Source organism: Cupriavidus sp. CP313 (assembly GCF_054072015.1).
The window spans coordinates 1-57,373 of record NZ_JBSVZB010000005.1 but is presented as its reverse complement, the minus strand read 5'-3'; the positions used below and the strand labels follow the sequence as shown (position 1 = coordinate 57,373).

Here is a 57,373-nt window from a genome sequence, read left to right as displayed (position 1 = left end):
TCGCGAAACACCTTCAGCGCCCGCATCTGTGCCGACGCCGGCGGATAGACCAGGTAATAGCCCTTCGGATGCTGCCAGACTGCGTTGGAAAGGCGCTCCAGCTTGCCGGTGGCCAGCAGGTCCCCGGTCATGTAAGCGGGCAGCAGCGCCACGCCCATCCCCGCCACCGTGGCGTTCAGCGCCATTGACATCACCTCGTAGCGCGGCCCTTCGTGACCCGGGCTGGCTTCGATGCCTTGCCGTGCGAACCAGCCTTCCCATGCGTCGGGCAGCGTCAGGTGCTGGATCAGCGCCGACCGCGGCGTGCCGGCGTCGATCGTCCGGCCATGCGCGGCCACCCATGACGGCGCGGCATAGGGCGATAGCTGCAGCGGCACCACGAAATCGTTATGCAGGCCCGGCCGCTGGCCGTCGCCGAACTCCAGCGAGGCATCCACGGCCGCGGTGCTGAAGTCCACCGGACCCACGCGCGTGCGCAGGTTCAGGGTGGTCTCGCCGTGCGCGCGCGTAAACGCGGGCAGGCGCGGAATCAGCCAGTAGCTGCCCAGCGACACACCCACCGAGAGCGACAGGGCGCCACCCCTGCCCTTGAGGGCCATCACGTTCATGGTGGCCCGCTCCAGTTGCCGCAGCAGCGGTGCAATTTCAGCCAGGTATTCGCGCCCCGCATCGGTGAGCGCCATGGCGTCGCGCCGGCCGCTGAAGAGCGGCACCCCGAGGCGGTCTTCCAGGGTCTGGATCTGGCGGCTGACCGCGCCCTGGGTCAGGTTCAGCTCGCGTGCCGCGGCAGTGAACGAGCGCAGGCGGGCGCTGGCTTCAAAGCACGCCAGGGACTGGGTGGAGGGTGGGCGGAACATTGGACTTCATGAGAATAGTGCAGGTATCGGTAGGAAATTTCTTGGCAATTCCGGTCAGTTCGTCTCACCTGCATGAGGGAAGCTCATGATAACCGCAGCAAAAGTGGTTTGCCAGGCAATGGCCGCGGATCGGATCATCACGGGCATGAATTCCTGACAGCGCTTCGCCGGCCGCGAAGTGCCTGTCCGAACCTGGCGGATTGGAAGATGCTTGATCTCATTATCGAAGGCGGCACCGTGATCGATGGCACCGGTGCGCCGCGCAAGGCGTGCGACGTCGGTATCCGCTCAGGCCGGATCGCACAGCTGGGCGACCTGCGCGGCGCCGCGGCCCGGGCCCGCCAGGACGCTGCCGGCCGCATCGTCGCACCCGGCTTCATCGATGTGCACACCCACGACGACCGCCTGCTGCTCGAAGCGCCGCAGGGGGCGCATCCCAAGCTGTCGCAGGGCATTACCACGGTGATCACCGGCAACTGCGGCATCAGCCTGGCGCCGCTGCTGACCGATAACCCGCCAGCACCGCTGGACCTGCTGGGCGACGACGCCTGGCGCTTCGAGCGTTTTGCCAGCTACCTCGATGCACTGGAGGCCGGGGGGCCGGCGCTCAACGCGGCCTGCCTGGTCGGCCATTCGACCTTGCGCGTGCGCCATATGGGCAGGCTCGACCGGCCAGCCACCGGGCGCGAAGCCGAGCGCATGGCGCAGGACCTTGCCGAGGCGCTGGAGGCGGGTGCCATCGGCATGTCCACGGGCCTTTACTATCCGCCGGCGCGCGCCGCCACGGCCGACGAAGTGATCGCCGTGGGCGCGCCACTGGTGGATGCCGCAGGCATCATCACCATGCATATCCGCGACGAGGGCGACGCCATCGAAGACGCCATGCGCGAGGCACTGCATATCGGGCGCGAACTGGGCATCGACACCGTGCTGTCGCACCACAAGCTGGTCGGGCGCAGCAACCACGGCCGCTCGGTGCAGACGCTTGCCATGCTGGAGCAGGCCGCGCGCGAGCAATCGGTGTGCATCGACTGCTACCCCTACAACGCTTCGTCGACGATGCTGCTGGCATCGCGCGTGCGCCAGTCCGACGATGTGCTCGTGACCTGGTCCAGGTCCGACCCGTCCGCGGCGGGCAAGTCGCTGTTCAGGCTCGCGCGCGAGCGCAATCTCGATCCGGAGGCACTGGCGCAGGCGCTGACGCCGGCCGGCGCGGTGTACTTCGCCATGAGCGAGGACGACGTCGAACGCATCCTGGCGCACCCGCTCACCATGATCGGCTCCGACGGCCTCGCCCACGATCAGAGCCCGCACCCGCGCCTGTGGGGCAGTTTCCCGCGCGTGCTGGGGCATTACGCGCGCCGGCGCGGGCTGTTTTCACTGGAAACGGCGGTCCACAAGATGACGGGGCTGAGCGCGCGGCGCTTCGGCCTGCCGCGCCGCGGCACCATCGCGGCCGGCAATTTTGCCGACCTGGTGATCTTCGACGAGGCTCGCGTGGCTGACCGCGCTTCCTTCGAGCAACCCACTGAAGTCAGCGCCGGTATCGACGCTGTCTTCGTCAACGGGCGCCTGGCCTGGGGGCACGGCCGCAGCTGGGATGTCCATGCCGGCCATGTGATCCGCCGCCGCGCCGGCTCGGGCCAGGACTGAAACGCCGCCAGGCACGCACTGGTTCGACCGCGCTCCCAAAGCCGATCCACCCCACGATCCCATCCAATACACGAAGGAGACATGTGAAGCATCCCGACAACCTGGGCGCGCCGGGCGCCCATGCGGCGGCGCCCGCGCCGCTCTATTCACGGCCGCGCAAGACGTTCCTGCTCGCCATGCTGTTGCTGTCATGGATTCTCGGCAATGCCGACCGCATGGCGATGAGCGTGTCGATAAGAATGAATTCAACCTCGACGCGCGTTCGGCCGGCCTGTTGCTGAGCGCCTTCTATGTGAGCTACGCGCTCATGCAGCTTGCCGCTGGCTGGCTCGGAGACCGCTTCGGTGCGCGCGTCATCCTGGTGTTCTCGGTGGCGTGCTGGTCGGTCTTCACCGGGGCCACCGGCATGGCCACCACCTTTGCCATGCTGTTCGTGATCCGCGTGCTGTTCGGCATCGGCGAGGGCGGCTTCGCGCCGGCCAGTTCGGTGACCATCGCCGAGGCCTTTCCCAAGCCCGAGCGCGCGCGGGCCAAGTCGCTGGTGATCGGGGCTTCGTTCCTCGGCAGCGCGATCGGCTCGGGCGCCATCGCCGCGCTGATCCACAGCCATGGCTGGCGCTTTGCCTACCATGTCTTCGGCCTGTTCGGGATCCTCGTGGCCGTGGTGCTGTGGTTTGCCGTCAAGCGTCCGCCGCGGCGCCCGAAGCAGGCGGGCAAGGCGGCGTTCAGCGCGCTGCTGCGCTCACTGGTGCTGCGCAAGACCATGCTGATCTTCTTCTTTGCCAACATCGTGTACGTGGCGCTGGTGTCGTGGATGCCGTCCTTCCTCATCAGGGTGCGCCACATCGACATCCTGCACGCCGGCATGGCCTCGGCGGTGCCCTATGTGGTGGCCTTTGTCTGCCTGATCGTGGTGGGCTGGCTGCTCGACAAGGTCGGCCAGGGCCGCGAACGCGTGTTCATGGCGGTCGGCGCCACCGCCATGGCCGTCTTCATCGCACTGATGGCCTATGCCGAATCGCTGCCGGCGATGCTCACGCTGTGGACGCTTGCGCTGATGGGCTACACGGTGGTGTATGGCACGGTCTTTGCCATCCCGCTCAAGCATATTCCGGATGAATCGGTGGGCTCGGCCGCCGGCATCATCAACTTCGGCGGCCAGCTCGCAGCGGCCATTTCGCCGGCGCTGATCGGCCTGCTGATGGACGTGGTGCCCGGCTCCTACGTGCTGCCCTACGCGGCACTGCTGGTATCCGCCCTGGGCGCGCTGGCGGTGGCGCTCACGTGGCGTCCGGGCAGCCATGCCAGCGGGTCCGGCGAGGCCGCCGGCGTGGCAGCCTGAGCCGCATTGCGATGGGGGCCAGCATGACCGTAAAGGTATTGGGCGTCGCCTCTGGCCAGCATGCCGCCAACGGCGCCGCGCTGATGGCGGAGCTGGCGCAGAGCCCGGCCGCGGCGGGCGGGGTCCGCTTCCTGATGGAGCCGTCGCATCCGCTTGCGGCCCTCATGCCCGCCAGCGCTGTCAGCGCGCAGGCCGAGCGCCTGCGCGTGCTGCAGCAATGCCAGGCATTGCAGGCGGCGGGCGCGAGCCGCATCCTGGTGCCCTGCCTGGCCGCACAGGCCGTGCTGGCGCTGTTGCAGGCCGAACTGGACGTGCCGCTGGTGAGCCTGGCCGCCGCGCTGCGCGATCGCCTGGCCGGCGTAGCGCAGCCGGGCGACCCGATTGGCGTGCTGGCGGCCGACGATGCGCGCGACACGGGCTTCTTCGGCCATGCGCTGGGCACGAACTACCGCGTGGTCTACCTGACGCCAGGGGAGGGCGGAGCAGGGAGGCAAGCCGACGTGCGCGCAATCGTGCGCGTACAGCGGCATGGCGTGCCGCCGCCTTGGCCCGACGATGTCGTGGTGATCGACCTCTTCCAGGTCTACGCAGATTACGCGCTGCGTCTTGACGACTGCGGCGAGCCGCAGCGTGCGCGCTTCAAGCTTGGCATCGTGGGTGGCATCGGCCCGGCGGCAACGGTGGACTTCATGGCAAAGATCGTGCGCAACACCAGCGCCGCAAAGGACCAGGACCACATCAAGCTGCTGGTTGAGCAGAACCCGCAGATCCCTGACCGCACCGCCCATCTGCTGCACCAGGCGGACGACCCGACGCTCGCGCTATACGCGACCTGCCGGCGCCTGGAAGCGGGCGGCGCGAGCGCGATCGCCTTGCCCTGCAATACCGCGCACGCCTTTGTCGAGCGCATCCAGCCATATCTCGGCATTCCCATCATCAATATGCTGCAAGAGACCGTGGATGACATCGTCCGCCGCTACGGCGCGGGCAGCACGGTGGGCTTGCTGGCTACCTCTGGCACGGTGGCCAGCCGCGTCTATCACAGCGTGGCACAGCCGCTGCTTACCGTACTCACGCCCGAGCCTGCCTTCCAGCAGCGCGTGATGAACGCCATCTACGGGCCGCGCGGCGTCAAGGCCGGCTACACCGACGGAGCCTGCCGCGACGACCTGCTGGCCGCGATCGACCACCTGGCCGCGCGCGGCGCTGCCGTGATGATCCTGGGCTGCACCGAACTGCCGTTGATCATCGCGCAGACTGACCACCACAGCGCGGCTGGCAAGACCGTGGCGGTGGTAGACCCGACCAATGTGCTGGCCCGGCGTTGCGTACAGATTGCGCAGACTTATGCCGTGCCCGCGCCGCCGGGAGCCGCCGGCCTGACCCCTTCATTCGTCCGACAACCCTTCCCAATCTCTGAATTCACCGTGGAACGCAACATGGCACCGCAATCTGGCCGCAAGGAATACGACCTGCTTGGCGAACGGGACGTCCCCGCCGCCGCCTACTATGGCATCCACACCTTGCGCGCCCAGGAGAACTTCCGGATTTCCGGCAATACCGTGTCCGACTGCCCGGAGCTGATCGTCGCGCTGGCATCGGTCAAGCAGGCCGCCGCCGAGGCCAATGCCGAACTGGGCCTGCTGGCGGCCGACAAGGCCGAGGCCATCACGCGTGCCTGCGTTGAAGTGCGCGACGGCCGGCTGCACGAGCAGTTCGTGGTCGACATGATCCAGGGCGGCGCCGGCACCTCGACCAACATGAACGCCAACGAGGTGATCTGCAACCGCGCGCTCGAACTGATGGGTTACGGCCGTGGCGACTACCAGCACCTGCACCCGAACGAGCACGTCAACCTTGCGCAGAGCACCAATGACGTCTATCCGACCGCGCTGCGCATTGCCACCTGCTACGCCATCGAGCATTTGCTGGAAGTGATGGAGGCCCTGCGCGATGCCTTCAGCGAGAAGTCCGTCGAGTTTGCCGGCTTGCTCAAGCTGGGCCGCACGCAGCTGCAGGACGCCGTGCCGATGACCCTGGGCCAGGAGTTCTCCACCTATGCCGTCATGATCGATGAAGACATGGCGCGCCTGCGCGAAGTGTCGGCCCTGGCGCGCGAGGTCAACCTCGGTGCCACCGCGATTGGCACCGGCATCACCGCGCACCCGGAGTACGCGGCGAAAGCCGTGGCTGCCCTGAGCCGCATTTCCGGCATTGCACTGGCCGGCGCGCCCAACCTGATCGAAGCCACGCAGGACTGCGGCGCCTTTGTGCAGATTTCCGGTGTGCTCAAGCGCATTGCGGTAAAGCTTTCAAAGATCTGCAATGACCTGCGCCTGCTCTCCAGCGGCCCGCGCGCGGGCTTTGGCGAAATCAACCTGCCTGCCATGCAGGCGGGCTCGTCGATCATGCCGGGCAAGGTCAACCCGGTGATTCCGGAAGTGGTGAACCAGGTGGCATTCGAAGTGTTCGGCAATGACGTGACCGTGACCTTCGCCGCCGAGGGTGGCCAGCTGCAGCTGAATGCCTTCGAGCCCATCATCGCTGCCAGTCTCTTCCGCAGTTTCCGCCACCTGACCAACGCCTGCGCCACGCTCACGGAACGTTGCGTGCGCGGCATTACCGCCAATCCGCAGCGCCTGCGTGAAAATCTCGAGAACTCGGTAGCGCTGGCTACCGCGCTGAATCCGTACATCGGCTACAAGAATGCCACTGCCGTGGCGGCACAAGCGCATGCCGAAGGCAGTACCATCCGCGACGTGGTGCTGCGACGGCAACTCATGACCGAGGCGCAGCTGGACGAGGCCTTGCAGCCAGAGGCCCTGATCCGGCCGCGGGTGTATTGAGCGTTGGCGCGACAGCGCAACAAAAGGAGGCGCACGCATGAACGGATCCCGTCCCGTCCTGATGCTGCTGCCCGGGCTGCTGTGCGACCATGCAGCGTGGGCCGGGCCCGCGCAGCGGCTGACGGCGCTTGCGGACTGCCGCATTGCATCGTGGGGCATGCTCGACAGCATCGAGGCCATGGCGTCGCACCTGCTGGCCAGCGTGCCGGAACCGCGCTTTGCGCTGGCCGGCCATTCGATGGGCGGCCGTGTCGCGCTGGAAGTCATACGCCAGGCGCCACACCGCGTGGAACGGCTGGCGTTGCTCGACACCGGCTTCCAGCCCCTACCGCCAGGCCCGCTGGGCGGCAGGGAGCGCGAAGCGCGCGGCGCACTGCTGGCACAGGCGTGCAGTGTGGGCATGCGGGCGATGGGGCGCAATTGGGCCACGGGCATGGTGCATCCCGATCGCGTCGGCTCGCTGCTGTTCGATGAGATTCTCGACATGATCGAGCGCAGCACCCCCGGACAGTTTGCCGCGCAGGTGCGGGCGTTGCTCGGGCGTCCGGACGCATCGGCGCTGCTGCCGGCCATTACCTGCCCGACGCTGCTGCTGTGCGGCCGCCAGGATCACTGGAACCCCCTGGACAGCCACGTGGACATGCGTGAGCGGATCCCGGCGGCGCGGCTTGAAGTGATCGAGAATGCGGGGCACATGATCACCATGGAAGCGCCGCAAGCGGTGGCCGAGACTATCGCCGCATGGCTGACGGAGGATTCCGCAGAGATCCGGCGCGACCCCGGTTGGGCCTGACGCGGCCCGCAGCCAGCCAACGGCTTCGCAAATCGCCCGTACTGAATCCACCCGTGCGCATGTGACGCATGCCGGATTGCCGTGGGCCATGGCGCACCTATACTGGAGTCGAGTGACGAATCATTCGAAACCGGGGGTATCGGTCGCTCATTGTTGTGCGCCTTGCGGGCTCGCACTTTCGGACGCATGGCGATGACGCATCGGAAGTGAGCGCCTATGCCGGCAACTATGCAGGCAAGGAGGCAATCATGTTCAAGCATCTCCTGCTGGCGGTCGATGGCTCCGACCTGTCTGAATCGGCGTTCCGCAAGGCTCTCACGCTGGCGCGGGACATGGGGGCGCGTACCACCGTGGTGCGGGTCTGTCCGAACTACCACGTGCTGACCTACCAGGTCGAGATGCTGGAGGACACGCGCGAAACCTACGTGAAGGAGGCCTGGGAAAACGCGACCCGCTACCTGCGCGGACTGGCCGACGAGGCTGGCGCCGCGGGCGTGGCCTGTGAAACGGCCTACGTCGTCAATGACCATCCCTATGAGGCCATCATCAAGACGGCCGAGGAAAAGGACTGCGACCTGATCGTGATGGCTTCGCACGGGCGGCGCGGGGTCCAGGGCATGCTGATCGGCAGCGAAACCCTGAAGGTGCTGACCCACAGCAAGATCCCGGTGCTGGTGTACCGGTAGGCGGCGCCTAGCGCCGCCGGCGCAGCGCGCCCGCCTGCACGCGTTGCCGCATCCGCGCCGCCAGGCGCGGCAGTGAACCTGTGCGCCAGCGGCTGCGCAGGTCGTCGGTCAGCGGCACTGCGATCAGCCCCAGCAGCAGCGCGGCCAGCGGCAGCGTGGCGCTGAAACCCAGGTGCTTGAACCCCAGCGCGCCGGCGACGCCGCCGGCAAAGAACAGCGTGACCAGCACCACCAGCAGGCGCAGCTTGCGCCGGTTGGCGAGCACGCGGGGCAGGGGGCGCGCTTGTGTGCGTGATGGCGTGCGCGCCGGCCCGGCTGCGTTCCAGTAGCACAGCTTACCCAGCTCGATGCCGATATCGGTGACCATGCCAGTGAGGTGGGTGGTGCGGATCTCGGCGTTCGAGAGCTTGGTGATCATTGCATTCTGCAGCCCCATGATGAAGCACAGCAGCATCACCGTGGCTGGCACGAACAGCCACTGGTGCTGCCCCAGGTTGCCGCCGATCAGGCCGAAGCACAGCAGCAGCCCCGCCTCCAGCGCCAGCGGCAGCGCGTATTCACTATGCAGCCGCTCGCGCCGCCCCCAGTTGACCAGCACCGCCGAGCACGCGGCGCCGCCGAGAAACGACAGCAGCGCCCCGACCCCATCCAGCACCAGCGCGAAGCTGCCCAGCGCCAGGTTGTCGGCCATGGCTGAGACCACGCCGGACATATGCGAGGTGTATTGCTGCACGGCCAGGAAGCCGCCGGCATTGATGGCGCCTGCGACAAAGCAGAGGTAGCCGGCCAGGTGCCGGTTGGCGTGGGGGCTGCGCCGCTTCCCAGTCAGTTTGCGCAGGTACAGGATCGGCATGGCGATGGGGCGGCGTCTGGCGGATTGGGAAGGGAGGCGGAGGACCTGCGTTGCCGCTACCGGGTGTCCCGGGACCGGGCAAGGGCGTGCCAGGCGTCGGGGGCGGCGGCAACCGCCTCGCCGCGCTTCATGCGGCGGGCAGTCGGTGTCAGCTTCAGGGCATGCACGGCTTCCAGCACCCGCGCGCGTGCCAGCAGCGTCTGCAGCGACGGCAGCCGGGGCGGGCCTTTCCAGGCAAACAACGTGTAGTTGCAGCTGTCCTCGGCGCGTGCGACCGACATCGAGGCCCCGAACACGGCGCGCACCGCGCCCAGGTAGTGCGGCATGCCGCGGTCGCTTGCAAGGAAGTTGGCCACCAGCACGCCGTCGTCGGCCAGCCGCGCGTGGCAGGCCGCGTAGAAGCCGGCAGAGCCAAGCTGCAGCGGCATGCCGTCAGCCAGGAAGCCGTCGACGAGGATGACCTCGGGGCGCGCTTCCCGGCCCCTGACGTACTCGGCGCCATCGGCACAGACCACCTGCAGGCGGGCATCGTCGGGCGGAATGCGGAAGCGCTCGCGCAGTGCGATCACCGCTGGGTCGATCTCGACAGCGACCACCCGCGTGGCAGGCAGGTGCCGGTAGCAATACTTGACCAGCGAGCCTCCGCCGAGCCCGATCACCGAAATCCGTGCCGGCGACGGATGCAGCAGCAGGAATCCCATCATGGTGCGCGTGTAGCCCAGCACCAGCCGGTCGGGATTGCGCCGCGACATGAAGCTCTGCGTGGCCAGCACGTCGAAGTGCAGCGACAGGGCGGTCTCGGTCTCCAGCACCACGGGCGTGCCGTCGCGCGGGGCTTCGGCCAGGAACCGCATATAGGACTCAAAGGACGTGCGGCCGCTATCCGCGGCGATGCCGGGGTCGGCGTCCGGTTTGCGTTCGTTCATGGCTGGCCGTTCCCTGGTCCGAGCAGTTGTGCGATGGCCCTGACCGCGGCGACTTCGTCCGGGCCGTCGGCCTGGATGCGCAGCACGGTGCCTGGCGGCGTGCGCAGGCGCATGACGGCCATCACGTCGTGCGCATCGGCCGAGCCGGAGTCCGTGACCAGCACAATGCGGCTGGCAAAGCGGCTGGCCACCAGGCTCACGCGTGCCGAGCCACGTCCCTGGAAACCCTTGCCGGCGGCGATGTTGAGGGTCGCCTCGATCACGGCAGCCTTGCGCAATGCAGGACCCGGGGGGCGGGACCGGTCGGCTGGCTGGGGCGGGCAAGGTGGCGGGTGGCGCTCGCGGGTATCGCGGACATCGGGGACATCTGTTGCAGTCACATATGATGTTAATCGTATTATCATATCCCAGCACCCGCGCCGGTGGCTGCATCCGGCCAGGAAATGCCATGCCCGGTCCCGCGGTTGTGGAGAAACCGCCCTTTGCGGGCTGTGCCAGGCCGCCTGCCCATCCCGGAAACTGGATTTGTGGCGTGCGCTTCTGGCATCCTGACGGTCTGTCCTGATGTCCGGCCTGCCCGGAACACTGCCATGCCACTTTCCGACTGGACCCACGAAGCCATCCGCAAGATCGATGCGGATTTCAACCGTTCCGCCGACACCCACCTGATCCCGCTAGACCTGCCGGGCTACCCTGACATCCGCGTCTATTTCAAGGACGAGTCCAGCCATCCGACCGGCAGCCTCAAGCACCGGCTGGCGCGGTCGCTGTTCCTGTACGCGCTGTGCAACGGCTGGCTGCATGAGGGCAGCACGGTGGTGGAGGCATCCAGCGGCTCGACCGCGATCTCCGAGGCTTACTTTGCGCGGCTGCTCGGGCTGCCCTTCGTGGCGGTGATCCCGGCGGGCACCTCGCGCGCCAAGATCGAGGCGATCGAGTTCTACGGCGGGCACTGCCACCTGGTGGACAGCCCGTCCGAGATCTACGCCGCCTCGCGCAGCATCGCGCAGGAGACGGGCGGGCATTTCATGGACCAGTTCACCTACGCCGAGCGCGCCACCGACTGGCGCGCCAACAACAATATCGCCGAGTCGATCTTCAAGCAGATGGCGCAGGAACAGCATGCGGTGCCGGCCTGGCTGGTATCGAGCGGCGGCACTGGCGGCACCATCGCCACGCTGGGCCGCTATGTGGCCTACCGCCGCCACAAGACCCGCGTGATGTGCGCGGATCCGGAGAACTCGGTGTTCTTCGACTACTTCCGCAGCTGCCTGGACGGCAAGCCGCAGCCGGACCTGTCCCTGGCGGAGGGCTCGCGCATTGAAGGCATCGGCCGGCCGCGCGTCGAGCATTCGTTCATCCCGACCTGCATCGACGCCATGCTGAAGGTGCCGGATGCGCTCTCGTTCGCGGCCATGCGCTACCTGGCCGGGCGCTTCGGGCGCCGCGTGGGCGGATCCACCGGCACCAATTTCGTCGGCGTGCTGTACCTGGCCCAGCAGATGCACGCGGCGGGTGAGGGCGGCGCCATCGTCAGCCTGCTGTGCGACAGCGGCGAGCGCTACGGCAACACCTATTACGACGATGCCTGGTACACCGCACAGGGCATTGCCATCGAGTCGGCCGATGCGCTGGTGGCGCGCGCGGTCAATGGCGAGGCCGTGCTGACGCCGCAGGCGGTGGCGGGGCTGCAGTCGGCCGGCGCCGGCATTGCGGCGGGCGGCTGAAACCCGGCGCCCTGCCTTTCTGTCACAATGCCGGCGGCTGGCGCGCCGGCCATTGATTAAAAGGTAAATTCCCTATGCGTATCTTCGGCATCAGCATCCATATCATCGTCGCACTGTTCTTTGCGGTGCACGCGGTGCGCACGCACCAGAACATGTACTGGCTGCTGATCCTGTTCCTGTTCCCAGGGCTGGGCAGCGTGGTGTATTTCTTCGCGATCTACCTGCCCGGGCTGCGCCAGTCGCGCGGCGCGCGTGCGGCCACGCGTGCCATCACGCAACTGGTCGATCCGAACCGCGCGGTGCGCGAGGCCCGCTCAGACTTTGACCGCGCCCCGACAGTGGCGCACCGCATGCGCCTGGGCGCCGCGCTGCTGGCGGCCGGGGAGCCGTCGGAAGCCCTGCAGCACTACCAGGCAGCGGCCAACGGACCGTTTGCGACCGATCCGGCGCTGCTGCAGGGACTGGCGCAGGCGCAGTTCGCAACCAACGATGCCGGCGGCGCGCTGGCAACGCTGGAGAAGCTGTTCGCCGCCAATCCGCAGTCGCGCCAGCAGCCCGATCCGGCCTTGCTGTTTGCGCGCGCGCTGGCGGCCACCGGTGCATCCGGCACGCGGGCCGCGTTCGAGCAGGCGCTGACCAGTGCCAGCGATGCCGCGCCGCGCTGCCTCTTTGGCGACTGGCTGGCGGCGCAGCCCGACGCCGCTGACCGCGAACGCGCGCTGCAGCTCTATGCCGATATCGTCCACGACGCCCGCCACTGGCCGCGCCACGCCCGCGAACACAATCGCGAATGGCTGCAGCGCGCGCAGTCGGCGCTGGGCAAGTAATCCGCGTTTCCCCCATCCATGCCGGAACGGGTGCTGAACGCCTTTCTCGACAACATGACCCTACTGAAACGCAAATCGATTGAAGCCGTGGCCTCGCGCCGTCCGGCACGTGGCACCCGCACCCGTGGCGAGGCGCCGGCACGCGAAGAAAAACGCATGACGCCGCGCTTCGCGCCGGTGACCTTCTCGGAAATGGAAGGGGTGCGCTACCTGCACTTCGGCACCGAGTGGGTGCAGGGCGCGATGCGCCTGCGCAAGCCCGATGCGATCGAGTTGGAATACGCGCAGCAGATGATGGCCTGGCTGCTGTTCCTGTCGCCGTCGGTCGAAGAATTCCACGTGGTGCAGCTGGGCCTGGGCGCCGCGGCGCTGACCAAGTTCTGCCACCGCCAGTTCAACCGCGCGCGCGTGACCGCGGTGGAGCTGAACCCCGCGGTGATCATCGCCGGGCGCAGCATGTTCGGCCTGCGCGAGGACGATGCGCGCCTGACCGTGCGCGAGCAGGATGCCTGGGACTACGTCATGGACGGCACCCACGCCGGCGCCATCGACGTGCTGCAGGTGGACCTGTACGACGCCACCGCGCGCGGCCCGGTGCTGGACACCACCGCGTTCTACCGCGCTTGCCGCCGCACGCTGAAGGCACCTGGGGTGATGACCATCAACCTGTTCGGCGACCACGACAGCTTTCCGAAGAATATCGAACGCATCTGCGATGCCTTCGACAACCGCGTGCTGGTGTTCCCGGAAGTGCACGACGGCAACATCATCGCGATGGCCTTCAACGGGCCGGATATCGATGTGTCGTGGGAAGCGCTGGAGGGGCGTGCCGAGGTGGTGGAAAAGACCACCGGCCTGCCGGCGTGCGACTGGGTGCAGAAGCTGCGCGCAGCGAATGCGCGGCAGGAAGAGCGGTTGAAGATCTGAGGAACGGCCGCTCTCCCGCTGCGCGCGAGAGCGGCAGCGGGCAGCCCCGCGCTCACTCCTTGTGGAAGAACTGCGCCAGCGACCACTCGTCGGTGCGCGCCTCGTACTTCAGTCCCTTCTTCATCGCCCACATTGCCAGCTGGCTGTGCGACGGAATGATTGCGTGGTCAGCCAGCGCAAATTTGGCCGCGGTACGGGCATTCTCTTCACGCGCCTTGTCGCTGCTGACGGTGGTCAGCGACTTCTCGATCAGCTGGTCCAGTTGCGGGTTGCTGTACTTGCCCCAGTTCCAGGTGCCATAGCCGGTCTTGGGGTTGGGCGTGCCGGTGATCGAGCGCAGTGCCACGTCGGCCGCGGCCGAACCCCAGCCCAGCATCTGGAAGGCGAACTCGCCCTGGCGTGCGCGCGTGAAGTAGGCCGCCACCGGCATCGTCTCCACCTTGGTCTGGATGCCGATGCGCGTCAGCATGCTGGCGGTGGCCTGCGCCACCGCGGCGTCGTTCAGGTAGCGGTTGTTGGTGGCGTGCAGCGTCAGGCCGAAGCCGTCGGGGTAGCCTGCGGCCGCCAGCAGCTTTTTCGCGCCTTCCGGATCATAGCCTTCGGGCCTGGTGCCCGGATGCCCGAAGATCTGCGGCGACACGATCGACGATGCCGGCACCGCCAGCCCTTCCATGATGCGGCTGACGATGGCGTCGCGGTTCAGCGACTTGCTGATTGCGGCGCGCACGCGTGCGTCCTTGAACGGGTTCTTGCCCAGCGGCTTGCCGGCCTTGTCGGTGACAAAGGGCGGGTTGTCGCGCGACTGGTCCATCTGCCAGAAGATGGTGCGCCACGACACCTGCTGCTCGACCTTGAACCTGGGGTTCTGCTTGAGCCTGGCCACGTCGGCCGAGGGCACGCTCTCAATCACGTCGACGTCGCCTGCCAGCAGCGCGGCACTGCGTGCGCCGTTGTCGGTGATGATGCGGAACACGGCACGGTCCCACTCGGGCTTGGGGCCCCAGTAGTCGGGGTTGCGCTCCATCACGATTTCCTGCCCACGTGCAAAGCGCACGAACTTGAACGGGCCGGTGCCGATCATCGCCTTGCCTGAGTCGAAGTCCGCCTGCGTCAGCGTGGCGGCGACCTTCTTCGGCATGATCGGCACGCTGTTCAGGTCGTTGGCCAGGTTGGCGTAATTGGGCACGCTCATGGTCAGGCGCACCGTCAGCGGGTCGGGCGTGTCGATGCGCGCGATCGGCTTGGTGTAGCTGGTGAACGAGCCCGGGCTGTTGACCAGCTTCTCCGGGCGCTCCAGCGAGGCCTTGACGTCCTCGCTGGTAAAGGGCGAGCCGTCGTGCCACTTCACGTTGGGGCGCAGCTTGATCTCCCAGGTGATGGCGTTGACCGGCTTCCACGACAGCGCCAGGCCGGGGATGTAGCGCGCGTTCTTGTCCATGAACACCAGCGACTCGAACACATGCAGCGCGATGGCGTTGTTGGGGCCCGAGTTGTTCCAGTGCGGATCCATCGAGGTCACGTCGGCCGCCAGGCCGATGCGCAGGTCTTCGGCGTGGGCGGCACCCGCCGGCAGCAGCGTGAAGGCGGCGCTGCCCAGCACCAGCGCGGCGGCGGCATGGAGCACGGCGCGACGGGCAGGGCGGCGGGGCGGACGTTGCGGCGGCAGGGCGTGGGTCGGTGTCATCTGGCTGGCTCCTCGTACGGGTCCGCGCGGGCGCGGGCGGGTTCTCAGGCGGGTTGTCCCGCATTGTGCCGCTAAAGTGGCTTGGTTGCAGCCTTTGGCGCGGGCTGCCAAGCCGATGCGGGGCGGCGCCGTTAGAATGGCGCCCATGTTTGCCAATTCCCACACCATTGTCTCGGCCCAGGCCGATGTCCACGAACACCTGGCCGCGCGCGTCGCGCGCCACCTGGCCGAACCGTTCCGCAAGCCCATCGGCGAAGCCAGCCGGCGCGAGCTCGGTGCGGCGCTGCAAAGCTGGCAGCAGGCCGGCGGCGCGCCGCTGATCCTGGATGCGGGCTGCGGCGTGGGCGAAAGCACGCTGCGGCTGGCGACGGCGTTCCCGGATCACTTCGTGATCGGCATCGACCAGTCCGAGAAGCGCCTGGCCGCCGGCAAGGACTGGTGGGGCGAGGCGCCGATGCCCGCCAACTTCTGCTGGGCGCGGGCCGACCTGGTCGATGTCTGGCGTCTGCTGCAGGCCGAGGCCGTGTCGGTGGCGCGCCACTACGTGCTGTACCCGAACCCGTGGCCCAAGATCGGCCACCTGGGGCGGCGCTGGCAGGGGCATGCGGTGTTCCCGGCGCTGGCCGCCTGCGGCGACTACCTGGAGTGCCGCAGCAACTGGCGCATCTATATCGATGAGTTTGCCCAGGCGCTGGCGCTGGTCGGGCGCCCGGCGCAGGTAGAGGCGTGGCAGCCGGCCCAGCCGATGACGCCGTTCGAGCGCAAGTACGGGGCATCGGGCCATGGCTTGTGGCGCTGCGTCAGCGAGCGCAAGTCCGCCTGACCGGCTCGCCAATGAAAATCGGCCCGCGCATGCGGGCCGTCTTTTTGCCTGGCGCAGCCGGGCGCGTCAGTGGAACAGCGGCTGCTGCGTCGGCGCGTCCTCGGGCAGTTCGGCATGCACGATCTCGCCGTTGCGATCCGCGTACAGCGGCGTGCCGCAGTCCTCGCAGTATTCCGGATCGAACAGCGCGGCGTGGCGGAAGATGTCTTCCACGCCGGCGTTGCGCAGTTCCTCGCAGATCTGCTCGAGCGGGTTGCCCTTTTCGTCGGCATCGACCTCGCCGGCTTCGCGGCCGTAGACCGGCCACACAATGCCGTAGATCACATCCTTCTCGCCGCGCATGGTGAAGCCCACGCGGTATTCCTCGACCACTTCCTCGCCGAAGGCAGCCACCACGGCGGCCAGCTGGCCGGCGGAGATGTCAAGCGTGCCGCACAGGTAGTTGACCGCGGCGCGCACGGTCAGCGGGCGGATGCTCTTGTCGGACTCGCGGCAGGACAGGAAGAAGGCGTCGGGCAGCAGCAGTTCGAACTCGCAGCCCGGCAGCAGCAGCGCCACCGACGGCTGCACCTGGGTGCGCCATTGGTCGAGGCAGGTCGAGCGCTCGGCGTGGTGCTCCTTGGCGTCTTCCTGCCAGCGGAACAGCGCCTGCTCGTGCGGGGCCACAACCACGGCCAGCAGGTAGCGCGGATCGGCCAGGATCGGCGCGGTCTCGGGCAGGTCGCGCAGGTCGACCTTGGGTACCGTGCCGGCCAGGGCGGCCGCGGCCAGCTTGTGCGTCAGTGCAAAGGTGTCGCTGTGCGTGCGCGGCAGCTGGTCGATGCTGTAGAGGTAGGGCGACAGCGAGACCTTGGTGCCGGTGGCCAGCACATGTGCCTGCAGGTGCACCGCCAGCGTCTGCGCCAGCTCCGGCTTGAGCGCGCCGGAGGGAATGGCGTAGCGCGTGTGCGCCAGGATCGGGGCGGCGATCAGCAGCGCGTCATAGCGCTGGCCGTCGACCTCGATGGTGGCGGATTCGGCGAGCGTCTCGGCCTGCTCGGCCAGCACGTCGGAGGCGTCTGCATTGTGCTTGAACAAGTGTTCCAGCGCCGCGTCGAGCGCGGTCTGGCTCCCGTTCTTCAGCAGGCGGCCCAGGCGCTGCGAGAGCCGCCGTTCCCAGTACGCGTCCTCCATGCGGCTGCCCGACGCGTCGAGGGCGAGCGCATCGGCCACCAGACGCTCGGCGTCAGGGGAGAGTCGTGGGGAAGCCTTGGGGCGAAAACCTGCCATAGAAAGAAACCGTCCGTTTATGCGTAAAACGGTATTCTACTCGTTGCGTTGACACGCAGGCCGCTATATGCGTGCAGCCTGTGCGGACGCGCCCGGGCGTGTGGCTTATTTCTGGGCCGGAGCGGACGCGGCAGGGGCTGCGGGCGCGTGGCTCTCAACGCTGTGCGACTCGCCGGACATGGAAACGTCACTGCCGCCCTTGGTCAGCAGGTAGAGGGCCGCGCCGGCAACCACGACGAATGCGATAAGGATCTTAACCATGGTGTCTCCTGATTCTGGATGATGCCGGGCGGACCCGGCTTCCGGTCGTGCGACCGCTGTTCTTGTGGAACACAGTGTGGCAGCACTGGCTTGCGTGGAACTTACACGCGCCGGACTTCGTTCCGGGTGATGCAAGGGGCGCAGGACACCAATGAAAAACGCCGCCTGCCTGGGCCCCATAACGGGGGCCAGGCAGGCGGCGTCAGCCTTGGCAGGCTGCAGGCGCCTAAGGTGGATCTCAGGCGGCCAGCAGCTGGCGCAGCACGAACGGCAGGATGCCGCCGTGGTTGTAGTAGTCGACCTCGATCGGCGTATCGATGCGCAGCAGCACCGGCACGCGCTGCACCTCGCCGTTGGCGCGGTGGATCACCAGCACCAGGTCCTGCTGCGGCTTCAGGTCGCCCGGGGTGTCCAGACCCGTCCCTTCAATATCGAAGGTCTCGTTGCCGGTGATGCCCAGCGTCTGCGCACTGTCGTTGCCCTTGAATTGCAGCGGCAGCACGCCCATGCCGACCAGGTTGGAGCGGTGGATGCGCTCGAAGCTGCGTGCCACCACGGCCTTCACGCCCAGCAGCTGCGTGCCCTTGGCGGCCCAGTCGCGCGACGAGCCGGTGCCGTACTCTTCGCCGCCGAACACCACCGTGGGCGTGCCCTCGGCTACGTACTTCATGGCCGCGTCGTAGATCGACATTTCGTCGCCGGTGGGCTGGTGCAGCGTGATGCCGCCTTCCACGCGTGAGCCGTCGGCCTTGAGCGGGATCATCAGGTTCTTGATGCGCACGTTGGCGAAGGTGCCGCGCATCATGACTTCATGGTTGCCGCGGCGTGAACCGTAGCTGTTGAAGTCGGCCTTCAGCACGCCGTGCGACAGCAGGTACTTGCCCGCGGGCGAGGTGTCCTTGATCGAACCGGCCGGCGAGATGTGGTCGGTCGTCACCGAATCCCCGAAGATGCCCAGCGCACGCGCGCCGCGCACGCTGGCGCTGGTGGCGGCGGGCTGCATGCTGAAGTCCTGGAAGAAGGGCGGCTCGGCGATGTACGTCGACTTGGGCCAGTCGTACACTTGGCCCTTGGTGCCCTTGATGCCGGCCCACAGCTTGCTCGGCTTCTTGACCTGTTCGTAGTTGCCCTTGAAGGTCTTGGCATCCATTGCGTACTTCATCAGTGCGTGGATTTCTTCCGAGGTCGGCCAGATATCGCCCAGGTAGATGTCGCGGCCCTTCTTGCCCTTGCCCACGGGCTCGGTCATCAGGTCGCGCGTGACATTGCCGGCGATGGCGTAGGCCACCACCAGCGGCGGCGAGGCCAGGAAGTTGGCGCGGATGTTCGGGTGGATGCGGGCCTCGAAATTGCGGTTGCCCGACAGCACGGCAGCGGCCACGAGGTCGTTCTTGGTGATGGCCTCGTTCAGTTCGGGCGTCAGGTCGCCGGCGTTGCCGATGCAGGTGGTGCAGCCATAGGCGGTCACGCCGAAGCCCAGCTTTTCCAGGTAGGGCAGCAGGCCGGCGGCCGTCAGGTATTCCGTCACCACGCGGCTGCCCGGGGCCAGCGAGGTCTTGATGTGCGGCGCCACCGTCAGGCCGGCTTCAACCGCCTTCTTGGCCAGCAGGCCGGCGCCCAGCAGCACGCTCGGGTTGGAGGTGTTGGTGCAAGACGTGATCGCGGCGATCAGCACGTCGCCGTTCTTCACCTCGAGGCCGTCGGTGGTGGTGTAGGCGCGGTCCAGGTCGGCCGCATCCTTGTTGAAGCCGTTCTCGGCCACCGGCTTGCTGAACAGCGAGGCGAAGGTGCTCTTGACGTTGCCGATCTCGATGCGGTCCTGCGGGCGCTTCGGGCCCGCCAGCGACGGCGCCACCGCGCCCAGGTCCAGCGTCACCACCTTGCTGTAGTCGATCTCGCCGGCCTTGGGAATGCCGAACATCTTCTGTGCGCGGAAATAGCCCTCGAACGCGGCGATTTCCTCTTCGGTGCGGCCGGTGCCCTTGAAGTAGTCGATGGTCTTCTCGTCCACCGGGAAGAAGCCCATGGTGGCGCCGTATTCCGGCGCCATGTTGCCGATGGTGGCGCGGTCGGGCAGGGGCAGGCTGGCGGTGCCTTCGCCGAAGAACTCGACGAACTTGCCGACGACCTTTTCCTTGCGCAGCATCTCGGTGATGGTCAGCACCAGGTCGGTGGCGGTGACGCCTTCGCGCAGGCGGCCCTTCAGCTCCACGCCAACCACGTCCGGCGTCAGGAAATAGACCGGCTGGCCCAGCATGCCGGCCTCGGCCTCGATGCCGCCGACGCCCCAGCCCACCACGCCGATGCCGTTGATCATGGTGGTGTGGGAGTCAGTGCCGACCAGGGTGTCCGGGTAGTAGATGCCGTCTTTCTTGTGCACGCCACGGGCCAGGTATTCCAGGTTGACCTGGTGGACGATGCCGAAGCCCGGCTGCACCACGCCAAAGGTATCGAACGCCTGCATGCCCCACTTCATGAACTGGTAGCGCTCGTTGTTGCGCTGGAATTCCAGCTGCATGTTCAGGTCCAGCGCCTTCTTTTCGCGGAAATGGTCGACCTGCACCGAGTGGTCGACCACCAGGTCCACCGGCACCAGCGGCTCGATCTTCTTGGGGTTCTTGCCCATCTTCTCGGCGACGTTGCGCATCGCGGCCAGGTCGGCCAGCAGCGGCACGCCGGTAAAGTCCTGCAAGACCACGCGGGCCACCACGAAGGGAATCTCGTCGACGCGCTCGGCGTTCGGCTTCCAGTTGGCCAGTTGCCTGACGTGCTCTTCGGTGACCTTCTTGCCGTCGCAGTTGCGCAGCACCGATTCCAGCACCACGCGGATCGACACCGGCAGGCGCCCGATTGCCACGTCCAGCTCCTCGCCCAACTGGGGCAGGGAGTAATACTGGCCCTTGCCGGAAGAGCCGATCTTGAATTTTTTTAGCGTGTTCTTGAGGTTGTGGGGCATTGCCGTACTCCGATCGAAGGATGATGCGATGGCATTTGGCTCGGACCTGAATCAAGACCCCGGTGCGCTGCCGCGGCATTTGACCGCGGTCCGAGGCCGGCAGCGCACTGCAACTGCATACTCTAACCGCCGCGCGGCTTTGGCGCCACCCGGCTCGGCATCCCGCCGGCCACAACGACGCCGGCTTGACAGCATGCCCGCCCGGGATTGACCTCCCGGCAAGGCAAAAAAGGGCGCTGGCGGCCGGAATTCAGCGGCCGCCAGCGCCCCGGTACGGACTTACTGCTTGGGCGCGGCGGATTGCTGGGCGCCTTCCGGCACCTGCGTCGGGCCGCCCGGGGGCGTGACCAGCAGCGGGGTGGTGGCCGGGGCGCGCAGGCCGCCGGCCTGGGTCGGGGCTGCGGCGCCGGCCTGCATGGCGGCGCTCTGGCAGTCGTCGGCCAGGCGCTGGCCCAGGTTCTTGTTGAACAGCATGGCCTTGCCAGGGATCACCACCAGGTCCAGGCCGGTGCGGGCGTCGTAGTAGCGGTCGGCGCCGGTCACCGTGGCCTGGCGCGGCAGCTTGTAGTCCCGGCCTTGCCAGTGCACGGTCAGGACCTCGTCGCGCAGCATGTCGCCGGCGATATACAGGTTGTTGCCCAGTTCACACTGCCATTTTTCGCCGTTCGGCGTGGCCGCGGCAGCAGCGCCGGCCGCCGCGGCGGTCCCGGCAGCTGCCTTCTTCTTGGTCGAAGCCTTCTTGGTGGTGGTCTTCTTGGCAGGTTCCTGTGCCATCACGGCGGTGGCGGTGGTCAGGCTGAATGCGCCGATGCAGGCGGCAAGGACAAGATGTTTCATTTTGTGAGTGCCTTTCGGGTACTGAAATCGATTTATGTTTCATTCGCCGCCTTCAAAATGGGCGGCGCCGGGACAATTTCCGCCGCTATTCTCTACGATTTGCCCAAGGCGGCGTAGTGCTCTGGTCTTTGGTTACATTATCGAAGGGGGCTAGTTGGCCCGGCTTCACTTGCGCTTGCCAATCGGCACGAACTTCAGGTTTTCCGGGCCGGTGTAGTTGGCGCTCGGGCGGATGATCTTGTTGTCGATGCGCTGCTCGATAATGTGCGCGGCCCAGCCCGAGGTACGCGCGATCACAAACAGCGGCGTGAACATCGCCGTCGGCACGCCCATCATGTGGTAGCTCACTGCGCTGAACCAGTCCAGGTTCGGGAACATCTTCTTGATGTCCCACATCACCGTTTCCAGGCGCTCGGCGATGTCGAACATCTTCATCGAGCCGGCGTCCTTCGACAGCTTCTTCGCCACTTCCTTGATCACCTGGTTGCGCGGATCGCCGGTGGTGTACACCGGGTGGCCGAAGCCGATCACGACTTCCTTGTTCTCGACGCGGCGGGTGATGTCGGCCTGGGCCTCGTCCGGGTTGTCGTAGCGCTTCTGGATCTCGAACGCGACTTCATTGGCGCCGCCGTGCTTGGGGCCGCGCAGCGCGCCGATGGCGCCGCTGATCGACGAGAACATGTCCGAGCCCGTGCCGGCGATCACGCGGGCGGCGAAGGTCGAGGCGTTGAATTCGTGCTCGGCGTACAGGTTGAGCGAGGTGTTCATGGCGCGCTCCCACAGCGCCGACGGCTTCTCGCCGTGCAGCAGGTGCAGGAAGTGGCCGCCGATTGAGTCATCGTCGGTTTCCACCTCGATACGCTTGCCGTTGTGGCTGTAGTGGTACCAGTACAGCAGCATCGAGCCCAGGCTGGCCATCAGGCGGTCGGCGATATCGCGCGCGCCCGGGGTGTTGTGGTCTTCCTTCTCCGGCAGCACGGTGCCCAGCACCGACACGCCGGTGCGCATCACGTCCATCGGGTGGGCGCTGGCGGGCACCCATTCGAGCGCGGCCTTCACATTGGCGGGCAGGCCGCGCAGGCTCTTGAGCTTGGCCTTGTAGGCAGCCAGTTCGGATTTGGTCGGCAGCTTGCCGTGCACCAGCAGGTGGGCGATCTCCTCGAACTCGCAGGTCTCGGCGATGTCGAGGATGTCGTAGCCGCGGTAGTGCAGGTCGTTGCCGGTGCGGCCGACGGTGCACAGCGCGGTATTGCCGGCGGTCACGCCCGACAGGGCGACGGATTTCTTGACCCGGGGTGCGGCCGGCTCGCTGGCCGTGGCGTTGGGTGCGGCGGCGGGTGCGGCGAACTTCGAGGCGGACATCCGTGTCTCCTTGGGCGCTGCCCTGTTTGTTTTTGGTATGGGGCTTCAGGCGAAGAACAGCGCTTCCACATTGGCCGGCAGCGGCGTGCCGGTGGCCTGCGCGCGCTGCAGCAGCGACCAGTAGTAGCGGTAGCTGGCGCGGTCGTGCAACTGGCCGTCGTGGCGGATCGGCGCCCAGTTGTTCTCGTGCGCCGCCAGCAGGATCTGGCTGGCCGCGCCGATTTCTTCCGCTGCCGGGCGGAACGCCGCCACGATCGGTGCGATCTGGCCCGGATGGATGCTCCACTTGCGCAGGTAGCCGAACTCGCTGCGCGCGCGCAGCGCATCGTCGCCGGCGCGCTGCGGCGCCTGCACGTCGGTGCTGACGTTGTGCGACGGCACCTTGCCGTGGCGGTGGCAGGCGGCGGAGATCTCCAGCATGGCGCGGCGGATCAGCGGGTGTTCGAACTGCTGCGGCGAGCGCATGGCTTCGCCCGGGATGGCGCCATGGTGGGCCGAGACAAAGTCCATCAGGCCGAAGCTCAGGCATTCCACCTGCACCAGCGCGGCAATATCGAAGGCCTGTTCCAGCGCGGCGTGGGTCTCGACCAGCACATGGATCGGGATATGCCGGGCGATGCCGGCATTGCGCGCCACCTGGTTGACGTGATCCGTCACGCGCGCGACCTCGACCACGTCGGTGACCTTGGGCACCACCACATAGGCCAGGCGCGCGCCGGCGGCGCGCACCAGCACGTCGACGTCCTCGCGCCAGCTCGGGTGGGCCGGGTCATGGATGCGCACGCCGACGCGGTTGTGGGCATTGAGCGGGCTGTTGGCCAGCTGCGCGCACAGCTCGGCATGCTCGCGCTCATGGCCGACGGCGGCGCCGTCCTCGCAGTCGAAGGTGACGTCGAAGACGGGGCCAAGCTCTTGTTGCAGGGCAAGCGATTTGCGCATCAGCTTTTCGCTGCCCGCGTAATGGTCACACACCGGCAACTGGACCGGGATGGCTTCGCCCTGGAACAAGACCTCGGAAGGATGCACGTTGATTCGGATCGGTTTGGGTTGACGGGGGAGAGTGGGGGCCATCGTAGCCCCTGGATATGAAAAAACCGGGGTCCGCGCTGATTCGTGAATCGTTGCGGAACCCCGGTCTTTCCTCGAGCGATCGGAGGATCAGCCCAGCAGGTGCTGCACGCCGGCCTTTTCTTCTTCCAGTTCGTTCAGGGTGATATTGATCTTTTCCTGGCTGTAGGCGTCGATCTCCAGGCCCTTGACGATCTCGTACTTGCCGTTGGCGGTGGTCACCGGGTAGCCGAACATGGTGTCGGCCGGGATGCCGTATTCACCGTTCGACGGGATGCCCATGGTGACGACCTTGCCGTTGGTGCCCAGCACCCAGTCGCGCACGTGGTCGATGGCGGCGTTGGCAGCGGAGGCGGCCGACGACAGGCCACGCGCTTCGATGATGGCGGCGCCGCGCTTGCCGACGGTCGGCAGGAACACGTCGTTGTTCCACACCGGGTCGTTGATCAGGTCCTTGACGCTCTTGCCGTCGACGGTGGCATAGCGGTAGTCGGCGTACATGGTCGGGCTGTGGTTGCCCCACACGAACAGCTTCTCGATCGACGACACCGGCTTGCCGCTCTTGGCGGCGATTTGCGACAGGGCACGGTTGTGGTCCAGGCGCAGCATCGCGGTGAAATTTTCGCGCGGCAGGCTCGGGGCCGACTTCATGGCGATGTAGGCGTTGGTGTTGGCCGGGTTGCCGACCACCAGCACCTTGACGTTGCGGCTGGCGACTTCGTCCAGTGCCTTGCCCTGCACCGTGAAGATCTGGGCGTTGGCTTCGAGCAGGTCCTTGCGCTCCATGCCCTTGCTGCGCGGACGGGCGCCCACCAGCAGGGCCACGTCGGCATCCTTGAAGGCAACCTTGGGGTCATCGGTGATGACCACGCCGGCCAGCAGCGGGAACGCGCAGTCTTCCAGTTCCATCACCACGCCCTTGACGGCTTGCTGGGCTTGCGGGAGGTCGAGCAGTTGGAGGATGACCGGCTGGTCTTTGCCCAGCATGTCGCCATTGGCGATGCGGAACAGCAGGGAGTAGCCGATCTGGCCAGCGGCGCCGGTCACTGCGACGCGCATTGGGGCTTTAGCCATGAGTAAATCTCCAAACGATAGAAGGGGGGAAGCCGGTCGGTGGCATGCCGTTGCCGTAACAAGGGGCGCGGCGGGTCACCGGGTGCTGGTTGTCGCCACAGCGGGGAGCGGCCGTCCGCCGGAACCAGGTGGCGGGGCCACGGGGCGAAACCGGTGAGGGAGAGCCACAACGGGTCATGGTGATGCAACAAAGCGTTAGTCTACTGCGAAGCGTGGCGCCATTTCCAGACCGGAGCGCTGCCGGGTCGATACATTCCGGTATCCTGGCTGCTGCTGGCGGGCCTGGGAGGGCCATCGCGGGCGTGGACCAGCGCGAGTGTAGGCCGGGCCTCCTGTGATGTCAATTCATATGTCTTATATAAGACATAAGACAATTAACGTAAGGCTGGACGTATCTTGCCCTTTTGTGGTGAAATCCCGCTATGTCCTCCCTGCCTACGTCCCTGACCGGCGCAGCCGCACCCGGCGCGCCGGAATCTGGCGCCGCCACGCCTGGCGCCGGGACGCAGCCGCCTTCTTCGCCGCCCGCGCCTGTGCCGCAGGCGGCACCGCAATCTGGCCCCGCCTCTGGTCTGCAGTCCGTGCCGTCTCCTACCTTCAGCCCGCTCTACCAGCAGATCAAGGCGCTGATCACGCGCAGCCTGCAATCCGGCGAATGGAAGCCCGGCGAGATGATCCCCAGCGAAATGGAGCTGGCCTCCCGCTACAAGGTCAGCCAGGGCACGGTGCGCAAGGCCATCGACGAACTCGCCGCCGAGAACCTGGTGGCGCGCCGGCAGGGCAAGGGCACCTTCGTGACCACGCACCATGAAGACGTGGTCAAGTTCCGCTTCCTGCGCCTCGTCCCCGACGAAGGCGAACCCCATTATGGCGCCAGCCGCGTGCTGGAATGCAAGCGCCTGCGCGCTCCCGCCGAAATTGCCCGGCTGCTCGATATCCGCACCGGCGACAGCGTGGTGCAGATCCGCCGCGTGCTGAATTTCTCGGGCGAGTCGACCGTGCTGGATGAAATCTGGCTGCTCGGCGCCAACTTCAAGGGCCTCACCGCTGAAAAGCTGACCGAGTGGAAGGGCCCCATGTATGCATTGTTCGAGGCCGAGTTCGGCACGCGCATGATCCGCGCCTCGGAGAAGATCCGCGCCGTGCCCGCCGATGAAACCGCGGCCGAGCTGCTGTCTGTCCCGGTAGGCTCGCCGCTGCTGTCAGTCGAGCGGGTGTCGTACACCTATGGCGACCGCCCCGTCGAAGTGCGCCGCGGCCTGTACGTGACTACGCGGCACTATTACCAGAACGACCTGAGTTGACTCCCGCGCATGGCATGATGCGCCCGCTGGCGTTGATTATTATGGCTATCGTCATGACGGTGCGGGCTGTTGCGCAGCGCGGGTGAATGTTGTGCTTGATTGCCCGCCGGATGTGATTAGTGTGCGATTGTCGGGCGGCACGTGTTGGTGCCTGATAGCTGAAAATTATTGGTGCAGCGCGCAACAAAGGCGCTAAAATCTCATGGATTTGCCCATGCATCCCGTTGCATGCAGGGCAATGGCAGTTTCGTTTTTTGTTTACCGCAAATGGGGTCTCGCATGGCTGAAGCCGTCAAACAAGCCAGGCCGGAGTACCGGAATATCGGTATCGCGCAGATTGCGCGCTATCGGTTGCCCTGGGCCGGCAAGGTATCCATCCTGCATCGCGCGAGCGGTGCGTTGATGTTCCTCCTCCTTCCCTTCGTCCTGTATCTGTTTGAGCAGAGCATCACTTCGGAACTGAGCTTCGCAAAGTTCTCGGCGCTTCTGTCCGGCGGCTTCGTCAAGCTGGTTCTGCTGGTCCTGATCTGGGGTTATCTGCATCACTTCTGCGCGGGTATCCGTTTCCTGCTGCTGGATGTGCACGTCGGCGTTTCCAAGCCGGCCTCGGCCAAGTCTGCCATCGGCGTGCTGGTTGTGAGCCTGCTGCTTACCCTGATTTTCGGCCTGAAGCTGTACGGCCTGTTCTGAGGAGAATCAAGGTGGCACATAACAATATCGGTCCCAAGCGTCTTGTCGTCGGTGCGCACTATGGCCTGAAAGACTGGCTGGCGCAGCGCGTCACGGCCGTGATCATGGTGGTCTTCACCGTGGTCCTGGCCATTGCCTTCCTGCTGTCGAACGGCGCTTCGTATGAAGCGTGGGCAGGGCTCTTCTCCAACCAGTGGATGAAGATCATCACGTTCCTGACCATCCTGTCGCTGCTGTATCACGCCTGGATCGGCGTGCGCGACATCTGGATGGACTATGTGCGTCCGATGGCCGTGCGCCTCGTGCTGCAAGTTCTTACGATTCTGTGGCTCGTCGGTTGTGCGGGCTACGCTGCTCAGATTCTCTGGAGGGTGTAATAAATGGTCGCAGTCAAGACTGGATTGCCGCGTCGCCGTTTCGACGTGGTCATCGTCGGTGCTGGCGGCGCCGGGATGCGCGCATCCCTCCAGCTCGCGGAAGCCGGCCTGAACGTGGCCGTGCTGTCCAAGGTGTTCCCGACGCGCTCGCACACGGTGGCGGCACAGGGCGGCATCGGCGCTTCGCTGGGGAACATGAGCGAAGACAACTGGCACTACCACTTCTACGACACCATCAAGGGCTCGGACTGGCTGGGTGACCAGGACGCGATCGAGTTCATGTGCCGTGAAGCCCCGAAGGTCGTGTACGAGCTCGAACACTTCGGCATGCCGTTCGACCGCAACCCCGACGGCACCATCTACCAGCGTCCGTTCGGCGGCCACACCGCCAACTACGGTGAAAAGCCCGTGCAGCGCGCCTGCGCCGCGGCCGACCGTACCGGCCACGCACTACTGCACACGCTGTACCAGCGCAATGTGCGCGCCAAGACCCACTTCTTCGTCGAGTGGATGGCGCTGGACCTGATCCGCGACCAGGACGGCGACGTGCTGGGCGTGACCGCGCTGGAAATGGAAACCGGCGAGGTCTACATCCTCGAGGCCAAGACCACGCTGTTCGCGACCGGCGGTGCCGGCCGTATCTACGCCGCTTCTACCAACGCCTTCATCAACACCGGCGACGGCCTGGGCATGGCAGCGCGCGCAGGCGTGCCGCTGGAAGACATGGAATTCTGGCAGTTCCACCCGACCGGCGTGGCCGGCGCGGGCGTGCTGATCACCGAAGGCGTGCGCGGCGAAGGCGGTATACTGCGCAACAAGGACGGCGAGCGCTTCATGGAGCGCTATGCCCCGACGCTGAAGGACCTGGCGCCGCGTGACTTTGTCTCGCGCTCGATGGACCAGGAAATCAAGGAAGGCCGCGGCTGCGGTCCGAACGGCGACTACGTGCTGCTCGACCTGACCCACGTCGGTGCCGAGACCATCATGAAGCGCCTGCCGTCGATCCGTGAAATCGGCATGAAGTTCGCCAACGTCGACGCGATCAAGGAACCGATCCCGGTGGTCCCGACCATCCACTACCAGATGGGTGGTATCCCGACCAACTTCCACGGCCAGGTCGTGGTGCCGAAGAACGGCAACCCGAACGAAGTGCTCAACGGCTTCTACGCGATCGGCGAATGCTCGTGCGTGTCGGTGCATGGCGCCAACCGCCTGGGCACCAACTCGCTGCTCGACCTGGTGGTGTTCGGCCGTGCCGCCGGCAACCACATCATCGCGCAGAACCTGAAGCAGAAGGAACACAAGCCGCTGCCGGCCGATGCCGCCGACCTCGCGCTGTCGCGCCTGGCCAAGCTGCAAGGTACGACCTCGGGTGAATACACCCAGGACGTCGCCAACGACATCCGCAAGAACATGCAGTCGCATGCCGGCGTGTTCCGTACGCAGAAGCTGATGGACGAAGGCGTCGAGCGCATCCTGGAAGTATCCGAGCGCGCCAACGACATCCACCTGAAGGACAAGTCCAAGGTCTTCAACACCGCGCTGGTGGAAGCCCTGGAAGTGGCCAACCTGGTGGAAGTGGCCAAGGCCACCATGATCTCGGCGGCCGCCCGCAAGGAATCGCGCGGTGCCCACGCGCACAGCGACTTCCCGAATCGCGACGACCAGAACTGGCTCAAGCACACGCTGTTCTACAGCGAAGGCAACCGCCTCGACTACAAGCCGGTGAAGATGGAACCGCTGACGGTGGAAAGCGTGCCGCCGAAGGCCCGTACCTTCTGAGCACCGCATCGTAGAGACAACAGGACCCACAGAAATGAAGCGTATTTTCGAAGTCTACCGCTACGATCCGGACAAGGATGCGGCACCGCGCATGCAGACCTACGAGGTCGAGCTGGACGGTCACGAGCGCATGCTGCTGGACGCGCTGGTCAAGCTGAAGAAGCTGGACGAGACCATCTCGTTCCGCCGTTCGTGCCGTGAAGGCGTGTGCGGCTCGGACGCGATGAACATCAACGGCAAGAACGGCCTGGCGTGCCTGACCAACATGCGCGAGCTGCCGGACCGCATCGTGCTGCGTCCGCTGCCCGGCCTGCCGGTGGTGCGCGACCTGATCGTCGACATGACGAACTTCTTCAAGCAGTACAACTCGATCAAGCCGTTCCTGATCAACGACGAGCCGCCGCCCGAGAAAGAGCGCCTGCAGTCGCCGGAAGAGCGTGACGAGCTGGACGGCCTGTATGAGTGCATTCTCTGCGCCAGCTGCTCGACGTCGTGCCCGTCGTTCTGGTGGAACCCGGACAAGTTCGTCGGCCCCGCCGGCCTGCTGCAGGCTTACCGCTTTATCGCGGACAGCCGCGACCAGGCCACCAACGAGCGTCTGGACAACCTGAACGATCCGTACCGCCTGTTCCGTTGCCACAGCATCATGAACTGCGTCGATGTGTGCCCGAAGGGTCTGAACCCGACCAAGGCCATCGGCAAGATCAAGGAGCTGATGGTCCGCCGCGCGGTCTGATCCTGCGGCTGTCTGCAGTAGTTGTAAGCGGCACGTCAGCCCGAGCGGCTATATCGGGTTGGCGTGCCGGAAGTAGGAAGCCATGACTGAGAGTCCTGCCACCACCTTCTCCCATCAGGCCGATCCGCACAAGCGCGCCCGCCTGCGCTGGCGCGCCCGCCGCGGCCTCCTGGAGAACGACATCATCGTCGAACGTTTTTTCAACCGTTACGAGGAGAGCCTGTCCGACGAGGACGTGGCTTCGCTGAGCGTGCTGTTCGAACTCAGCGACAACGAGTTGATGGACCTGCTCCTTGCGCGCAAGGAACTGGACGGTGAGCTCGACACGCCCCCGATGCAGCGAGTGATCACCCTGCTGCGTACGGTCTGAGTTTTGGTCAACATTATTATTCACAGCATTTGAAGGATCCGACATGACGCCGTCCGATGTGAAAGCCACGCTATCGTTCTCCGATGGTTCCCCCAGCGTTGAGCTGCCGATTTACACGGGTACCGTTGGCCCGGATGTAATCGACATTCGCAAGCTGTACGGACAGACCGGTAAGTTCACTTACGACCCCGGTTTCATGTCGACGGCTTCGTGCAATTCCAAGATCACCTATATCGACGGCGACAAGGGCGAGCTGCTGTACCGCGGCTACCCGATCGAGCAGCTGGCGCAGAAGTGCAACCACCTCGAAGTCTGCTACCTGCTGCTGAAGGGCGAGCTGCCCAACGCCAAGCAGAAGGAAGAGTTCACCGGCTCGGTGATGAACCACACCATGGTTCACGAGCAGCTGCAATTCTTCCTGCGCGGTTTCCGCCGCGATGCTCACCCGATGGCCGTGCTGACCGGCCTGGTGGGTGCCATGAGCGCGTTCTACCACGACGCCATGGACATCGATGATCCGCACCAGCGCGAGATCTCGGCCATCCGCCTGATCGCCAAGATGCCGACCCTGGTCGCCATGGCGTACAAGTACAACATCGGCCAGCCGTACATCTACCCGCAGAACGACCTGTCCTACTCGGGCAACCTCATGCGCATGATGTTCGGCACGCCGTGCGCCCCGTACACCGTGAACCCGGTGCTGGAGCGCGCGCTGGACCGCATCTTCATCCTGCATGCCGACCACGAGCAGAACGCATCGACCTCGACCGTGCGCCTGGCCGGTTCGTCGGGCACCAACCCGTTCGCAGCCATCGCCGCCGGCGTGGCCTGCCTGTGGGGCCCGGCCCACGGCGGCGCCAACGAAGCCGCGCTGAAGATGCTGGAAGAAATCGGCAGCGTCGACAACATCAACGAGTTCATCAAGCAGGTCAAGGACAAGAACTCGGGCGTGCGCCTGATGGGCTTTGGCCACCGCGTGTACAAGAACTACGATCCGCGCGCCAAGCTGATGCGCGAAACCTGCCATGAAGTGCTGGAAGAGCTGGGCCTGCACAACGACCCGCTGTTCAAGCTGGCCATGGAACTGGAAAAGATCGCCCTGGAAGACGAGTACTTCGTCAGCCGCAAGCTGTACCCGAACGTCGACTTCTACTCGGGCATCGTCCAGCGCGCGCTGGGTATCCCGACCTCGCTGTTCACCTGCATCTTCGCGCTGGCCCGTACCCCGGGCTGGATCTCGCAGTGGGAAGAGATGATTACCGATCCGGAATACAAGATCGGTCGTCCGCGCCAGCTGTTCAACGGCGCTGCCACCCGCGACGTGCCGGACGTTGCCAAGCGCTGATCGCTGGCTTTTCATCCGGCTGCGCGATGCAGCAATCACAAACGCCCCGGCCCGCCGGGGCGTTTGTGTTTCTGGGCCGGAGAGCCTTGTGCGTCGCAGCAGGGCAGGGAGCAGGAAATTGCCGGATAAGTGGTGAGAACGGCAATTTGCGGAGAATTGTGTCTCAGTCTGTCAATTCAGTTCCGCATTTGTTGTGCGATTTTCGCCTCCGGCAGGAAATTTGACCCTATAATGCGGGCTGCTTTGCCGACGGCAGCCGGGCCACCCTTCCGGCATGCGGTGCGGCAAGCGGGGCAGGCGAATCGCTTGCGCAATAGAGAACGCATCAAACGTTGTCTTTCCGAACCTTGGTCCCGATACCCCAGCGGGACTGACACATGCCGGGCCCCGCATACGCTGTCTCTCCCTTGCAGGCCCGTCTTCCGCGTCTCGGGCGTCTTTATTCGTAGTCCGCGGGTGTTGTTCGATTGCGCAGGTCACACCGCTTCTGCCCGGTTGACCCAAACATAAATCGAGGAGCTCCTGATGACGCTGTCCCGTCTTACGTCCATCTCGCTGGCCACCATGCTGGCCACCTTTGGCGTCGCTGCCAACGCCGAAACCGTGAAGATCGCCATTGCCGGCCCGATGAGTGGCTCGGTGGCGCAGTATGGCGACATGGTCAAGGCCGGTGCGCTGACCGCCATCGAACAGATCAACGCAGCCGGCGGCGCCGGCGGCAACAAGTTCGAAGTGGTGATGATGGACGACGCCTGCGAGCCGAAGCAGGCCGTGGCGGTGGCCAACAAGATCGTCAGCCAGAACATCAAGTACGTGATCGGCCACGTCTGCTCGGGTTCGACCATCCCGGCTTCGGACATCTACGAGAACGAAGGCATCGTGATGGTGACGCCGTCGGCCACCGCGCCGCAGCTGACCGAGACCAAGAAGCGCAAGTTCATCTTCCGCACCATCGGCCGCGACGACCAGCAGGGCCCGGCCGCTGCCCAGTACATCATCAGCAAGGTCAAGCCGAAGAAGGTTGCGGTGCTGCACGACAAGCAGTCGTACGGCCAGGGCATCGCCAGCTCGGTGAAGAAGGACCTGGAAGCCGCCAAGATCCCGGTGGCCGTGTTCGAAGGCATCAACGCCGGCGATTCGGACTACTCCGCCGTCATCACCAAGCTCAAGTCGCAGGGCGTGGACTTCGTCTACTTCGGCGGCTACCACCCGGAAATGGGCCTGCTGCTGCGCCAGGCGCGCGAGCAGGGCGTGAAGGCCACCTTCATGGGTCCCGAGGGCGTGGGCAACAAGGACGTGACGGCAATTGCCGGCCCGTCCTCGGAAGGCATGCTGGTGACGCTGCCGGCCGACTTCTCGGCCGACCCGGCCAACGCCGCGCTGGTGAAGGCCTTTGCCGACAAGAAGCGTGACGCCAACGGTCCGTTCCAGATGCCGGCCTATGCCGCCGTCAAGATCATCGGCGACGCCATTGCCGGCGCCAAGAGCACCGACCCGACCAAGGTTGCGGCGTACATGCACAAGAACGCCTTTACCACCCCGATCGGAAAGGTCGAGTACGACGACAAGGGCGACCTGAAGTCCTTCAAGTTCGTGGTCTACACCTGGCACAAGGACGCCAGCAAGACCGCCGCCAACTAAGGCATTCGCGTCCCGAAGGGGTGCTCCCCTCTCCCGCTTGCGGGAGAGGGGCAGGGGGTGAGGGCGGGCGGGTCAATAGCTGACGGCTGTGGGTTAGAACCGTTGGCCCCGCTTGATGTGGCTCCTCGCCAAACCACCCCTCACCCCAACCCTCTCCCCATGAGGGGAGAGGGAGAACACCTTGCTTTGGCAAGTTCGAATGGTTTTGGCGCATCTCTGCCGAGGCCAGTTCTGGCGCCTTCGAGGCTTCCCCAATGAATGAATTCCTTCCACAGTTCACCCAGCAGCTGGTCAATGGCCTGACGCTGGGTGCGATCTATGCGCTGATCGCCATCGGCTACACAATGGTCTACGGCATCATCGGCATGATCAATTTCGCGCACGGCGAGATTTACATGATCGGTGCCTATGTCGGCCTGGTCACGCTCACCGCGATCGGCGCCCAGGCAGGCTACCCCCTGCCGCTGGTGCTGGGCGCCGCCTTGCTGGTCTCGGTGCTGGTCACCGGGGTGTACGGCTATGCGGTCGAACGGGTGGCATACCGGCCCTTGCGGGGCGGACCGCGGCTGGTGCCGCTGATCTCAGCCATCGGCATGTCGATCTTCCTGCAGAACTATGTCCAGATCGGGCAGGGCGCGCGCGACGTGTCCGTGCCGGTGCTGATCTCGGGCGCCATCGAGTTCCAGATGGGCAGCGACTTCACCGTGACAGTGCCGTACTCGCGCCTGCTGATCGTCGGCGTGACGCTGGTGCTGATGATCGCGCTGACGCTGTTTATCGGCCGTTCGCGCATGGGCCGTGCCTGCCGCGCCTGCGCCGAAGACATGCGCATGGCCAACCTGCTGGGCATCGACACCAACAAGGTGATTTCCTTCACTTTCGTGCTGGGTGCGATGCTGGCGGCGGTGGGCGGCGTGCTGATCGGGCTGAGCATCGGCAAGCTCAATCCCTTTATCGGCTTTATCGCCGGCATCAAGGCCTTTACCGCGGCGGTGCTGGGCGGCATCGGCAGCATCCCGGGCGCGATGCTCGGCGGCGTGCTGCTGGGCCTGGCGGAGACCTTCGCCACGGGCTACATGCCGGCCGAGTACAAGGACGTGGTTGCGTTCAGCCTGCTGGTGCTGGTGCTGCTGTTCCGTCCGACCGGGCTGCTGGGCAAGCCTGATGTCGAAAAGGTCTGAGGGAGGACGAGACATGACTAACAAGATTTCCGCGATGCCTGCCGGACAAGCCGCGCGCGGCGTTGGGCCGGGGCAGTCGCTGAAGAACGCGATCACGGCGGCCGTGATGACGGCCATCCTTACCATCCCCATCCTGGGCCTGCAGCTCAAGCTCGAAGGCTACAAGGTCGTGCTGGAGCCGCACTGGCGGCCGGTGTGGATCGCCGTGGCGGCGGTCTTCCTGTTCCAGCTGTTCAAGCCGCTGCTGGTGCGCGCCCGCAGCGCGGTGCGCCTGCCGGCGGTGCCGCAGCTGGGCGCGCGGCAGCAGCGCGTGGCGGTGTGGGTGCTGCTGGCGATCGGGCTGGTGTGGCCGTTCTTCGGCTCGCGCGGCGCGGTCGACGTGGCCACGCTGGCGCTGATCTACGTGATCCTGGGCCTGGGCCTGAATATCGTGGTGGGCTATGCCGGCCTGCTCGACCTGGGCTATGTCGGCTTCTATGCCATCGGCGGCTACACCTACGCGCTGCTCAACCAGTATTTCGGGCTGAGCTTCTGGGAATGCCTGCCGATCGCCGCGGCGATGTCGGCCACCTTCGGCTTCCTGCTGGGTTTCCCGGTGCTGCGCCTGCGCGGCGACTACCTGGCCATCGTGACGCTTGGCTTCGGCGAAATCATCCGCCTGCTGGCCAATAACCTGACCAGCCTGACCGGCGGCCCGGATGGCGTGTCCGGTATCCCGAAGCCGACCGTGTTCGGCATCGAGATGGCGCGCAGCGCGAGCGTGGAGGGCGCCAAAACCTTTCATGAGCTGCTGGGCTGGGACTACAGCGGCCAGCACATGGTGATCTTCCTGTACCTGCTGGCGCTGCTGCTGGTGGGCTTCACGCTGTTCGTCACCAGCCGCCTGATCCGCATGCCGATGGGCCGCGCCTGGGAAGCGCTGCGCGACGACGAGATCGCGTGCCGTTCGCTGGGCATGAACCCGACCCGCATCAAGCTGTCGGCGTTCACGCTGGGCGCATCGTTCGCCGGCATCGGCGGCGCGTTCTTCGCGGCGCGCCAGGGGCTGGTCAATCCGGAATCGTTCACCTTTATCGAGTCGGCGCTGATCCTCGCCGTGGTGGTGCTGGGCGGCATGGGCTCGCAGCTGGGCGTGATCCTGGCGGCGATCCTGCTGACGGTGCTGCCCGAGGTGGCGCGTGGCTTTGCCGAATATCGCATGCTGATCTTCGGCCTGGTGATGGTGCTGATGATGATGTGGCGTCCGCAGGGCCTGCTGCCCGCGAGCCGTCCCCACGTGGAGTTGCCGAAATGAGCGCGGATTTGCTGAAAGTCTCCGGCCTGCAGATGCGCTTCGGCGGCTTGCTGGCCGTGGACGGTATTGATTTCAATGTGCGCAGCGACGAGGTCTTCGCCATCATCGGCCCCAACGGCGCCGGCAAGACCACGGTGTTCAACTGCGTGGGGGGCTTCTACAAGCCCACCGCAGGCGAGGTCACGCTGGACGGCCACGCTATCGCCGGCCTGCCCAGCCACCAGGTGGCGCGCAAGGGCCTGGTGCGGACCTTCCAGAACATCCGCCTGTTCAAGTCACTGACGGTGGTGGAAAACCTGCTGGTGGCGCAGCACCGCCAGGTGCAGGCGGGCATCCTGCGCGGCCTCTTTGCCACGCCGGGCTACCGCCGCGCCGAGCGCGAGGCGCTGGAGCGCGCCGCGGTCTGGCTCGAACGCATGGGGCTGACCAAGGTGGCCAACCGCGAGGCGGGCACGCTGTCGTACGGCCACCAGCGCCGGCTGGAGATCGCACGCTGCATGATCACCAAGCCGCGCCTCTTGATGCTGGACGAGCCGGCGGCCGGCCTGAACCCGCAGGAGAAGATCGAGCTGCAGCAGCTGATCGACCAGCTGCGGCGCGAGTTCGGCATTGCCGTGCTGCTGATCGAGCACGACATGAGCCTGGTGATGGGCGTGTCCGACCGCATCCTGGTGATGGAGCACGGCAAGCCGATCGTTACGGCCAAGCCCGAGGAAGTGCGCAACGACCCGCGCGTGATCAAGGCCTACCTGGGAGAGGACTGATGCTGAAGCTGGAACAGGTCCATACCCACTATGGCGCCGTCGAGGCGCTGTCGGGCGTATCGATCGAAGTCAACAAGGGGGAGATCGTCACCCTGATCGGCAGCAACGGCGCCGGCAAGACGACGCTGATGATGACCGTGTGCGGCGCGCCGCGCGCGTCCAGCGGGCGCGTGACGTTCGAAGGGCAGGACATCACCAACCGGTCCACGCACGAGATCATGCGCCTGGGCATGGCGATCTCGCCCGAGGGCCGGCGCGTGTTCCCGAGCCTGACGGTGCTGGAGAACCTGCAGATGGGCGCGTTCTTCGCCAAGCGCGACGAGATCGAGGCGGGCATCGAGCACGTCTTCAAGCTGTTCCCGCGCCTGAACCAGCGCGCCAGCCAGCGCGCCGGCACCATGTCGGGCGGCGAGCAGCAGATGCTGGCGATCGGCCGCGCGCTGATGAGCCGGCCGCGCCTGCTGCTGCTGGACGAGCCCACGCTTGGGCTGGCGCCGCTGATCATCGCGCAGATCTTCGACATCATCCGCACCATTCGTGACGAAGGCGTCACTGTGTTCCTGGTCGAGCAGAACGCCAACAAGGCGCTGCAGGTCGCGGACCGCGGCTATGTGCTCGAAACCGGCAAGGTGGTGCTGGCCGATACCGGCGCCAACCTGCTGGCCAACGACCGGATCAAGGCCGCCTACCTGGGCGGCTGATCCTGAGAGGCCGCCGCCTCGGCCGCCCCCCAGGCGGGGCGGCGGCCTTTTCCTTTTCGCCATCCGCGAAATCCCCCTTTCGCCAATCACATTACATTGCAGCCGCCGCCCGGGCCGGGCAGGGGGCTGAGTGCCGCACCCCCTGTGGCATAATCGATTGCCAAGTCAAGCATTGCGGCAACGCTTGAAATAACGCTCGCTTCAGGCGGCTTCCGGCGCGATCATCGCTATCGCCACCCGCTCGCCACCGCGACCGAAGCGAATAAAACCCCTGCAAACTACTGCGCGGTCACCGCAGACCTCTCCTGCAAAGGATCGGTCCTCCGGGCCGCCATCGCATCATGGCCAAGACGCTCTACGACAAACTCTGGGATGACCACACCGTCCACGTCGAGGAAGACGGCACCACGCTGCTCTATATCGACCGCCACCTGCTGCATGAAGTGACAAGCCCGCAGGCGTTCGAGGGGCTGAAGCTGGCGCAGCGTCCGGTATGGCGCATCAGCGCCAACCTGGCCGTGTCGGACCACAACGTGCCGACCACCGACCGCAGCCAGGGCATTGCCGATCCGGTGTCGAAGCTCCAGGTCGATACGCTGGATGCGAACTGCGACAGCTTTGGCATCACCCAGTTCAAGATGAACGACCACCGCCAGGGCATCGTGCATGTGATCGGGCCGGAGCAGGGCGCCACGCTGCCGGGCATGACGGTGGTGTGCGGCGACTCGCATACCAGCACGCATGGTGCGTTCGGCGCGCTGGCGCACGGCATCGGCACCTCCGAGGTGGAGCACGTGCTGGCCACGCAGACGCTGCTGGGCAAGAAGGCCAGGAACATGCTGGTCAAGGTGGAAGGGAAACTTCCGCGCGGCTGCACCGCCAAGGACATCGTGCTGGCCGTGATCGGCAAGATCGGCACCGCGGGCGGCACCGGCTACACCATCGAGTTTGCCGGCTCGGCCATCCGCGACCTGACCATGGAAGGCCGCATGACGGTCTGCAACATGGCTATCGAAGCCGGTGCGCGCGCCGGCCTGGTGGCGGTGGACGACGTCACGCTCGAATACGTGAAGGGCCGCCCCTACGCGCCGCAGGGCGTGGAGTGGGAGCAGGCCGTGGCCTACTGGCGCACGCTGCATTCGGATGCCGGGGCCAAGTTCGACCAGGTGGTCGAGCTGCGCGCCGAAGACGTCCGTCCGCAGGTGACCTGGGGCACCTCGCCGGAAATGGTGATCAGCATTGAAGATCGCGTGCCGGACCCCGAGAAGGAAAAGGACCCGAATAAGCGCAACGCCATGGAGCGCGCGCTGGAATACATGGGCCTGCAGCCCAATGTGCCGGTCGAGAGCATCAATATCGACAAGGTCTTCATCGGTTCCTGCACCAACAGCCGCATCGAAGACATGCGCGCCGCCGCGTGGGTGGTGCAGAAGCTGGGCCGCAAGGTTGCCGGCAACGTGAAGCTGGCGATGGTGGTGCCGGGCTCGGGCCTGGTCAAGGAACAGGCCGAGCGCGAAGGGCTGGACAAGATCTTCAAGGCCGCCGGTTTTGAATGGCGCGAGCCGGGCTGCTCGATGTGCCTGGCCATGAATGCCGACCGCCTCGAGGCGGGCGAGCGTTGCGCGTCGACCTCGAATCGCAACTTCGAAGGCCGCCAGGGCGCGGGCGGGCGCACGCACCTGGTGAGCCCGGCGATGGCCGCGGCCGCCGCCATCGAAGGCCATTTCGTCGATATCCGCAAGCTGGGCTGAAGGAGCAAGGAAAGAGAACATGGACAAGTTCACCGTACACAGCGGCCTCGTAGTGCCGCTCGACCGCGAGAACGTCGACACCGACGCCATCATCCCGAAGCAGTTCCTGAAGTCGATCCAGCGCACCGGCTTCGGCCCCAACCTGTTCGACGAGTGGCGCTACAAGGACGTCGGCCAGCCCGGCATGGACAACAGCAAGCGTCCGCTGAACCCGGACTTCGTGCTGAACCAGCCGCGCTACCAGGGCGCATCGATCCTGCTGGCGCGCCGCAACTTCGGCTGCGGCAGCTCGCGCGAGCACGCGCCGTGGGCGCTGACGCAATACGGCTTCCGCGCCGTGATCGCGCCCAGCTTCGCCGATATCTTCTTCAACAACTGCTACAAGAACGGCCTGCTGCCGGTGGCGCTGAGCGAGCAGCAGGTCGACCACCTGTTCAACGAGACCAATGCGTTCAACGGCTACCAGCTGACCATCGACCTGGACAAGCAGGTGGTGCTCACGCCGTCGGGCCAAGGCTACGAGTTCGACATTGCCCCGTTCCGCAAGTACTGCATGCTGAATGGCTTCGACGATATCGGCCTGACCCTGCGCCACGCCGACAAGATCAAGGCTTATGAGGCCGAGCGCGTCGCCAAGATGCCGTGGCTGAACAACCGCCTGGTCGGATAAGACTCAACGAGGAAAGACAACAATGAAGATCGCAGTCCTGCCGGGTGACGGCATTGGTCCCGAAATCATCGCGGAGGCCGTCAAGGTCCTGAACGCGCTCGACGAGAAGTTCGAACTGGAAACCGCCCCGGTGGGCGGCGCCGGCTACGAGGCCGAAGGCCATCCGCTGCCGGAAAACACGCTGAAGCTGGCCAAGGAAGCCGACGCCATCCTGTTTGGCGCCGTCGGCGACTGGAAGTACGACAGCCTGGATCGCCCGCTGCGCCCCGAGCAGGCCATCCTGGGCCTGCGCAAGCACCTGCAGCTGTTCGCCAACTTCCGTCCGGCGATCTGCTATCCGGAACTGACCGGCGCCTCAAGCCTGAAGCCCGAGCTGGTGGCCGGCCTGGACATCCTGATCGTGCGCGAACTGAACGGCGACATCTACTTCGGCCAGCCGCGCGGCGTGCGCGAAGCGCCGGACGGCCTGTTCAAGGGCGCCCGTGAAGGCTTCGACACCATGCGCTACAGCGAGCCGGAGATCCGCCGCATCGCCCACGTGGCGTTCCAGGCCGCCGCCAAGCGCGGCAAGAAGCTGTGCAGCGTCGACAAGGCCAACGTGCTCGAGACCTTCCAGTTCTGGAAGGACATCGTGATCGAGGTGCACAAGGAGTACCCGGAGGTCGAGCTGTCGCACATGTACGTGGACAACGCGGCCATGCAGCTGGTCAAGGCGCCCAAGAGCTTTGACGTGATCGTCACCGGCAATATGTTCGGCGACATCCTGTCGGACGAGGCCGCCATGCTGACCGGCTCGATCGGCATGCTGCCGTCGGCGTCGCTGGACGCCAACAACAAGGGCCTGTACGAGCCGTCGCACGGCTCGGCGCCGGACATCGCCGGCAAGGGCGTGGCCAATCCGCTCGCCACCATCCTGTCGGCGGCGATGATGCTGCGCTACTCGCTGAACCGTGCCGAGCAGGCCGACCGCATCGAGAACGCGGTCAAGCAGGTGCTGGCCCAGGGCTACCGTACCGGCGACATCCTGACGCCGGGCTGCAAGCAGGTTGGCACCCGCGAGATGGGTGACGCGGTGCTGGCGGCACTGTAAGTCACACGCTGAAAGGGCACCGCAAACGCGGTGCCCTGGTTTTATTTGTCCCTTATTTCCACGCTGCGGCAGCGCCGCAAAATCGTGTAGACTCTCCGGATGGCCCGATTTTCCCAGTCCACCCTGACTGCTGCTGTTGCCCTGACCGCTACCCGCGGCCCGGTCGGCACGATTTCGCTCGGCCAATCTGCAACGACGATTAAAACCACTATTAAAACCGCGATCGCCTAGATCCGTTCGTCGTGCCTGCTCGTCTTCCCCGCGCAGCCACGCCGGGCGAGGAAAATGGCGGGGAAGTTCAAATCACATCGAGGTAAGTCATGATTGTAGGTCTCGTCGGTTGGCGGGGAATGGTCGGCAGCGTCCTGATGCAGCGCATGCAGGAAGAGCGTGATTTCGACCATATCGAGCCCGTCTTCTTCAGCACGTCCAATGCCGGCGGCAAGGCGCCCGCCATGGCAAAGAACGAAACCACGCTGAAAGATGCCAATGACATCGAAGCGCTGAAGAAGTGCGACGTAGTCGTGACCGCCCAGGGCGGCGACTACACCAACGAGGTTTTCCCCAAGCTGCGCGCGGCCGGCTGGAAGGGCTACTGGATCGACGCGGCGTCCTCGCTGCGCATGAAGGACGATGCCATCATCGTGCTCGATCCGGTCAACCAGGGCGTGATCAAGGACGCGCTGTCCAAGGGCGTCAAGAATTTCGTCGGTGGCAACTGCACGGTCAGCTGCATGCTGATGGGCCTGGGCGGCCTGTTCCAGGCCGACCTGATCGAGTGGATGACCTCGATGACGTACCAGGCGGCCTCGGGCGGCGGCGCGCAGCACATGCGCGAACTGCTGACCCAGTTCGGCACCCTGAACGCCTCGGTCAAGCCGCTGCTGGATAACCCGGCATCGGCCATCCTGGAAATCGACCGCACCATCCTGGCGACCCAGCACGGCCTGTCCGCCGAAGAAACCAAGCAGTTCGGCGTGCCGCTGGCCGGCAACCTGATTCCCTGGATCGACAAGGACCTGGGCAACGGCCAGTCCAAGGAAGAGTGGAAGGGCGGCGCCGAGACCAACAAGATCCTGGGCCGCGGCGAGGGCTTCCTGGGCGCGACCGGCGCCACGCCGATCGCCGTGGACGGCCTGTGCGTGCGCATCGGCGCCATGCGCTGCCACTCGCAGGCGCTGACCATCAAGCTGCGCAAGGATGTGCCGCTCGATGAGATCGAAGGCATGCTCGCCGCCCACAACCCGTGGGCCAAGGTGGTGCCGAATACGCGTGAGGCCAGCATGACCGACCTGACGCCCGCTGCCGTGACCGGCACGCTGACCATCCCGGTCGGCCGCCTGCGCAAGATGCAGATGGGCGGCGAGTACCTGTCCGCCTTCACCGTGGGCGACCAGCTGCTGTGGGGCGCGGCCGAGCCGCTGCGCCGCATGCTGCGTATCCTGATCGAGTCCTGATCCGGTGCTCCTGCCTGTTGCCTGGTTGCGTCCGTTGCAGCCAGGCAACAGAATAGACCGCTTTGCCGACAACGCCGCGCCCATGCGCGGCGTTGTTGTATCCGGGCGCCTATTTCCCCGGGCGATGCGTCACAATACGCCGGCATGCGCCTCGCGCCGGCAGCCGCCGGTGCCTCTCGCGCAGGCTGGCAAAGGGGCCGTTCAGAATGTCCCGCCAGCCGGGCGGACCTGGTTTATGGGGTCGGTTTGTCGATTCATATCGCTACTAAAACATAACGGAGCATAAGGTGAGTGTGAGCCAACATCGCCGGAAAGATGCGCCTACTGCCCGTCAGCGCTGGTCAACGCTGGCCGTCACGGCACTGGGCCTGCTGCTTGCGCAGCCGGCCGCATATGCCGCGGGGTTCGGGCAATTGCGGGTTCAGTCGAATCTGGGGCAGCCGCTGCAGGCTGAGATCGACATCAGTGGGGTCAGTGCCGAAGAGGCCGCCGGGCTCAATGTCAAGCTGGCGTCGCCAGCGGCGTATGCCGCGGCCGGGCTGACCTACCTGCCGGCTGTCAGCAGCCTGCGGCTGGAGGTGGAGCGCCGCCCGAATGGCAGCTATGTGGCCCGGGTCCGCTCCAACCAGCCGATCAGCGAGCCCTTTGTCGACATCCTGGTCGACATGAGCTGGGCCAGCGGCAAGGTCTCGCGCGCCTATACCTTCCTGCTTGACCCTGCCGGGGCCAAGCCTTCGAACCAGACCTTCTCGCCGGCGACGGTGGTGCAGGCGGCGACGCCAGATGCGCCGCCCGTAGCGGCACCGGCACCTGCCGCCGCGCCGCAGCCTGCGCCGGCCCAGGAAGCTGCGCCCGCCGCGGCTGCCGAGGCAGTCAAGCCAGCCGCGCCCGCGCGCCCGGCCCGCCAGAGCGCAAAGCGAGCACCGGCGCCGGCCGCCAGCGGCAGCACCGAAATGGCACCCGGCGGCGGCTACACCGTGCAGCGCGGCGACACGCTCTACGCCATCGCCGGCGAAGCCAAGCAAGGCCAGGAATCGGTCTCGCTGGACCAGATGCTGGTGGCGCTCTACCGCAACAATCCCAACGCCTTTATCGGCGGCAACATGAACCGGCTGCGCAGCGGCGCGGTGCTGCAGGTCCCGACCCAGCAGCAGGCGCAAGCCGTCGCACCCAAGGCCGCCCGCCGCGAGGTGGTGGCGCGCACGCAGGGCTTCGATGCCTACCGCAGCCGGCTGGCGAGCGCTGCCGCGGCCAAGTCGGTCGAGCCCGACAGCGGTCGCCAGCAGTCCGGCAACGTGACTGCCCGGGTGCAGGAGCAGGCCGCCCCGACCGACGGCCCGCGCGATGAACTGAAGCTCAGCAAGGCCGCGCGTGGCGCGCAGGCCGACGCCGCGGCCAAGGCCGAAGCCGGCGTCGCGCGCGAGCGTGAGCTCAAGGAGGCGCAAGCCCGCCTGGCGCAGCTGGAAAAGAACGCCGGCGACATGCAGAAGCTGCTCGAGCTGAAGAACGCCGAGATCGCCAAGCTGAGCCAGGCCAACCAGGCGGTGCTGGCCGAGAAGGAAAAGGCTGACGCCGCGGCCAAGGCCGCGGCGGCGGCGCCGACCGTGGTGGCGGCCCAGCCGCCGAAGGCCGATGCCGTGGCCCCGGCCCCGGTCACGGCCGCCGCCGCGACGGCTGCCGCAACCGCAGCGACCGCAGCCAGCGCCCCGGCAACGGCCGGCGCCAGCGCCGCGGACGCCGTGGCGCCCGCAGCAGCCTCCGCCGTGGCAGCCGTCCCCGCCTCGCAGCCGGCTGCCGCCGTCCCTGCCAACGCTGCGCAGGACGCGGCCCCCGCATCGGCCCCCGCGGCCAAGCGCCCGCCGGTGGTGGCGGCCCAGCCCGAGCCGGTGCCCGAACCGTCGTTCATCGATGGCCTGCTGGCCAACCCCATGCTGCTGCCCGGCGGTGGCCTGCTGGTGGCGCTGCTTGGCGTCTATGCGATCTATCGCCGCCGCCAGCAGCAGAAGGCGGGCGAGGCGACCGGCTTCGGCGACAGCATCCTGTCGCAGGAAAGCACGGTGATGGCCGGTGCCAATTCGCTGTTCGGCACGGCCGGGGGGCAGAGCGTCGACACCTCGCAGCACAGCGTGTTCGGCGCGGACTTCCGCATCGGCAGCAACACGCCGGAAGCCAACGAGGTCGACCCGATCGCCGAGGCCGAGGTCTATATCGCCTATGGGCGCGATGTGCAGGCGGAGGAAATCCTGCGCGAAGCCCTGGAGAAGAACCCGGAGCAGCAGCCGGTGCGGCTCAAGCTCCTGGAGATTTACAGCAACAGACAGGATGTGGAAGGTTTCCGCGTGATTGCAGAAGAAATGTTCGCCCAGACCGGCGGACACGGGGCGGAATGGCTGAAGGCAGCAGAACTGGGGCGCGCGCTCGAGCCGGGCAACGCGCTCTTCCTGGCGGTGACGCCCGAAGCGGCGGGGCCGGATACGACATCGCCGGCAACCGACCAGTGGCGCACCCAGGACCCGTCGCAGAATCCGGCCTCGATCCCGCGGCTGGAGCCGTCGCTGGGTGACCTGGCGCTGCCGCTGGATGCCTTCCCGGCCCCGGCGGCCGGCGAGCCGATCGTGGCGCCTGCTTCCGCCGCGATGGTGTTTGGCGCTGACGCGCACGACGCCGGCGAGCCGGTGCGGCTGGATCTCGGCCTGCCCGGCACCGGCGCCGACCCGCTTGCCGACGACGTGCCCACCCTCGACACGCCGACCCGCGGCCGTCCGCTGGAATTCGACATGTCGGGGCTGTCGCTTGACCTGGGCAGCGCCGCGCAAGCCGACGCCCGCAGCAAGGATGTGCTGGACGAGGCCACCATGCCGCTGCCCGCCACCACCATGCTGCGCGATGGCAAGCTGGCCGAGCCGATCGACCTGTCGCGCGTGGCGCCTGAAACCGGCGGCGACCTCACGCACGGGGGTTCGCCGAGCACGCTGTCGGTCGACGGCGTGGACGGCGGGCGGGACATGCAGATCAAGCTTGACTTGGCTCGTGCCTATATCGAGATCGGCGACAAGGAAGGTGCGCGCGAACTGCTGCAGGAAGTGGTCGAGCAGTCGCAGGACCCGCTGCAGGCGGAGGCCCGTTCGCTGCTGCTGGAAGTGGCCTGAGCTATCATTGACGGTCCGGCTGCGGCACGCGCTGCCGCAGCCTGAAGCGATGCGCCGGAAGCGTCCCTTCCGGCGCATTTGCTTTTTCGGCGGGCCTGGCGTGAACCACTGCGCCTGGACTTACCCGCCGCCTTGCCTGATCCCCTGACATGAACCGCATCGCTCTTGGCCTGCACTACGACGGCGCCGCCTTTTCCGGCTGGCAGTCGCAGCCGCACCGCAATACCGTGCAGGATCACCTGGAAGTCGCCATCGAGCGCTTTGCTGGTGTGCGCCTGCTGACCACCGTGGCGGGGCGCACCGATACCGGCGTGCATGCGCTCGGCCAGGTCATCCACCTGGACACGGCGCTGGAGCGCGAGCCATTTTCCTGGGTGCGCGGCGTCAACGCCTTCCTGCCGCCGTCGATCGCGCTGCAATGGGCGCTGCCGGTTGACCAGGGCTTCCACGCCCGTTTCCTGGCGTTCGAGCGCATGTACTACTACGCGCTCTACACCGGGCCGCACCGCGTGCCGCTGGTGCACGGCCGCGCCGGCTACCAGATGCTGCCGCCGGGCCAGCGGCTGGACGTCGACGCCATGCGCGAGGCCGCCGCATGCCTGCTCGGCGAGCATGATTTCTCCGCCTTTCGCGCCGCCGAGTGCCAGGCCAAGTCGCCGGTCAAGACCATGTACGACGTCACCATCAAGGATGACGGCAACTGGGTATTCCTGCGCTTTCGCGCCAGCGCCTTCTTGCACCACATGGTGCGCAACCTGATGGGCTGCCTGGTGGCGGTGGGGCGCGGACGCTACCCCGCTCCATGGCTGGCGCAGGTGCTGGCCGGGCGCGACCGCAAGCTGGCGGCGCCGACCTTCATGCCGGACGGCCTCTACCTGGTCGGCGTCAAGTATCCTGATCCTTACCAGATCCCCGCGGCCGATCCGTCCGCGAGCCTGTTCCATGGAGTGTTCGATGACGCAGCCTGAGGCCGCCGAAGGTAGCACGGCGGGCAGCACAGTGCACATGCCGGCCCGCACCCGCATCAAGATCTGCGGCCTGACGCGCGAGGACGACGTGCGCGCCGCCGTGGACGCCGGCGCCGACGCCATCGGGCTGGTGTTCTACCCGAACAGCCCGCGCTACGTCGACGTGGCGCGCGCCGCGGCGCTGGCCGAGGCCGCCGGGCCGTTCGTGGCGATTGCCGGGCTGTTCGTCAATGCCGACCTGGAAGACATCGCCCATGTGGCCGAGCGCGTGCCGCTGACGCTGCTGCAGCTGCACGGTGACGAGACCCCGCAGTTCTGCTCGCAGGCGTCGCAACGCTGCCGGCTGCCGTTCCTGCGCGCCGCCCGTGTGCGCCAGGGCCTCGATTTGGTAGAATTTGCCGATCAATACCGTGATGCCGCTGCCTTGCTGCTCGATGCCTTCGTCGAAGGCTACGGCGGTGGCGGCCACGTCTTCGACTGGACCCTGATTCCCCCGGCATGGCTTCCGCCTACTCCCCCGGTACCAGCTACCGGCAACCCGAACGCAAACGGCGCTCCTCGCATCGTTTTGAGTGGTGGGTTGAACGCGCAAAACGTCGCTGGCGCGATTGAACGCGTGCGGCCCTACGCTGTGGACGTCAGCAGCGGGGTAGAGGCCGCCAAGGGCGTGAAGGACCACGCCCGCATCGCCGCGTTCGTGCGTGCTGTGCGCAGTGCCGAGGCAGGATGAGCCGGGCCGTCTCCCGCGTCTTTCCCTATGCCGCCCGTGGCCTGCCGCATGCGGGCACACGCATCGCAGTCAACCATGCGCCCTTGCCGGATGAGGCAAGGCCGCTGTTCCGAAGAGTCTAGACATGTACGACTTGCCCGATTCCCGTGGCCATTTCGGCCCCTATGGCGGCACCTTCGTGTCCGAAACGCTGGTCCACGCGCTCGATGAGCTGCGCGAGGCCTATGCGCACTACCAGAAGGATCCGGAGTTCGATGCCGAATACCGCCGCGAACTGAAGCACTTTGTCGGCCGCCCGTCGCCGATCTACCACGCGCAGCGCTGGAGCGAGATGCTCGGCGGCGCGCAGATCTACTTCAAGCGCGAAGACCTGAACCATACCGGCGCGCACAAGATCAACAACGTGATCGGCCAGGCGCTGCTGGCCAAGCGCATGGGCAAGCCGCGCGTGATCGCCGAGACCGGGGCAGGGCAGCACGGCGTGGCGACCGCCACCATTGCGGCGCGCTTCGGCATGGAGTGCGTGGTCTACATGGGGGCCGAGGACGTCAAGCGCCAGGCCGCCAACGTCTACCGCATGAAGCTGCTGGGCGCCACCGTGGTGCCGGTGGAAAGCGGCTCGCGCACGCTCAAGGACGCGCTCAATGAAGCCATGCGCGACTGGGTCACCAACGTCGAGAACACCTTCTACATCATCGGCACCGTGGCCGGCCCGCACCCGTACCCGATGATGGTGCGCGACTTCCAGTGCGTGATCGGCGAGGAAGCCAAGGTGCAGATGCCGGAGATGACGGGCCGCCAGCCGGATGCCGTGATCGCCTGCGTGGGCGGCGGCTCCAATGCCATGGGCATCTTCTACCCGTACATCGAGCACAAGGACGTGCAGCTGATCGGCGTGGAAGCCGCCGGCGACGGCCTGGATACCGGCCGCCACGCGGCCGCGCTGATCGGTGGTTCGCCGGGCGTTCTGCACGGCAACCGCACCTACCTGCTGCAGGACGCCAACGGCCAGATCATCGAGACGCATTCGGTGTCGGCCGGCCTGGACTACCCGGGCGTGGGCCCCGAGCATGCCTGGCTCAAGGACAGCGGCCGCGCGCAGTACGTGCCGATCACGGATGAAGAAGCGCTCAAGGCCTTCCACGACTGCTGCCACATCGAGGGCATCATCCCGGCGCTGGAATCGAGCCACGCCATCGCCTATGCCTGCAAGCTGGCGCCGACGCTGCCCAAGGACAAGCTGCTGCTGGTGAACCTGTCCGGCCGCGGCGACAAGGACATGCACACCGTGGCCGAGCGCGCGGGGCTCAAGCTCTGATGCGCGCGCTGCCTCCGACCGGACTTGCCGTGGGCGGCGCGGGCGCGCCGGATGCGTCCGGAGCGCCCGATTCTGCCCAGTTGCGCCTGTTCCAGGAAGACATGTTCGAGGGCATTGCCCGCCTGCCGGACGGCTCGGTCGACCTGATCGTCGCCGATCCGCCCTACGGGCTGGGCAAGGACTACGGCAACGATTCCGACCTGCTGTCGGGCCAGGAGTATCTCGACTGGTCCGAGCGCTGGATGAACGCGGTCGTGCCCAAGCTCGCGCCCAAGGGCACGCTCTACCTGTTCTGCACCTGGCAGTATTCGCCCGAGCTGTTCGTGATGCTCAAGCGGCGCCTGACCATGATCAACGAGATCATCTGGGACCGCCGCGTGCCCAGCATGGGCGGCACCACGCGCAAGTTCTCGTCAGTGCACGACAACATCGGCTTTTTTGCCCGCGCGCGCGACTACTACTTCGATCTCGACCCGGTCCGCATTCCCTACGACCCCGAGACCAAGAAGGCGCGCAGCCGTCCGCGTTTCGAAGGCAAGAAGTGGCTGGAGGTGGGCTACAACCCGAAGGACCTGTGGAGCGTCTCGCGCATCCACCGCCAGGACCCGGAGCGCGCCAACCACCCGACGCAGAAGCCGCTGGAGATCGTCGAGCGCATGGTGCTGTCAAGCTGCCCGCCGGGCGGCCTGGTGCTGGACCCGTTCGCCGGCAGCGGCACCACCGCGGTGGCCTGCCTGCGCCACGGACGGCGCTTTGCCGGCTTCGAGATCAATCCGGAGTATGTGCAGGTGGCATGCGGTCGCGTGTCTGCCGCCGCTGCGGCCCTTGCCGTCACGAACGCGGCTGCCGAGCCTGCCGCCACCCCAACCTTGGCCGCCGCCAACGACGATGTCTCGCCGGCGCCGCGGCCTCACTTGATTCCCTGATATGTCCCGTATCCAGAAGACGTTCGCGGCGCTGGCCGCGCAGCAGAAGAAGGGCCTGATTCCGTTTATCACCGCCGGCGATCCCGAGCCCGGCCTGACCGTGGCGCTGATGCATGCGCTGGTGGCCGGCGGTGCCGACGTGATCGAGCTGGGCGTGCCGTTCTCCGACCCGATGGCCGATGGCCCGGTGATCCAGCGCGCCTCCGAGCGCGCGCTGGCGCAGGGCGTGTCGCTGACCCAGGTGCTGCAGTGGGTGCGCGAGTTCCGCCAGACCAATGCCGATACCCCGGTGGTGCTGATGGGCTACGCCAACCCGATCGAGCGCATGGGCGAGCAGGCCTTTGCCGCGGCCGCGCGCGCGGCTGGGGTGGACGGCGTGCTGGTGGTCGACTATCCGCCCGAGGAGTGCGAGTCCTTTGCCACGCTGATGCGCGACAACGGCATGGACCCGATCTTCCTGCTGGCGCCGACTTCGACCGATGCTCGCATCGAAGCGGTGGCCCGCGTCGCCAGCGGCTATCTTTACTACGTATCGCTCAAGGGCGTGACCGGCTCGGCCACGATCGACCTGGACAGCGTGGCGACGCGCCTGCCGCTGATCAAGCAGCATGCCAACCTGCCGGTGGGCGTGGGCTTCGGCATCCGCGACGCGCAGACCGCGCGCGCGATCGGCAGCGTGGCCGATGCCGTGGTGATCGGCAGCCGCCTGGTGCAGCTGCTGGAGGACACGCCGCGCGAACAGGCGGTGGCGACGCTGCAGGCGTTTATCGCCGAGATCCGCCAGGCGCTGGATAGTTGAAGTGATGTAATGCCGGCCTGGCGGCGCTATAAAAGTGCGTCAATGTGCGCAAATCGCGCGTTGCGCTTCGAGGTCACCGGGCCGGCATGGTAAATTCGCGGGTTGATTCCCTGCCATCTGCCAACAGGCGTCCCGACACCGGGCTTGCCGGCGGACCGCAGTCATCCGAAAGGAGCTTTCATGAGCTGGTTGGATAAACTCCTGCCCCCCAAGATTCAACAGACCGACCCCAGCACCCGCAAGGGCATCCCTGAGGGGTTGTGGGTCAAGTGCCCGTCGTGCGAGTCCACCCTGTACCGGACCGACGTCGAGGCCAACCTGCACGTCTGCCCCAAGTGCGACCACCATATGCGCATCGGTGCCCGGGCGCGCCTGGACGGGCTGCTGGACGCCGAAGGCCGCTATGAGATCGGCCAGGAGATCGTGCCGGTCGACGCACTCAAGTTCAAGGATTCCAAGAAGTACCCGGACCGCATCAAGGCCGCCATGGACGACACTGGCGAGACCGATGCCATGGTGGTGATGGGCGGTGCCATCCACACCATCCCGGTGGTGGTGAGCTGCTTCGAGTTCGAGTTCATGGGCGGTTCGATGGGCTCGGTGGTGGGTGAGCGCTTCGTGCGCGGCGCGCAGGCTGCGCTGGAGCAGAAGGTGCCGTTCATCTGCTTTACCGCCACGGGCGGCGCGCGCATGCAGGAAAGCCTGCTGTCGCTGCTGCAGATGGCCAAGACCACCGCGATGCTGAACCAGCTGACTGCGGCCAAGCTGCCGTTCATCAGCGTGCTGACTGACCCTACCATGGGCGGCGTGTCGGCCAGCTTCGCCTTCCTGGGCGACGTGGTGATCGCCGAGCCCAAGGCGCTGATCGGCTTTGCCGGCCCGCGCGTGATCGAGCAGACCGTGCGCGAGAAGCTGCCGGAAGGCTTCCAGCGTTCCGAGTTCCTGCTGACCAAGGGCGCCATCGACATGATCGTCGACCGCCGCAAGATGCGCGCGGAACTGGCGCAGCTGCTGGCGCTGCTGCAGAAGCAGCCGGCCGACGCGGTGGCATAACAACGTCTGCATGGCAGATCAAGGGCGCGGGTGGTTGACGCGCCTTTCGCTTTTCTTGGCCGCCTCGGCCGCTATCTCGGGGCCGGGTGCAAGCCTGGCCTTGACTTTGCCGCTGGCTGGCCAAATCTGGTAGCAACAGCTTTCCTCGCACCCCACATGCCTGTCTTCCATACGCTCCCCGAATGGCTTGCCCATCTCGAAACCGCCCATCCCGTGGGCATCGACATGGGCCTGGCGCGCATCACGCGCGTGAAGGAGGCTCTCGGGCTGCGCATCGACGCCGTGGTGTTCACGGTGGGCGGCACCAACGGCAAAGGCTCTACCTGCGCGATGCTCGAGCGCATCCTGCTGGAGGCCGGCTACAAGGTGGGCTGCCATACCTCGCCGCACCTGATCTCGTTCAACGAGCGCGCCCGCATCAATGGCGAGATCGCCACCGATGCGCAGCTGCTGCCGCATTTCGAGGCGGTCGAGCGCGCGCGCAACAGCTTTGCCGATCCGGTCAGCCTGACCTACTTCGAGTTCACCACGCTGGCGATCATCCATGCCTTCGCCGCGGCCGGGCTGGACGCAATCATCCTGGAAGTGGGCCTGGGCGGGCGGCTGGACGCGGTCAACGTGATCGATACCGACTGCGCCATCGTCACCAGCGTCGATATCGACCATACCCAGTACCTGGGCCATACGCGCGAGGAAATCGGCTTCGAGAAGGCCGGCATCTTCCGCCCGGGCGTGCCCGCGATCTGCGGCGACCCGATGCCGCCCAAGTCGCTGGTGGCGCACGCCGAGGCCGTCGGGGCCGAGTTGTGGCTGGTGGGGCGCGATTACCATTTCCACGCCGCCAAGGGCCAGGAGCGCCAGCAATGGGACTGGAGCGGCGGCGGGCGCAAGCTTAACGGCCTGGGCTACCCGGCGCTGCGCGGCGCCAACCAGCTGCTCAACGCGGCGGCGGCTCTGGCCGCGCTGCAGGCCATGCGCCCGCGCCTGCCGGTCAGCGCACAGGAAGTACGCAACGGGCTGGCCTTTGTCGAGCTGCCGGGCCGCTTCCAGGTGCTGCCGGGCCGCCCGGCGGTGATCCTGGACGTGGCGCACAATCCGCATGCGGCGGCCACGCTGGGGCAGAACCTGGAGAACATGGGGTTCTTCCGCTACACCTATGCGGTGTTCGGCGCGATGCAGGACAAGGACATCGCCGGTGTGCTGCATCACGTGGCCGACAAGGTCGACCACTGGTGCCTGTGCGACCTGCCGACCGAGCGCGCGGCCAGTGCCGCGGACCTGCTGGCCAAGCTGGAGGCGGGCGGATTCCGCCCCGGCCCGGACGCCACCGCGGCCTGCTTTTCCAGCCCCGAGGCGGCATTCCGCGATGCCATCGAGCGAGCCACCGAGAATGATAGAATTCTGGTCTTCGGATCGTTCTATACCGTCGCCGGCGTGATGGCCTATCGTGCCACGCAGGCTAACTGAAGCAGGCGCCCCGGCGCCCGCTGACCTGGCAACCCCGGCGGCCTTGGCCGATCAATGAGCGGCAAACGCAACGAGCGGCCCACGTGGCCGTATCACCGAACCAATCTATGGGCCTGCTTTCGCTGTTTTCTTCCCGCAAGGGCAACGACCCGGCACCCGAGCGTGCGCGGCGCCAGCGCACCGACACGGGTGCAGGCATCGCCTCGTCGCGCCGTCTGGCCGATGACTATGCCGACGACACGCTCGACCCCGAATTCCCGCAGAAGCAGCGCGCACGCCGCCGCCTGATCGGCGCCGTGGTGCTGATGGTGGCCGCCGTGATCGTGCTGCCGATCGTGTTCGAGACCAAGCCGCGGCCGGTGTCCGAGGACGTCTCGGTAAAAGTCGCAAACGGGGTCACGGGCGGGCAGGGGGCGCAGAAGCCCCGCGTCGAGCCGCGCAAGGCCGACCCGCTGCCGCCCACGCCGGCGGCGCGCAATGATGCCGAGGCGCTGGACGCCGGCGAGGAAATCGTCAGCGCGCCCAAGCCTGCGGCCACCGCCGCAGCCGCCGCGGACAAGCCCGCGCAACGGGCTGAAGCCAAGCCCGAAGCCAAGCCGGGCAGCGGCAAGTACCTGATCCTGATCGGCGCCTTCTCTTCCGAAGAGCGCGCCAAAGGCTGGCTGGCCAAGCTCAAGGCGAGCAAGGTCCCGGCCTATGTCGAAAAGAAAGCACTGGCCGACGGCGAGCGCATCCTGCTGCGTGCCGGTCCCTTCAGCGACCGTGACGCCGCCGACGCCGCCGACAAGCGCGTGCGCGCGGTGGGGCTGACCTCGAAGGTCGTGGAACAGTAAGGGGCGAGCACGGCCGGCGCCTGTGCCCGGCCGCAAGCAACGATGCAGCCGACTTTCTTCGACTATGCCGTGGTCTTTATCCTGCTGGCCTCGGGCGTGCTCGGCGTGCTGCGCGGCCTGGTGCGCGAGGTGCTGTCGCTGATCGGCTGGGTGGTGGCGTTCTGGGTGGCGTTCCGCTATGGCGCGGTAGCCGCGGGCTGGATGCCTGAATCAATGCCTGGCGGCGAGCTGGCGCGCCATGCGCTGGGCTTCGTGGTGCTGCTGATCGGCACCGTGCTGGGGGCCTCGCTGGCCGGCATGGTGGTCGGGCAGCTGCTGGAGAGCACCGGGCTCAAGCCTGCCGACCGCGGGCTGGGACTGGTGTTCGGCCTGCTGCGCGGCGTGCTGCTGGTGATGGTGATGGTCACGCTGGCCAGCCTGACGAAATTGCCGGAAGAACCGTTCTGGCGCGACGCGGTAAGCCGCCCTTATGTGATGCAAGCCATGGAATCCGTGAAGCCATGGCTGCCGCCGGAGCTGGCGAAGTACGTCAAGACATGAAGCCGGGCATGGTGCCCGGTCGGTAGTACGCAGGCCTTTGGGTCCGGGGGATTTCCGGACCAGGCTGCGCCCCCTGATTCAAAGCCTTTCCTGGGAGCTTGGCAATGTGCGGTATCGTCGGTGTGGTTTCAGCCACGCCTGTCAACCAATTGATTTACGACAGCCTGCTGTTGTTGCAACATCGCGGACAGGATGCTGCCGGCATCGCCACCGCCAACGGCAGTACTTTCCACATGCACAAGGCCAACGGCCTGGTGCGCGATGTCTTCCGCACCCGCAACATGCGCGGCCTGCCCGGCGCCGCCGGTATCGGCCAGGTGCGCTATCCGACCGCCGGCTCGGCATCCAGCGAGGAAGAAGCGCAGCCGTTCTACGTGAACGCGCCCTATGGCGTGATCCTGGCGCATAACGGCAACCTGACCAACTGGGAGCAGCTGCGCGAGGAGATGTTCCGCCGCGACCGCCGCCACATCAACACGCATTCGGACACTGAAGTGCTGCTGAACGTGCTGGCCGATGAGCTGCAGCGCGCCAGCAACGGCATGGCGCTGGACCCGGACACCATCTTCACGGCGGTCAGCGGCCTGCACCGCCGCGTGCGCGGCTCGTACGCCATCGCCGCGCAGATCGCCGGCTACGGCATGCTGGCGGTGCGCGACCCGTTCGGCATCCGCCCGCTGTGCCTGGGCAGTGTCGAGACCCCGACCGGCAAGGAATGGATGGTGGCATCCGAGTCCGTGGCGCTGGAAGGCATCGGCTACAAGCTCGAGCGCGACGTGGCGCCGGGCGAGGCCATCTTCATCGACCTGGACGGCAAGCTCTACACCAAGCTGTGCGCCGAGAACGCGGTGCTGACGCCGTGCATTTTCGAGTACGTCTACCTGGCCCGCCCGGATTCGTGCATCGACGGCGTGCCGGTCTATGATGCGCGCCTGCGCATGGGCGACTACCTGGCCGAGAAGATCCGCCAGGAAGTGTCGGCCGGCGACATCGACGTGGTCATGCCGATTCCCGATTCCAGCCGTCCGGCCGCGATGCAGGTGGCCAACCGCCTGGGCGTGAACTACCGCGAAGGCTTCTTCAAGAACCGCTACATCGGCCGGACCTTCATCATGCCTGGCCAGGCGGTGCGCAAGAAGTCGGTGCGCCAGAAGCTCAACGCCATGGGCGTGGAGTTCAAGGGCAAGAACGTGCTGATCGTGGATGACTCGATCGTGCGCGGCACCACCTCGTTCGAGATCGTGCAGATGGCGCGCGACGCCGGCGCCAACAAGGTGATCTTCGCCTCGGCCGCGCCGCCGGTGAAGTACCCCAACGTGTATGGCATCGATATGCCGACCCGCAGCGAGCTGGTGGCGCATGGCCGCACGCACGAAGAGATCGCGAAGATCATCGGCGCGGACAAGCTGGTGTACCAGGACGTGGAAGCGATGAAGCAGGCCGTGCGCGACATCAACCCGGCGCTGAAGGACTTCGATGCTTCGTGCTTCGATGGCCGCTACATCACGGGCGATATCGACGAGGCCTACCTGAACCGCCTGGAAACGGCGCGCAGCCAGGCCGACCGCGACGGCACCAACGGCGACGGTGGTGAGCGCTCGCAACTGCACCTGCAGCGCTCCGGCGGCAACGAGTAAGCCGCGCCGCCGCTGTCCGCGCGTTGACGAATGCGGAGCCCGGCCGTAACATGGCCGGGCGTCGATTTGATAGTCAGCTTGCGGACGCGGGTACAGCCCGAAACAGCTAAAAAGATGGTGGTCAGCAATGTTTGCCGGTTTGCGCAGTGCCTGCGCAATTCGCCGGCCAACCACCACAGCCTGCCGAAGGCCCCCGCAGAACAGCAAGCCCGTCGATCCGACCACCCGATCGCACGGGCTTTTTTCATGGCGCGCCGCTTGTCCACCGCACAGGCGGCCGCTTGTCGAAACCATTGCATTCGCGCGGGTACGACCGCGCCACCAGCATGAACGAACCGCTCAATCCCGAATCGCTCGGCATCGATACCCTAGGCGTGCGCGCCGGCACGCTGCGCAGCGAATTCATGGAGCACTCCGAGGCCATATACCTGACCTCGAGCTTCTGCTTCAACAGCGCCGCCGAGGCCGCCGAACGCTTCGCCAACTCGGAAGAGGGCTTCACCTACTCGCGCTTCACCAACCCCACCGTGTCGATGTTCCAGTCGCGCCTGGCTGCGCTGGAAGGCGCGCAGGCCTGCATGGCGACCGCCTCGGGCATGAGCGCGATCCTGTCGGTGGTGCTGTCGTCGATGCAGGCAGGCGACCACCTGGTCAGCTCGCGCGCTATCTTCGGCTCGACCATGACGCTGTTCGGCAATATCTTCTCGAAGTTCGGCGTCGAGACCACCTTCGTCGACCCGAGCGACCTGAACGCGTGGCGTGCCGCGGTGCGCCCGAACACCAAGCTGTTCTTCCTGGAAACGCCGTCGAACCCGCTGACCGAAGTGGCCGACATTGCCGCCGTGGCCGACATCGCCCACGACGCCGGCGCGCTGCTGGTGGTCGACAACTGCTTCTGTTCGCCGGCGCTGCAGCAGCCGATGAAGTTCGGCGCCGACATCGTGGTGCATTCGGCCACCAAGCATATCGATGGCCAGGGCCGCGTGCTGGGCGGCGCGGTGCTGGGCACGCACGATTTCATCATGGGCAAGGTGTTCCCGTTCGTTCGCACCGCCGGCCCGACGCTGTCGGCGTTCAACGCCTGGGTGCTGCTCAAGGGCATGGAGACGCTGGCGATCCGCATGGAACGCCATTCGGCCAGCGCGCTGGTGCTGGCGCAGTTCCTGGAATCGCACCCGGCGGTGGCGCGCGTGTTCCACCCGGCGCTGAAGTCGCACCCGCAGCACGAGATCGCCATGCGCCAGCAAAGCGGCGGCGGCGCGATCGTGTCGTTCGAGCTGAAGGGCGCCACGCCCGAGCAGCAGCGGGCCAATGCCTGGCGCGTGATCGACAACACCCGGCTGTGCTCGATCACCGGCAACCTGGGCGACACCCGCACCACCATCACGCACCCGTACACCACCACGCACGCACGCGTGAGCCCCGAGGCCAAGGCGGCCGCGGGCGTGGGCGAAGGGCTGATCCGCCTGGCGGTGGGGCTGGAGTCGGTCGAGGACCTGAAGGCCGACCTGCTGCGCGGCCTGGGCGACTGAGGGCTTACTGCGCCGGCTGTGGCGGCTGTGCTGGTTGTGGCGACGGGGGCGGCGCGGGTTCGTCGCTGCCGGCCATAGCCTTCACGCCTGCGGCCGTGACGTCGTAGGTGGTGCTGACCGCGGTCGTCGCCACGCTGACGGCGGCTGATCCGACGGTAGCCACCGTCGACACCGCGGCACTGCCCACAGCCACCACCATGCAACCGGCCAGTGACGCCGTGGCGCATGCGGCCGCCAGCGCCAGGACGGTGCGCTGCAAGGGGGCGGAAGCTCCGCTATCGTTGCGCGCGTTACGGCGCAATCCGAGAAATCGATATGGCATGGACACTGCTGGCCCTGGCAGGGCTGTTCGAGGTGGTGTGGGCGATCGGGCTCAAGTACACCGAAGGTTTTACGCGGCTGGTGCCTAGTGTCCTGAGTCAGAAATTCGTAGACAAAATCGCTCGATGCTGGCGAGGATGTCATCGGCTGACTTCGACCATGCGAAGGGCTTGGGA

General features: G+C 66.5%; 51 protein-coding genes and 2 pseudogenes (1 of these 53 cut by a window edge). 40 read left to right on the top strand and 13 right to left on the bottom strand.

What is annotated here, in order from left to right:
• Nucleotides 1–857, bottom strand: partial view of a LysR substrate-binding domain-containing protein gene (locus ACW4E8_RS08870; RefSeq protein ID WP_456804158.1) — the 5' portion only. It extends 55 nt beyond the left edge of the window; the window shows 857 of its 912 coding nt (coding positions 1–857); its start codon is at nt 855–857; its stop codon lies off the left edge, out of view.
• A 207-nt stretch (nt 858–1,064) separates the two neighbouring features.
• Between ACW4E8_RS08870 and ACW4E8_RS08865 the strand changes: the two genes are divergently transcribed.
• The 7 genes and pseudogenes from ACW4E8_RS08865 (at nt 1,065) to ACW4E8_RS08835 (ending at nt 8,177) form a co-directional block, all read left to right on the top strand.
• On the top strand, nt 1,065–2,510 hold the full coding sequence (locus tag ACW4E8_RS08865) for an N-acyl-D-amino-acid deacylase family protein (RefSeq protein ID WP_456804157.1): 1,446 nt from the start codon (nt 1,065–1,067) through the stop codon (nt 2,508–2,510).
• Between the two features lie 83 nt (nt 2,511–2,593).
• Nucleotides 2,594–2,791: a hypothetical protein gene (locus ACW4E8_RS08860; protein WP_456804156.1), complete on the top strand. Its 198-nt coding sequence runs from the start codon at nt 2,594–2,596 to the stop codon at nt 2,789–2,791.
• An 11-nt stretch (nt 2,792–2,802) separates the two neighbouring features.
• Nucleotides 2,803–3,852, top strand: coding sequence for an MFS transporter (locus ACW4E8_RS08855; protein ID WP_456804155.1), 1,050 nt, complete (start codon nt 2,803–2,805; stop codon nt 3,850–3,852).
• Between the two features lie 11 nt (nt 3,853–3,863).
• Nucleotides 3,864–5,180: pseudogene (gene cuyB, locus ACW4E8_RS08850) on the top strand (cysteate racemase); the annotation flags it as partial.
• A 111-nt stretch (nt 5,181–5,291) separates the two neighbouring features.
• Nucleotides 5,292–6,698 (top strand): aspartate ammonia-lyase, encoded by a 1,407-nt coding sequence (aspA, locus tag ACW4E8_RS08845; protein ID WP_456804421.1) that lies wholly within the window; start codon nt 5,292–5,294, stop codon nt 6,696–6,698.
• 37 nt (nt 6,699–6,735) lie between these two features.
• Nucleotides 6,736–7,491 carry an alpha/beta fold hydrolase gene (locus ACW4E8_RS08840; RefSeq protein WP_456804154.1) on the top strand — a complete coding sequence of 252 codons (756 nt, stop codon included), beginning with the start codon at nt 6,736–6,738 and terminating at the stop codon, nt 7,489–7,491.
• Nucleotides 7,492–7,739: 248 nt separating this feature from the next.
• Nucleotides 7,740–8,177, top strand: coding sequence for a universal stress protein (locus tag ACW4E8_RS08835; protein WP_456804153.1), 438 nt, complete (start codon nt 7,740–7,742; stop codon nt 8,175–8,177).
• A 43-nt stretch (nt 8,178–8,220) separates the two neighbouring features.
• On the opposite strand, the pseudogene ACW4E8_RS08830 reads toward ACW4E8_RS08835, so the two are convergent.
• The 3 genes and pseudogenes from ACW4E8_RS08830 to ACW4E8_RS08820 all read right to left on the bottom strand — a co-directional run.
• Nucleotides 8,221–9,030 (bottom strand): annotated as a pseudogene (locus ACW4E8_RS08830) (YoaK family protein); the annotation flags it as partial.
• Nucleotides 9,031–9,086: 56 nt separating this feature from the next.
• Nucleotides 9,087–9,956: a fused MFS/spermidine synthase gene (locus tag ACW4E8_RS08825; RefSeq protein WP_456804152.1), complete on the bottom strand. Its 870-nt coding sequence runs from the start codon at nt 9,954–9,956 to the stop codon at nt 9,087–9,089.
• On the bottom strand, nt 9,953–10,219 hold the full coding sequence (locus ACW4E8_RS08820; protein ID WP_035817020.1) for an HPr family phosphocarrier protein: 267 nt from the start codon (nt 10,217–10,219) through the stop codon (nt 9,953–9,955). Before ACW4E8_RS08820 ends, ACW4E8_RS08825 begins: the two co-directional genes overlap by 4 nt.
• A 327-nt stretch (nt 10,220–10,546) precedes the next feature.
• On the opposite strand from ACW4E8_RS08820, the gene ACW4E8_RS08815 reads away from it, so the two are divergent.
• From ACW4E8_RS08815 to ACW4E8_RS08805, 3 genes are all read left to right on the top strand, one after another.
• Nucleotides 10,547–11,683 carry a PLP-dependent cysteine synthase family protein gene (locus ACW4E8_RS08815; RefSeq protein WP_456804151.1) on the top strand — a complete coding sequence of 379 codons (1,137 nt, stop codon included), beginning with the start codon at nt 10,547–10,549 and terminating at the stop codon, nt 11,681–11,683.
• Nucleotides 11,684–11,757: 74 nt separating this feature from the next.
• Nucleotides 11,758–12,510, top strand: coding sequence for a tetratricopeptide repeat protein (locus tag ACW4E8_RS08810; protein ID WP_456804150.1), 753 nt, complete (start codon nt 11,758–11,760; stop codon nt 12,508–12,510).
• A 54-nt stretch (nt 12,511–12,564) separates the two neighbouring features.
• A complete protein-coding gene (locus ACW4E8_RS08805) occupies nt 12,565–13,437 on the top strand; it encodes a spermidine synthase (protein ID WP_456804149.1) in 873 nt (290 codons plus the stop codon).
• Nucleotides 13,438–13,489: 52 nt separating this feature from the next.
• On the opposite strand, the gene ACW4E8_RS08800 is transcribed toward ACW4E8_RS08805, so the two are convergent.
• On the bottom strand, nt 13,490–15,121 hold the full coding sequence (locus tag ACW4E8_RS08800; RefSeq protein WP_456804148.1) for an ABC transporter substrate-binding protein: 1,632 nt from the start codon (nt 15,119–15,121) through the stop codon (nt 13,490–13,492).
• 136 nt (nt 15,122–15,257) lie between these two features.
• On the opposite strand from ACW4E8_RS08800, the gene trmB reads away from it, so the two are divergent.
• Nucleotides 15,258–15,944, top strand: coding sequence for a tRNA (guanine(46)-N(7))-methyltransferase TrmB (trmB, locus tag ACW4E8_RS08795; protein ID WP_456804147.1), 687 nt, complete (start codon nt 15,258–15,260; stop codon nt 15,942–15,944).
• A 66-nt stretch (nt 15,945–16,010) separates the two neighbouring features.
• Here the strand turns inward: trmB and ACW4E8_RS08790 are convergent, their stop codons facing one another.
• The 7 genes from ACW4E8_RS08790 to ACW4E8_RS08760 all read right to left on the bottom strand — a co-directional run bounded on the left by ACW4E8_RS08790 (nt 16,011) and on the right by ACW4E8_RS08760 (nt 24,771).
• Nucleotides 16,011–17,213 (bottom strand): DUF2863 family protein, encoded by a 1,203-nt coding sequence (locus ACW4E8_RS08790; RefSeq protein WP_026201513.1) that lies wholly within the window; start codon nt 17,211–17,213, stop codon nt 16,011–16,013.
• A gap of 105 nt (nt 17,214–17,318) precedes the next feature.
• Nucleotides 17,319–17,474: a hypothetical protein gene (locus tag ACW4E8_RS08785; RefSeq protein ID WP_010813538.1), complete on the bottom strand. Its 156-nt coding sequence runs from the start codon at nt 17,472–17,474 to the stop codon at nt 17,319–17,321.
• 238 nt (nt 17,475–17,712) lie between these two features.
• A complete protein-coding gene (acnA, locus tag ACW4E8_RS08780) occupies nt 17,713–20,430 on the bottom strand; it encodes an aconitate hydratase AcnA (RefSeq protein WP_456804146.1) in 2,718 nt (905 codons plus the stop codon).
• A gap of 279 nt (nt 20,431–20,709) precedes the next feature.
• Nucleotides 20,710–21,267, bottom strand: coding sequence for a hypothetical protein (locus ACW4E8_RS08775; protein ID WP_456804145.1), 558 nt, complete (start codon nt 21,265–21,267; stop codon nt 20,710–20,712).
• A 165-nt stretch (nt 21,268–21,432) separates the two neighbouring features.
• Nucleotides 21,433–22,629 carry a bifunctional 2-methylcitrate synthase/citrate synthase gene (gene prpC / locus ACW4E8_RS08770; protein ID WP_456804144.1) on the bottom strand — a complete coding sequence of 399 codons (1,197 nt, stop codon included), beginning with the start codon at nt 22,627–22,629 and terminating at the stop codon, nt 21,433–21,435.
• Between the two features lie 45 nt (nt 22,630–22,674).
• Nucleotides 22,675–23,655, bottom strand: a complete 981-nt coding sequence (locus ACW4E8_RS08765) for an HpcH/HpaI aldolase/citrate lyase family protein (RefSeq protein ID WP_456804143.1) — start codon at nt 23,653–23,655, stop codon at nt 22,675–22,677.
• A gap of 132 nt (nt 23,656–23,787) precedes the next feature.
• Nucleotides 23,788–24,771: a malate dehydrogenase gene (locus ACW4E8_RS08760; protein WP_456804142.1), complete on the bottom strand. Its 984-nt coding sequence runs from the start codon at nt 24,769–24,771 to the stop codon at nt 23,788–23,790.
• A 422-nt stretch (nt 24,772–25,193) separates the two neighbouring features.
• Between ACW4E8_RS08760 and ACW4E8_RS08755 the strand changes: the two genes are divergently transcribed.
• From ACW4E8_RS08755 to ACW4E8_RS08620, 28 genes are all read left to right on the top strand, one after another.
• Nucleotides 25,194–26,075, top strand: coding sequence for a GntR family transcriptional regulator (locus tag ACW4E8_RS08755; RefSeq protein ID WP_456804141.1), 882 nt, complete (start codon nt 25,194–25,196; stop codon nt 26,073–26,075).
• Between the two features lie 279 nt (nt 26,076–26,354).
• Nucleotides 26,355–26,765: a succinate dehydrogenase, cytochrome b556 subunit gene (sdhC, locus tag ACW4E8_RS08750; RefSeq protein WP_456804140.1), complete on the top strand. Its 411-nt coding sequence runs from the start codon at nt 26,355–26,357 to the stop codon at nt 26,763–26,765.
• 11 nt (nt 26,766–26,776) lie between these two features.
• A complete protein-coding gene (gene sdhD / locus ACW4E8_RS08745; protein ID WP_456804139.1) occupies nt 26,777–27,142 on the top strand; it encodes a succinate dehydrogenase, hydrophobic membrane anchor protein in 366 nt (121 codons plus the stop codon).
• Nucleotides 27,143–27,145: 3 nt separating this feature from the next.
• Entirely contained in the window at nt 27,146–28,924 is a 1,779-nt protein-coding gene (gene sdhA / locus ACW4E8_RS08740) for a succinate dehydrogenase flavoprotein subunit (RefSeq protein WP_115216756.1), read from the top strand.
• Between the two features lie 34 nt (nt 28,925–28,958).
• On the top strand, nt 28,959–29,660 hold the full coding sequence (locus ACW4E8_RS08735; protein ID WP_010814619.1) for a succinate dehydrogenase iron-sulfur subunit: 702 nt from the start codon (nt 28,959–28,961) through the stop codon (nt 29,658–29,660).
• Between the two features lie 82 nt (nt 29,661–29,742).
• The gene (locus ACW4E8_RS08730) at nt 29,743–30,030 is read left to right on the top strand and encodes an FAD assembly factor SdhE (protein WP_013957423.1); all 288 of its coding nucleotides are present in this window, start codon (nt 29,743–29,745) and stop codon (nt 30,028–30,030) included.
• A 43-nt stretch (nt 30,031–30,073) separates the two neighbouring features.
• On the top strand, nt 30,074–31,375 hold the full coding sequence (gene gltA / locus ACW4E8_RS08725) for a citrate synthase (protein WP_456804138.1): 1,302 nt from the start codon (nt 30,074–30,076) through the stop codon (nt 31,373–31,375).
• Between the two features lie 525 nt (nt 31,376–31,900).
• Nucleotides 31,901–33,016 (top strand): branched-chain amino acid ABC transporter substrate-binding protein, encoded by a 1,116-nt coding sequence (locus ACW4E8_RS08720; protein WP_456804137.1) that lies wholly within the window; start codon nt 31,901–31,903, stop codon nt 33,014–33,016.
• Nucleotides 33,017–33,270: 254 nt separating this feature from the next.
• Nucleotides 33,271–34,197 (top strand): high-affinity branched-chain amino acid ABC transporter permease LivH, encoded by a 927-nt coding sequence (livH, locus tag ACW4E8_RS08715; RefSeq protein ID WP_456804136.1) that lies wholly within the window; start codon nt 33,271–33,273, stop codon nt 34,195–34,197.
• 13 nt (nt 34,198–34,210) lie between these two features.
• Nucleotides 34,211–35,491 (top strand): high-affinity branched-chain amino acid ABC transporter permease LivM, encoded by a 1,281-nt coding sequence (locus ACW4E8_RS08710; protein ID WP_456804135.1) that lies wholly within the window; start codon nt 34,211–34,213, stop codon nt 35,489–35,491.
• Nucleotides 35,488–36,255, top strand: a complete 768-nt coding sequence (gene livG, locus ACW4E8_RS08705; RefSeq protein ID WP_456804134.1) for a high-affinity branched-chain amino acid ABC transporter ATP-binding protein LivG — start codon at nt 35,488–35,490, stop codon at nt 36,253–36,255. The genes ACW4E8_RS08710 and livG overlap by 4 nt, the downstream gene beginning before the upstream one ends.
• On the top strand, nt 36,255–36,956 hold the full coding sequence (locus ACW4E8_RS08700) for an ABC transporter ATP-binding protein (protein WP_456804133.1): 702 nt from the start codon (nt 36,255–36,257) through the stop codon (nt 36,954–36,956). The genes livG and ACW4E8_RS08700 overlap by 1 nt, the downstream gene beginning before the upstream one ends.
• 341 nt (nt 36,957–37,297) lie before the next feature.
• Entirely contained in the window at nt 37,298–38,707 is a 1,410-nt protein-coding gene (gene leuC / locus ACW4E8_RS08695; protein ID WP_456804132.1) for a 3-isopropylmalate dehydratase large subunit, read from the top strand.
• Nucleotides 38,708–38,726: 19 nt separating this feature from the next.
• Nucleotides 38,727–39,377 (top strand): 3-isopropylmalate dehydratase small subunit, encoded by a 651-nt coding sequence (gene leuD, locus ACW4E8_RS08690; protein WP_456804131.1) that lies wholly within the window; start codon nt 38,727–38,729, stop codon nt 39,375–39,377.
• A 22-nt stretch (nt 39,378–39,399) separates the two neighbouring features.
• On the top strand, nt 39,400–40,467 hold the full coding sequence (gene leuB, locus ACW4E8_RS08685; RefSeq protein WP_456804130.1) for a 3-isopropylmalate dehydrogenase: 1,068 nt from the start codon (nt 39,400–39,402) through the stop codon (nt 40,465–40,467).
• Nucleotides 40,468–40,787: 320 nt separating this feature from the next.
• Nucleotides 40,788–41,924 (top strand): aspartate-semialdehyde dehydrogenase, encoded by a 1,137-nt coding sequence (gene asd, locus ACW4E8_RS08680; RefSeq protein ID WP_456804129.1) that lies wholly within the window; start codon nt 40,788–40,790, stop codon nt 41,922–41,924.
• Nucleotides 41,925–42,211: 287 nt separating this feature from the next.
• Nucleotides 42,212–45,073, top strand: coding sequence for a FimV/HubP family polar landmark protein (locus ACW4E8_RS08675; protein ID WP_456804128.1), 2,862 nt, complete (start codon nt 42,212–42,214; stop codon nt 45,071–45,073).
• A 149-nt stretch (nt 45,074–45,222) separates the two neighbouring features.
• On the top strand, nt 45,223–46,041 hold the full coding sequence (gene truA, locus ACW4E8_RS08670; protein ID WP_456804127.1) for a tRNA pseudouridine(38-40) synthase TruA: 819 nt from the start codon (nt 45,223–45,225) through the stop codon (nt 46,039–46,041).
• On the top strand, nt 46,028–46,771 hold the full coding sequence (locus ACW4E8_RS08665; RefSeq protein WP_456804126.1) for a phosphoribosylanthranilate isomerase: 744 nt from the start codon (nt 46,028–46,030) through the stop codon (nt 46,769–46,771). The genes truA and ACW4E8_RS08665 overlap by 14 nt, the downstream gene beginning before the upstream one ends.
• A 124-nt stretch (nt 46,772–46,895) precedes the next feature.
• Nucleotides 46,896–48,089: a tryptophan synthase subunit beta gene (gene trpB / locus ACW4E8_RS08660; protein WP_456804125.1), complete on the top strand. Its 1,194-nt coding sequence runs from the start codon at nt 46,896–46,898 to the stop codon at nt 48,087–48,089.
• Nucleotides 48,089–49,015 carry a DNA-methyltransferase gene (locus ACW4E8_RS08655; RefSeq protein ID WP_456804124.1) on the top strand — a complete coding sequence of 309 codons (927 nt, stop codon included), beginning with the start codon at nt 48,089–48,091 and terminating at the stop codon, nt 49,013–49,015. The genes trpB and ACW4E8_RS08655 overlap by 1 nt, the downstream gene beginning before the upstream one ends.
• Nucleotide 49,016: 1 nt before the next feature.
• On the top strand, nt 49,017–49,814 hold the full coding sequence (gene trpA, locus ACW4E8_RS08650) for a tryptophan synthase subunit alpha (RefSeq protein WP_456804123.1): 798 nt from the start codon (nt 49,017–49,019) through the stop codon (nt 49,812–49,814).
• 180 nt (nt 49,815–49,994) lie between these two features.
• A complete protein-coding gene (gene accD, locus ACW4E8_RS08645; RefSeq protein WP_114132416.1) occupies nt 49,995–50,867 on the top strand; it encodes an acetyl-CoA carboxylase, carboxyltransferase subunit beta in 873 nt (290 codons plus the stop codon).
• Nucleotides 50,868–51,023: 156 nt separating this feature from the next.
• On the top strand, nt 51,024–52,334 hold the full coding sequence (folC, locus tag ACW4E8_RS08640; RefSeq protein ID WP_456804122.1) for a bifunctional tetrahydrofolate synthase/dihydrofolate synthase: 1,311 nt from the start codon (nt 51,024–51,026) through the stop codon (nt 52,332–52,334).
• 107 nt (nt 52,335–52,441) lie between these two features.
• Nucleotides 52,442–53,167, top strand: a complete 726-nt coding sequence (locus tag ACW4E8_RS08635; RefSeq protein ID WP_456804121.1) for an SPOR domain-containing protein — start codon at nt 52,442–52,444, stop codon at nt 53,165–53,167.
• A 42-nt stretch (nt 53,168–53,209) separates the two neighbouring features.
• Complete coding sequence (locus ACW4E8_RS08630) at nt 53,210–53,707, top strand: CvpA family protein (protein ID WP_013957404.1); 498 nt, start codon at nt 53,210–53,212, stop codon at nt 53,705–53,707.
• Between the two features lie 104 nt (nt 53,708–53,811).
• Nucleotides 53,812–55,344 (top strand): amidophosphoribosyltransferase, encoded by a 1,533-nt coding sequence (purF, locus tag ACW4E8_RS08625; RefSeq protein ID WP_456804120.1) that lies wholly within the window; start codon nt 53,812–53,814, stop codon nt 55,342–55,344.
• A gap of 326 nt (nt 55,345–55,670) precedes the next feature.
• Nucleotides 55,671–56,876: an O-succinylhomoserine sulfhydrylase gene (locus tag ACW4E8_RS08620; protein ID WP_456804420.1), complete on the top strand. Its 1,206-nt coding sequence runs from the start codon at nt 55,671–55,673 to the stop codon at nt 56,874–56,876.
• Between the two features lie 4 nt (nt 56,877–56,880).
• Here the strand turns inward: ACW4E8_RS08620 and ACW4E8_RS08615 are convergent, their stop codons facing one another.
• Nucleotides 56,881–57,135 (bottom strand): hypothetical protein, encoded by a 255-nt coding sequence (locus ACW4E8_RS08615; protein ID WP_456804119.1) that lies wholly within the window; start codon nt 57,133–57,135, stop codon nt 56,881–56,883.
• 56 nt (nt 57,136–57,191) lie between these two features.
• Here ACW4E8_RS08615 and ACW4E8_RS08610 point away from each other — a divergent pair.
• On the top strand, nt 57,192–57,373 hold a 182-nt coding region (locus ACW4E8_RS08610; protein ID WP_456804118.1), incomplete at its 3' end, for an SMR family transporter.

Coding starts and splice junctions, on each gene's coding strand:
- ACW4E8_RS08865 (WP_456804157.1), top strand. CDS start 1,065: ATGCTTGATCTCATTATCGAAGGCGGCACCGTGATCGATGGCACCGGT.
- aspA (WP_456804421.1), top strand. CDS start 5,292: ATGGCACCGCAATCTGGCCGCAAGGAATACGACCTGCTTGGCGAACGG.
- ACW4E8_RS08840 (WP_456804154.1), top strand. CDS start 6,736: ATGAACGGATCCCGTCCCGTCCTGATGCTGCTGCCCGGGCTGCTGTGC.
- ACW4E8_RS08835 (WP_456804153.1), top strand. CDS start 7,740: ATGTTCAAGCATCTCCTGCTGGCGGTCGATGGCTCCGACCTGTCTGAA.
- ACW4E8_RS08825 (WP_456804152.1), bottom strand. CDS start 9,956: ATGAACGAACGCAAACCGGACGCCGACCCCGGCATCGCCGCGGATAGC.
- ACW4E8_RS08815 (WP_456804151.1), top strand. CDS start 10,547: ATGCCACTTTCCGACTGGACCCACGAAGCCATCCGCAAGATCGATGCG.
- ACW4E8_RS08810 (WP_456804150.1), top strand. CDS start 11,758: ATGCGTATCTTCGGCATCAGCATCCATATCATCGTCGCACTGTTCTTT.
- ACW4E8_RS08805 (WP_456804149.1), top strand. CDS start 12,565: ATGACCCTACTGAAACGCAAATCGATTGAAGCCGTGGCCTCGCGCCGT.
- ACW4E8_RS08800 (WP_456804148.1), bottom strand. CDS start 15,121: ATGACACCGACCCACGCCCTGCCGCCGCAACGTCCGCCCCGCCGCCCT.
- trmB (WP_456804147.1), top strand. CDS start 15,258: ATGGCGCCCATGTTTGCCAATTCCCACACCATTGTCTCGGCCCAGGCC.
- ACW4E8_RS08790 (WP_026201513.1), bottom strand. CDS start 17,213: ATGGCAGGTTTTCGCCCCAAGGCTTCCCCACGACTCTCCCCTGACGCC.
- ACW4E8_RS08785 (WP_010813538.1), bottom strand. CDS start 17,474: ATGGTTAAGATCCTTATCGCATTCGTCGTGGTTGCCGGCGCGGCCCTC.
- acnA (WP_456804146.1), bottom strand. CDS start 20,430: ATGCCCCACAACCTCAAGAACACGCTAAAAAAATTCAAGATCGGCTCT.
- ACW4E8_RS08775 (WP_456804145.1), bottom strand. CDS start 21,267: ATGAAACATCTTGTCCTTGCCGCCTGCATCGGCGCATTCAGCCTGACC.
- prpC (WP_456804144.1), bottom strand. CDS start 22,629: ATGTCCGCCTCGAAGTTCGCCGCACCCGCCGCCGCACCCAACGCCACG.
- ACW4E8_RS08760 (WP_456804142.1), bottom strand. CDS start 24,771: ATGGCTAAAGCCCCAATGCGCGTCGCAGTGACCGGCGCCGCTGGCCAG.
- ACW4E8_RS08755 (WP_456804141.1), top strand. CDS start 25,194: ATGTCCTCCCTGCCTACGTCCCTGACCGGCGCAGCCGCACCCGGCGCG.
- sdhC (WP_456804140.1), top strand. CDS start 26,355: ATGGCTGAAGCCGTCAAACAAGCCAGGCCGGAGTACCGGAATATCGGT.
- sdhA (WP_115216756.1), top strand. CDS start 27,146: ATGGTCGCAGTCAAGACTGGATTGCCGCGTCGCCGTTTCGACGTGGTC.
- ACW4E8_RS08735 (WP_010814619.1), top strand. CDS start 28,959: ATGAAGCGTATTTTCGAAGTCTACCGCTACGATCCGGACAAGGATGCG.
- ACW4E8_RS08730 (WP_013957423.1), top strand. CDS start 29,743: ATGACTGAGAGTCCTGCCACCACCTTCTCCCATCAGGCCGATCCGCAC.
- gltA (WP_456804138.1), top strand. CDS start 30,074: ATGACGCCGTCCGATGTGAAAGCCACGCTATCGTTCTCCGATGGTTCC.
- ACW4E8_RS08720 (WP_456804137.1), top strand. CDS start 31,901: ATGACGCTGTCCCGTCTTACGTCCATCTCGCTGGCCACCATGCTGGCC.
- livH (WP_456804136.1), top strand. CDS start 33,271: ATGAATGAATTCCTTCCACAGTTCACCCAGCAGCTGGTCAATGGCCTG.
- ACW4E8_RS08710 (WP_456804135.1), top strand. CDS start 34,211: ATGACTAACAAGATTTCCGCGATGCCTGCCGGACAAGCCGCGCGCGGC.
- livG (WP_456804134.1), top strand. CDS start 35,488: ATGAGCGCGGATTTGCTGAAAGTCTCCGGCCTGCAGATGCGCTTCGGC.
- ACW4E8_RS08700 (WP_456804133.1), top strand. CDS start 36,255: ATGCTGAAGCTGGAACAGGTCCATACCCACTATGGCGCCGTCGAGGCG.
- leuC (WP_456804132.1), top strand. CDS start 37,298: ATGGCCAAGACGCTCTACGACAAACTCTGGGATGACCACACCGTCCAC.
- leuD (WP_456804131.1), top strand. CDS start 38,727: ATGGACAAGTTCACCGTACACAGCGGCCTCGTAGTGCCGCTCGACCGC.
- leuB (WP_456804130.1), top strand. CDS start 39,400: ATGAAGATCGCAGTCCTGCCGGGTGACGGCATTGGTCCCGAAATCATC.
- asd (WP_456804129.1), top strand. CDS start 40,788: ATGATTGTAGGTCTCGTCGGTTGGCGGGGAATGGTCGGCAGCGTCCTG.
- truA (WP_456804127.1), top strand. CDS start 45,223: ATGAACCGCATCGCTCTTGGCCTGCACTACGACGGCGCCGCCTTTTCC.
- ACW4E8_RS08665 (WP_456804126.1), top strand. CDS start 46,028: ATGACGCAGCCTGAGGCCGCCGAAGGTAGCACGGCGGGCAGCACAGTG.
- trpB (WP_456804125.1), top strand. CDS start 46,896: ATGTACGACTTGCCCGATTCCCGTGGCCATTTCGGCCCCTATGGCGGC.
- ACW4E8_RS08655 (WP_456804124.1), top strand. CDS start 48,089: ATGCGCGCGCTGCCTCCGACCGGACTTGCCGTGGGCGGCGCGGGCGCG.
- trpA (WP_456804123.1), top strand. CDS start 49,017: ATGTCCCGTATCCAGAAGACGTTCGCGGCGCTGGCCGCGCAGCAGAAG.
- accD (WP_114132416.1), top strand. CDS start 49,995: ATGAGCTGGTTGGATAAACTCCTGCCCCCCAAGATTCAACAGACCGAC.
- folC (WP_456804122.1), top strand. CDS start 51,024: ATGCCTGTCTTCCATACGCTCCCCGAATGGCTTGCCCATCTCGAAACC.
- ACW4E8_RS08635 (WP_456804121.1), top strand. CDS start 52,442: ATGGGCCTGCTTTCGCTGTTTTCTTCCCGCAAGGGCAACGACCCGGCA.
- ACW4E8_RS08630 (WP_013957404.1), top strand. CDS start 53,210: ATGCAGCCGACTTTCTTCGACTATGCCGTGGTCTTTATCCTGCTGGCC.
- purF (WP_456804120.1), top strand. CDS start 53,812: ATGTGCGGTATCGTCGGTGTGGTTTCAGCCACGCCTGTCAACCAATTG.
- ACW4E8_RS08620 (WP_456804420.1), top strand. CDS start 55,671: ATGAACGAACCGCTCAATCCCGAATCGCTCGGCATCGATACCCTAGGC.